Genomic DNA, 57,671 nt, shown 5'->3' with positions numbered 1-57,671 from the left:
CTAGACCCGCATGAGCAATTGTCTGGTGGTACACTGCAAATGTCACACATGGTGTTTGACCCACTGGTTCGTTTTACTCAAGAAATGGACTTTGAACCTCGCCTAGCGGAAAGCTGGGAACGTGTTAACGACACAACGGTTCGTTTCAATCTTCGTAAAGGTGTTAAATTCCACTCAGGCAATGCATTGACGGCTGATGACGTGGTTTGGACGTTCGATCGTCTACAAAATTCACCAGATTTCAAAGCAATCTTCGACCCATATGAAAAAATCGTTAAGGTTGACGACTACACATTCGATCTAGTGACAAAAGGTCCTTACCCACTCGTACTGCAAACAGCAACGTATATTTTCCCAATGGATAGCAAGTTCTATTCAGGTAAAACGGAAGATGGTAAAGATAAATCTGAGCTCGTGAAGCACGGTAACTCTTTTGCTTCTACACATGTATCAGGTACAGGTCCATTTGTTGTTACGGCACGTGAGCAAGGCGTTAAAGTTGATTTCGAACGTTTTGCTGATTACTGGGATACCGAAACGAAAGGTAACGTTGATAAGCTAACATTGGTGCCAATCAAAGAAGATGCAACACGTGTTGCTGCACTTCTTTCTGGTGGTGTTGACATGATTCACCCGGTTGCGCCAAATGATCACAAACGTGTGGCATCGGCTGACGGTATCGATCTAGTGACGCTTCCTGGTACTCGTATCATCACGTTCCAAATGAACCAAAACAGCAACGAAGCATTGAAAGATGTGCGCGTTCGTCAGGCGATTGTGCACGCAATCAACAACGAAGGCATCGTTAAGAAAATCATGAAAGGCTTCGCAACAGCGGCTGGTCAACAAAGCCCTGCAGGTTATGTGGGTCATGATGATGCGCTAGTTCCACGTTATGACGTGAAAAAAGCGAAACAGCTAATGAAAGAAGCGGGCTACGAAGACGGCTTTACACTTTCTATGATGGCGCCAAACAACCGTTACGTGAATGACGCTAAAGTGGCGCAAGCGGCGGCGGCGATGTTGTCTAAGATTGGCATCAAAGTTGATCTGAAAACATTGCCAAAAGCACAATACTGGCCTGAATTTGATCTGTGTTCAGCTGACATGATGATGATCGGTTGGCACTCAGATACAGAAGATTCTGCGAACTTCAATGAGTTCTTAACAATGACTCGTAACGAAGAGACAGGTCGTGGTCAATATAACTGTGGTCATTACTCAAACCCAGAAATGGATGCCGTGGTTGAAGCTGCAAACGTAGAGACTGACCCAGCTAAGCGTGCTGAAATGCTAAAAGGTGTTGAAGCAACGCTGTATAACGACGCAGCATTTGTTCCTCTTCACTGGCAAAGTGAAGCGTGGGGCGCGAAGTCTAACGTGAAAGCAGCAGACATCGTAAACCCAATGGTTATGCCTTACTTTGGCGACCTAGTGGTTGAATAATCTCGTTTAGTACACGTTGATAAGAGGGGAAAGCCTTCCCCTCTTTGTTCGCTTTATACTGCTTAGTTTTATTTCAGTCGGACTAAGTGGATTTTAAGACTGAATAAGTTCTCGTCACAGAGACATATGGATAGTTAAGGGGCAAGGGATGTTTTCGTTTCTGGTCAAGCGCCTGTTTCAGGCACTGATAGTGATGTTTGTGATCAGTTTGGTGGCATTTGCCATTCAGGATAACCTGGGTGATCCGCTGCGTGAGCTTGTAGGTCAGTCGGTTTCGGAAGCAGAGCGTCAAGCACTGCGTGATGAGTTAGGCCTCAACGATCCTTTCGTTACAAAATACACACGTTTCATTGGTGCTGCACTGCAAGGTGATCTCGGCACATCATACTTTTTCAAACGTCCTGCTGTAGATGTCATTCTTGACAAGCTGGTGGCGACTCTCGAACTGGTGTTCGGCGCGACGTTAATCATTATCTGCCTATCAATACCATTAGGCGTCTATTCAGCAATACACCCTAAAAGCTTCTTCACAAAGCTCGTGATGGCAGGGAGTAGTATTGGTATTTCTATCCCGGTTTTCCTAACCGCGATTATGCTGATGTACGTTTTCTCCATTGAATTAGGCTGGTTACCTTCATTTGGTCGAGGTGAAACCGCTAACGTTCTTGGATGGCAGTCCGGCTTCTTTACGATTGATGGCATTAAGCACTTGGTACTGCCATGTGTCGCACTGGCGTCGATTATGTTGCCGCTATTTATTCGTCTAGTACGCTCTGAAATGCTGGAAGTACTGAGCTCAGAATACATTAAGTTTGCTAAAGCTAAAGGCTTACCTTTACGTAAGATCTATTACCAACATGCTCTGAAAAACACCATGTTACCAGTGTTGACGGTTGGTGGTGTTCAAATTGGTACCATGGTGGCGTACACCATTTTGACTGAGACTGTGTTCCAGTGGCCAGGCACAGGTTTTCTTTTCCTAGAAGCCATCAACCGTGTGGATACTCCGCTGATCACAGCATACGTTATCTTTGTTGGTCTGATCTTCGTGGTGACTAACACCATCGTCGATCTTCTGTATGGATTAATTAACCCAACTGTCAACCTAACTGGAAAAGGAGCGTAGTCATGAGCCAAGCAAATGTAGCAACAGTTCCTTCCGCTTGGGAACGTTTTAAGCAATCAGATTTCTTGTACTACTTTAAGCGCGATAAAGTCGCGATGACGAGTTTTACTATTTTTATGTTTTTCTTGGTGATGGCGTTAGCCGCGCCACTTATCGCACCGGCTGACCCTTATGATCTCAGTTCGATTGATATTATGGATTCAGAGCTTCCTCCGTCTTGGATGGAAGATGGCGATTCGAATTTCGTCTTAGGTACGGATGACCAAGGTCGTGATATTTTATCGACCATCCTTTATGGTTCACGCCTTTCGTTGACGATTGGTTTCCTTGCGGTAGGTCTACAACTATTTTTAGGTATTATCATTGGCTTGTCCGCGGGTTACTTTGGTGGTCGTGTTGATAGCTTCTTGATGCGTTTTGCCGATGTGCAGTTGTCGTTTTCGACCATGATGGTGGCGATCATTGTATCGGCGATATTCAAGGCCAGTTTTGGTACGGAGTTTTATAGCCAGTACGCGGTGACGATGCTGGTGGTGATCATCGGGGTGGCCGAATGGCCGCAATATGCTCGGACTATTCGTGCCTCAGTATTGGCCGAGAAAAAGAAAGAGTATGTAGAAGCAGCGCGAGTCATGGGCTTTAAAGCACCTAAAATCATGTTCCGTCATATTTTGCCAAATTGTCTGTCTCCAATCCTAGTGATCTCGACGGTACAAATTGCCAACGCCATTATGTCGGAAGCTGCATTGTCGTTCTTAGGTCTAGGTTTGCCAGTTGATCAACCATCACTAGGTTCATTAATCAGCATCGGCTTTAACTACATCTTCTCCGGTTCGTGGTGGATTACGGTTTTCCCTGGCATTGTGTTGATTACACTAGTATTGGTGGTCAACCTATTAGGTGACTGGTTAAGAGACGTATTTAACCCGAAAATCTACAAAGGGTGATCTAGAGAGATTGATTTTTAATCCCAATCCTCACTACACTAAGAGTCGCACATAAGTGCGGCTCTTTTTATTAGTGCCACTTATGGAAACTAGCCAGTCTTATCTAGAGTGTTCTGAGGATGTATATGAGCTCTTTAAATGGTGTTAAGGGATCACATTGCCTATCGGTAAGCGCAATCATGAGTACCTTGTTATTTGTTGTTAGTACCTTTTCAGCGCCTGTCGCTGCGACTGGCGTGTTGTGTGACGCATCTCAGCCTTCTTCTTCCCAATTACCAATACTTAGCCAGGATTGTCCAATAGGTGAGGGAATTTGGAGTCAGACGGTGCCGGAAACGGCGACATCCGTGTATTGGATTCAGTGTGGCATATTGGATGACCCCATGTCATTGAATACGGCTAGAGTCTTGTATAGTGAGATTTCAACGGATGTGTGGATGAAGCCTGAGGGCGAGATTCAGCGGTGTCTCATTGGTCCTTATTATGATGTCGACTTGTTAAAGAAAGAACTGTCGAACATTAAATCAATCAAGGGATACCAAGATGCCTTTATTCGTCAGGTCGGCCCTTCAAAGCCGCAAGCTACTCACGCTGCGAGTGAACCTAAAAAGTACCCTAAATCGACACCAAAACCGCCAATGAAAGCGATGGCTAAGCCTATTGCACAGGTGATAGGTTCGCCCACCGTAAAACAGGCTAAGAGTGTCAATAAGGTGAAACCGATTCAGCCTCTAGCCAAGTCTGTATCACCATCTTTATCAGTACGGCGACAAACCCAGCTTGGCAGCCAGCGCTATGTTGTGCCTTATTTAGCGGGCAGTCAGCACCAGTTTTATATGGAACATGATAAAGCGTGGAATCGAATGGATTACAGCGCAGCCATTAAAGTATGTGGTGATCTTAATATGCATTTAGTCACCGCAAGTGAGTGGCAAAAGCTACTTAATGCGAAAGTGATGCAGAAGAATCTGTGGCCAATGCAGATGCCATATTGGGGGGATGGTCAGAAGGGGCTATTTACCAATGGCAAGGTATCACCACTAAAAAGTAATACTTTGCTCAATGTCATTTGTGTGGGTAAATAGGGCGCTTGTAGCTGCGCCCGTATAGCAATGATTAAGGTAGTAGCCAGCGAGTTTTCGTGCTGCGAGACAATAGCCAGCTCGTGAACAACGCACAACTGCCACTGATGATAACCCAGAGTGGAATCATCACGATGGGGTGACCTTGATACAGGGCGAGTTCATTCATCGGCCATAAAAACAAAGGATGAAGGATATAGATCCCTAAGCTATGCTGGCTGACAACGCTAATCACTTTTTTAAATGACTCATTGATCTTGTCGGCATAGGCTTTTGCCAGAACAAAAATCATGCTGGCTGCGAGAATGGTATTGGTCGTTTTGTACGAGAACCAACGCCCAACCGAGTAACGGTCTGCGGCAATACTATTTTCAATCACCATGTAAGTCCCCAATGCCATTCCGCCTAAGCCAAGAATAAGCGCGATCACCACCGTGGTGTTATTGATCGGCAGCTTTTGGAATAAGATGTAGCCTAACGGTAACAGCCCCATATAGAGCCAAAACTGCTCGCTCCAAGGTCCATCAATTCGCATTAAAAACAATAAAGTGGTGAGTAACCACACACCAGTCAGCGCATACAGAGCGCTATCGTTGTAGCGGCGTACAAAAATTTGTAAAAACGGGATCGCAGCGTAGAGCGGTATAAAGTAGTAAAAAAAACCTAGGTGGTAGTAGGTGGAATGATGGTAACTCTCAGCCAGCACATCTTTCACTGTCGCCGCATCAAACCCGGCAATCGTCCAGCCGGATAAATACGCATAAAACAGCGACCAAGCAAGAAACGGGACTAATACCTTCCCCAACCTTCTGGAAAGATAGTATTTCAAATCAAATGGACGTTGGTCATTGAGCATCAATGCACCCGTGATCAAAATAAACACCGGTACCGCCCAGCGACTGAATCCATTGAAGGTAATCGCCGTGATCCACTCTCCCATAGGGATTTGCCCAAGTTCGTGGCGATAGGGACCCAATGCGTGAATGATAATGACCGCAAGCGCGGCAACGCATCGCATTACATCAAAGAAAAAGATGTGTTTTTTATCCACGGGCTAACACTCCTTATAGTATAAGTAAAAACTATAATAGATATAAGCGGATGCAGATAGAGGTGTTTGATAATAATTGAGTGACTCTTTTTAGCATGCCGAAAACACACAAGGCCTAAGGGAAATGAGCAGTGTAAAAACACTGCTCGAACAACAGCCTAAGGACAGGCTACTTCATCCCAAAACCAGTTGGATTGTGTCGGGGTTTCCCATACGCCTGGAGCGTTTTTAGCCGTGAAACATTTCCCATTATGGATGACAGTCTCACCCACATTTACTTTGGTGATTCCTGCTTCCCAGGTGATGACGCCGACTGGCGTGTCTCCGGAGTTACCACCAGTGCCGCCATCATTTCCTCCTCCGGTACCGCCGCCAGTGCCACCATCAACAATGCGAACTTCAGGCCAGTTGGCGTGTGAGCCAAAGAAGTTGGTGACACATTTTTCATAGTCACCAGGAACCAGTGCCGAGTAGGCGGTTTGATAGCCGACGAGGTTACACTCAAAGGATACGCCACCAGGACGGTCTGCATGGTATTTCCAGCTTGCTTCCCAGTTGGTGTACAGCACATCAGTGGCACCATTGAGATTCAGGCTACCGTAAGGGGTTTGCTGCCAGCAGGTATTGGTTTCATCGGCTTCAATTGGAATTTGGTAGTGAGCAGATAGCCCTTCCCAATAGCGAATACGATTAACGGGTTGTCCTTTGTCTTTGTTTTGTGCACCACATTCTATACCGCCATTAATGATGTTAATGGTGGTACCAAAACCATAGCCAATACCCGCGTCAACTTCACGTTGAGAAGGTGTCCATGTACGATCAATAACATGTAGCATTGCCGGTTTTGGTGCTTGAGGGGTTAAGAAAAACCAAATAGCGGAGGCAAGGTTGAGCCATGAGTCAGCCACTAAAGCGGGATTATTTAATAGGACCGTCGCATCACCGTCGTACATTACTTCAGAAAATGCCCCGTAATTGAAGTGATACGAGAGCTGCTTAGCGCCTCGACCAAAGTAGCCTTGGTTTGGTGAGCACGGCCAGCGCTTGTTTTGCCAATCATTTTGTCCACAGCCTGTGGTGTAACCGGGCTGTCCTTCCGACCAACCCATTTCACGTACATGGACTAATGCTTGCTGCCATTCTTCCAATGCGAGTGGGTTATCCCAAGTATTATCAATGGCAATGTGGCCGCCCGTTTCTTGAGAGAAGTGTGCAAACGCGGTCACAATAGATCGCTTACAAATGGCATCGGCATTACGTCCATCGGTGTAATCACCACAGAAAGCAGGAAACTTACCAATAGCTTGTAAGAAGCGTTGATAGGTATATTCCGGTGCTGCCATTTGGGTTAAAAAATCCCACTCACTACGAGGGAAAACACGTTCTGCTCTTTTTACGTTGCTTGGGTTACCCGCAGCTCCAGCATCAATGAGGTCGACGACACTATTAGGCGCCGTGGCTAATGCATTCGCCCACACGGTATACATAGGGTCGGACGTTTGTGCCTGTTCGCTGGCTATCACTTCAGAGCGCAGCAATACGTATCCGGTTGGGTTTTGCGGATCGGGTTGGGGGTTAACTGCCAAAGTGGGGGCGCTGATGATACTGAGCAGGCAGAGCCCAAGAGTCGGTTTCATTGTAGAGTTCCTTTTTTTTGATTAGTTAGAGGTCGCTACTTAGATGCTCATCCTGCATTCTTTTTATTTAGTAGCGAAAAAAACTATAGAAAAAGGGTGGAATGAGTACGAGTCGAACGTGAGAAACGAATAGTAACTATTGTCGTGATGCGAGGCACCTCTGATCCTATGTGAGGATTGAGCAGTGATGTTGCTTAGAAATATGACCGAGAGCGAAATAAAAAACCGATATGAGGTCGGCTTTTTATCGGGCAGTGAAGTGAATTTTTTCTACTTCTTGTCTATTGAAGATCCAAAAGCGCCGCGACTGAGCGCTCGACGATGTCACAGACAGAGCCGTCAATATTGATTGTCAGGGTTTGTGGTTCACTCTCTGGACGTTCAAGAATATCAAATTGGCTGCTAATCATATTTTCTTTCATAAAGTGACCGTCCCTTTGGCGCATTCTTTGCAAAATCAGCTCCTGATGACCATCTAAAAACAAAAATGTGACATTATGATTGTCGCCACGAATGATCTCTCGATAGGATTGTTTGAGTGCCGAGCAGACAATGACCGCATGTTCATTGTTTTGTTCCAGACTATAGGCCGCATCATGAATTCGCTCTAGCCAGGGAGCTCGGTCTTCGTCTGTTAATGGGCAGCCTTGTGACATTTTTTCAATGTTACTTTTAGGGTGAAGATCATCACCATCAATAAATTTTCGGTTTAGCCGTTCAGCCAATTGAGCGCCCACAGTACTTTTACCACATGCAGTGACTCCCATGACAATAATGCTACTTCCTTTCATCTAATCTCCTCTACAGAAACCTGCGCGCTCTCTCATTTTTTGAAATCGCTTATAAATTAATGTTTATCTTATAAATGTTATGGGTAACATGTTACTGGTAACGTCGAGAAATGTGAAGTCACATATAAAACAGCATGGAATGAAGAGTAAGTGAATCGTGATTGGGCACGCGCTTGCTGTCACTGGAATGAATGTCTTTAGGGGATAAAAATGGCCAATAATTACCGAGCAATCGCAAAATCGGTTGTTGAACACTTAGGGGGAAAGGACAACGTTTCCGCCTTAACACACTGTATGACTCGATTACGATTTGTTGTACATCATTCTGAAAGCGTGGATATCGAAAGCTTAAAAACACTGAAAGGTGTCATGGGGGTGGTAGATAATGGCGACAAAGTACAGGTTATTATTGGTAATGAAGTGTCTTATGCCTACCAAGAGATCATGGCTATCTGCAATATGGCTGCTGACAGTGGGGCAGCAGTGCCAGTCAAAAAAGAGAAGCTAACTGCGAAGTCTGTGGGTGCGAAAATGTTGGATGCCCTCGTGGGCACGATGTCTCCACTGATTCCGGCGATCATTGGTGGTTCGATGGTGAAACTGCTGGCAATGGTGCTGCAAATGACAGGTTGGATGGAGCCAAACGCGCCAACACTGATCATTTTAAACGCCATTGGTGATGGGGCGTTCTTCTTCCTACCAGTGATGGTCGCGGCATCTGCCTCGGTTAAATTTAAAACTAATATGTCGCTGTCTATTGCCATCGCGGGTGTGCTTATTCATCCAAACTTTATGGCACTGATGGAGCAAGCTGCTCAGGGTCAGCATGTTGATTTCTTTGGCATACCTATTACGTCAGTGAAATACACCTATACGGTGATTCCTGTACTGGTGATGACTTGGGTGCTTTCTTATATCGAGCGTTGGGTGGATAGTATTACACCTGCGGTAACGAAGAACTTCCTAAAACCAATGTTAATTGTCTTAATTTCCGCACCAATTGCAATTGTTCTGATTGGTCCATTTGGTATTTGGGTTGGTACGGCTCTATCTGCACTGGTTTACACGATTTACAATACATTAGGTTGGTTGTCGGTTGCGATTATGGGGGCACTTTGGCCGCTATTAGTGCTCACTGGCATGCACCGAGTTTTCACCCCAACCATCATTCAAACTATTGCAGAAACAGGCCGAGAGGGCATGGTTATGCCATCTGAAATTGGTGCCAATATTGGCATGGGTGGAGCGTGTCTAGCCGTTGCCTACAAAACGAAAAACAGCGCACTAAAGCAAACGTCACTCGCAGCAGGTGCGTCCGCTATTTTTGCCGGCATTTCAGAGCCTGCGCTTTACGGGGTACTCGTTCGCCTTAAACGTCCACTTATCGCAACCATGATTACAGGCTTCATCGTTGGCGGTCTAGCTGGAATGGCGGGGATTGCTAGTCACTCTATGGCGGCGCCAAGTCTCTTTACTAGCGTGCAGTTTTTTGATGTTAATGATCCCATGAGTATTGTCTGGGTCTTTGGTCTGATTGCGTTGTCGATCGTTCTTTCATTCGTGCTCACACTGATGTTGGGGTTTGAAGATATTCCAGAAGATGACAGCGATTACAATTCAGTATCGCTACAAGAAGAGTCGGAAAAAGACGCTAAAGGTAAAGTCACCACAGCACCAGTCACCGCTTAAGTCGCGCGTACCGTGTTGTTAGGCAATTTACTATTCAAGTCACCGAGGGTATCGGTGACTTTTACTGTTTAGAGGGCGTTATGTCAGAGATACAATTTCCCCACGACTTTCTGTGGGGTGGTGCAATTGCTGCCAATCAATCAGAAGGTGCTCATCGAGCGGGCGGAAAAGGATTAACCACGGTTGATATGATCCCATACGGCGAAAACCGTATGCCAATAAAACTGGGTCAAGTTGAACAGGTTGAGTTGAGCGAAGAGGAATTTTACCCTAGCCACAATGCGATCGACTTTTATCATCGCTATAAAGAAGACATTGCACTGCTTGCTGAAATGGGCTTTAAAGTGTTCCGTATGTCGATTGCATGGAGCCGAATCTACCCTAAGGGTGATGAATTAGAGCCAAATCAGGCTGGGCTGGACTTTTATCGCGGTGTATTTGAAGAGTGTAAAAAATATGGCATTGAGCCGCTAGTCACGCTATGTCACTTTGATGTGCCTATGCACTTGGTTAACGAATATGGCTCGTGGCGAAGCCGTAAAATGATCGAGTTCTTTAGTCGCTATGCTCGTACTTGCTTTGAGCAATACAAAGGTTTGGTTAAGTACTGGCTCACTTTCAATGAAATTAATATCCTTCTCGCCAGTCCATTTTCTGGTGCAGGACTACTGTTTCAAGAGGGTGAAAATCATGACCAAGTGAAATACCAAGCGGCTCACCATGAGTTAGTGGCGAGTGCGCTAGTTACCAAGATTGCGCACGAAGTGGATCCGCAAAACCAAGTAGGTTGTATGCTGGCTGGTGGTAATTTCTACCCTTACTCTTGTAAGCCTGAAGATGTATTGACGGCCATGGAGAAAGATCGCGAAAATCTATTTTTTATTGATGTTCAGTCACGTGGTTATTATCCATCCTATGCTCAGAAAGTCTTCGATCAAAAAGGCGTCGTTCTTGAGACGGAAGAGGAAGACTTTGAAATTTTAGCCAATACTGTCGACTTCATTTCGTTTAGCTACTACGCCTCTCGCTGTGCTTCTGCTGATATGAATGAAGGCAATACCAGCGCTGCGAATGTCGTTAAGTCGATTAAAAATCCGCATCTGCCAGCAAGTGACTGGGGCTGGGTTATCGATCCTACGGGGTTACGTATCACCATGAACACGCTATACGACCGCTATCAAAAGCCACTGTTTTTGGTTGAGAATGGTTTAGGGGCAAAAGATAGCCTAGATGAGAATGGTGAGATTAATGACGATTACCGTATCGATTATCTGCGAAAACACATCAAGGCGATGCATGATGCAATGACGGATGGCGTACCTTTGATGGGCTTTACGCCTTGGGGGTGTATTGATCTTGTTGCCGCTTCAACCGGTGAAATGACCAAACGTTACGGGTTTATCTACGTTGATCGCGATAATCTTGGCGGCGGCACATTAAACCGCATACCGAAAAAATCCTTCTATTGGTATAAAAAAGTGATTGCGACTAATGGTTGCGATCTCGCTTAGTTCTTCTTTCTAGTAGACTAACGAAATTAAATAAAAATGGCTTAAGTTTCCACTTAAGCCATTATAAGCATTTAGTTCCACTGACTTGAGTTCTAATTATACAAAACGGTGATGAAGCCAATAACCATCAGCCACAACGGTATCTCTTGTCGTCGTTTTTAGTATCCTTTCAAGCTTCTCTTTGGGCGCAGCAACGCAATATGCTGGTCTAAAGCGTTCAAATCGCCAACTATCAGACAACTTACCGCCATCGACAGAATCAAAACCAAGTTTATCGATTAATTCAGTAACCATCTTTTTCGCTTTTTGGTCATTTGATGCAATAGGAATAGCGCGACGATCCTTTGCGCCTTCTGGGCGTGCATCTCGGCGTAAATCTTCAACGGTAATCGAATTAAATGCTTTAACAACCGTTGAGTCGGCTAAATAGCTAGCCACAAGTTCACTGGTTGTCATTCTCAAGTTATTTAACTCGGTGATGTAACCATCTCTATGTGGAAAGTAGTTCAGCAAATCCAGTACAACCTTTCCTTTCAACTGTTCCTTAGGAAGTTTGTTGAAAGAATAAAGCGGCACTGCAATGACAATAACATCGCCAAACTCTGCAACTTGCCGCGCCGTTCCGGCCTCGCAGCCTAGTCTATTAGCAGCAACCGTTAGTGTTTCCGGCCCTCTAGAGTTGCTTAACATGACAGATAGTCCACCATCTAAAGCGTGTTTTGCAAGAGCCTGTGCCATAGCTCCTGCACCGATAAAGCCTATTTTCATATTATCTCTCTTTCAGGGTTATAGGTTTTATGAGTTTTAAAATGCTAAATCTCACGTTGGATAAAACTAATATTTCACAGTGAATTAAAAAGCAAGCAATAGACAATATATTGTTTCTTCATCGGACGAACAGTTTTAAGGAAATGCCTATTGATAGACGGAAGTTAACCATAAATAAATGAGAAAACACATGTCGAAACAAGTCATCTAAAGCTTGCCAAATATTAATATTCACCTCAAAACAAGGAGAGTATAAACTCTACGTAACTCCATTGATAAGAAATGAAATATATCGTCTGTTACGCCACTTGAGCATCTATTTTTAGTTCTTCTTGTAACTTATCTATTATAAAATCATGCATTGCTCCTAGGGTTGAAAAGGGAGATTCTTCGATTCCCAGATCACGTTCATTGGCCAACCTTAATTTAAAACCAAATTGTGAGTGAATTTGTTTTTCAACGTCTGCGATGATAGTTATCAGACTAAGTGAATCGAGTTGTCCATCCTGAGTATAGAGAACCGTATCACTACCTTTAGACAGATCTACGGGTTCATCTAAGAATAGACTTTGTTCTTCAATTGCTTCAATCAATAAATCTAGAATTTCTTTATTCATCATATTATCCATAATAAAATTCAATTCACTAAACCGTATTGTAAGAATGACTTCAAAACGAATTTAGTAGAGTTCTAACCTCAATGAATTCACCATTCTTTAGGTGCTTACATTTTTGTTCTTGTACGATTTTATATATATCTTCAGCACGCTTCCCTGCAGATACTACATACCCAGGAATTTGAAAGCGTTGTTTTAAACGCACATGGTCTGGAAACAAACTCACATTCGGATGGTTAACGATGTTGTGAGATAAATGAGTGTCGACATTACACATACCTAGCACTGCAAAAAACACATCTGGATACTCTTGAGCATAGACACCACTCAGTGCTTCTAAAGCAGCCTTAGACATACTATAAGCTAACATTCCAGCTCGATATCGACGGCCCGCAATGGACGCTGAAACAACAACCAATGCAGGTTTATGTTTCATATTCAACAGCACATCTAAAAGCAATTTGTTCGCAATTGCATTGATGTTCATGACAGTCACTACGTCGTTTAACGAAGTGTTACTAGCATACTCTGGTGAATTACCCGTTGCGCCAGCATTTAAGTAGAGCGTGTCAAACTCTGCGTTTTCTAATGCTGCGAAATTGCTATCAATAACCTCGTTTAGCTGAGTTAGACAGCCGAAGTCTGCTTGGATTAAAACAAAGTTGTCGTGTCCTGCTATCTGCTCAGGGCAATGGCGAGCCATTCCAATTACAGTATCGCCTTTTTGGAGATGCAGAGTCGCTAACGCAAGTCCAATACCATCACTTACACCGCTAATAAATACACTTGCCATGTCCTTAAGCCTTTTCCTTCCTTGCCACTATTTCTTAGAATTTCCCAGCAATGAATCCACCATCAACGGACAACAGCGAGCCTGTGGTATAGGAAGCGTCATCACTCAGCAAGAAGTTAATAGACGCTGTCACTTCTTCAGGCTCTGCAAAACGGCGTAGCGCTGTATTACGATATTTTTCTGCCGTCGCTTCAGGGTTTGCTCGTAGGCGTTCTTCAGTATTCATCCCACCCATTGTCGGCCCAGGGCAAACTGCATTTACACGGACAAGTTTCTTACCTTCTTTAGGTACGCCACACTCAATTGCTGCGATTTGTGTGAGTATATTCAACGCGGCTTTGCTGACTGAATAAGCACTTTGTCGTGGCTGACCTAAAATACCACCGCATGACGAAACGTTTACGATTGAACCACCATTGCCTTTTTGCATTAACTGAATTTGACGCGACATAAAGTGTAGTGGACCAACCAAGTTGATATTCAGAACGCGTGTCCATTCTTGTAAATCTAACTCACTGACTGATGCTCGCTTAGTGGTGATACCTGCGTTATTGACGGCTAAATCCAAACGACCATGTTCTTTTTCAATCAATTCAAACAACGCGTTTACAGCCTTTTCGTCTGTCACATCTAATTGGACATAGCGAGATTGAGCCCCCAGTTTTTCTTGAGCCAACAGCCCATCTTTTTTATTTCGACCTGTAAAGTAGACAAATGCACCTTCGTTCACCAATTTCTTGGCCACATTAAAGCCAATACCACGTGTTCCACCTGAAACTACAGCGACTTTATTTTCATATTGCATTACTAAATTCCCATATATTTATTTTGAATGTGTTGTGGTCGTAAATAGTCTGGATTTACGCAACAATAAACTCTATCTGCTAGAGGTTCTTTCTTATCTCTCAAGCAGTAAGAATCCCATTGACAGTGATTAATCTCTTTCACTTGCCCTGCTAGTGCTTTATTAACAAATTGATGATCCGCTACAATCGAGCGTCCGAATCCAACAAAGTCGGCATCTCCACTAGCAATGATCTCTTCGGCTATTTCCAAGTTTCCGATATTGGCAGAAAAGCCGATCGGAATGTTGGTATGCTGTTTCAAAAATCGGCTCGCTCGGCGACAGGATTCCAGCGTGTATTCTGGGTTTCCAAGAAACTTCCCGAATGTTTCTGCCACGCCGTTAGCGCAGGTCACCGCATCCGCCCCCGCTCGTTCGATTGCTACTATCACATCGCCGAGTTGTTCTACCTCAAGCCCTTCTGAACCCAGGCCATCATCAACTTGTAAGCGCACGAAGATCACAAGGTCTTCTTGGATAACTGCTTTCACTCGCTTTAGTACTTCGAGTAGCAGTCGCGCGCGATTCATTGCGCATCCACCCCACTTGTCGGTTCTTTTATTTGACTTAGGTGATAAAAAGCTGCTCAACAAATAACCATTCGCCGCATGGACTTGCAGAGCTGGCGCTCCCACACTCAACGCCAATCTGGCGGCTTGTTCAAAGTGCTCGATGTATGAGGCTATTTGTGCTTCGCTTAGTAACGTTGCATCCCCGGAGCCATAATGTTGTAACTGCGCAGATAGTAGAAAATGCCGATCATTTGCAGCTTCAAAAATAGGTTGAAGGTCTAACGCATGCTGCTCCGAAACTAGCTTCTGGCTTCTGTCTGTATATTGCGAAGATGCATCGACCGACGCGTTACCCAAAAAGCCGAAGCCACAGCCTCCATCCATGATTGATTCATAGACATCAAAAAACTCCTGCAGAGGTCTGCCTTCGTGGTCGCAAAGATCAAACCCCACAGAAGAAAAGTACATACGGTTTGTAGTTTTACCGTGTTTGCCAAGTTTCAGAGGCTTCAGCAAATTGGGGTACTTAGAATGATAAATCGTCATACATGTTTACCTTGTTTGCTAAAGTTTTTTGAGAAAACTGCGTTTGATAATTTCTTTGAGCGTTTCTATTTCCTCATAACTCACATTGTTAAATAACCAGCTCACGTGGCTTTGTTCGTCGCGCTCATGCTGCAATTTGGCTGTGAAGTGAAGTTTATTGTCATAGATTAAGTTCAAATAGACGCTGTCTTCGTTGTCGAACGAAATAGCACTGGTTTTGCATCCGGAAAGACCGATGTCCTGCAAATCAACAAGCGCTTGCTTCCCGCAACCACTGCTAAGAAGTGCTGTAATCGGTGCAATCGATAATGGTGAGAATCGCTCTTCTTCGCCAAATAAGTTGACGTTACGCGCCATCTTAAAACGTTTTAAAGAGATGACAGGAGCCAAAGAGTTAATACGCGCGATTAATATGCCTTTTTGGTAGAAAGAAGCGCTATAAAGTACTTCTTTCGGTTTTTGGGTGTCACCTAGAGTGAGATCATCAACAACAATCTCTATGGGGTACATGAGTTCTGCGTAATTGTAAAACTTCGCATTGAGCTCGTTAAGACTTACCGTGACTTGTCCAAGTTGTTGCTGAGAAAAGCTATATAATTGGTAATAGATAGTTTGTCTTGCCGCCTCAAGTAACATGATTCCCGGTACATGTTCATGAGGTTTTCGATAAAAGAAGTAATGATCGCCTCGGTTCACAAACTGAAAACTGTGCGAATGACGAGCTACCTTGTGATGCGTAAGAAATGCTGACACGTTTTCATCATTTATATCGATTCGTTCGGCAGTATCCTGAGGTAGACCCGCTCTAATCGATTCGACAATTTGAGCCGGGACGCCACGCATAGGGTCATTCGCTGAAAGCGCAATCACTTCATCAAAGCTAACACCTGCACCGCCTGACATAGTTTTTGGCAGTCTCAGAACATATTCGTTGTTTGCCAATGGTTCATACAAACTGTTCAGCATAACTATTGCAGGGTCAGTAGCTATGTTCTCCTGAGACGAAGTAAATCGAACAGGCAGCAACTTTCTTGGATCACTAAGCAAGACATCATCTGCTTTGTGTTTATGCATCAATTTTGGCGAAATAGGCGGTATAACTGACATTTCTAACTTCCTTATACTTTCGTGGTTACATCGTATTTTTCAAGCCAACGATTCATCCATAGAGCCATCTCTATCCCTCCACGATTATATGGCTGGCTTATTTCACTCACTCCACGATCAATCAGCAGTTTTGCCTTTTTGGAATCAATAAAGTCTCTTGCTGGTGAACTGGTATCATCCATCAAACCCGCAAGTTCATCACGAAGCCCTTGTTCGTAGGAGCGATCTTGCGTTGCCGGATACGGTGTTTTCACTCGGTGTACGATACTGTCTGGCAGTAAAGGGGCTGTTGCTGCACGCAACAAGCTCTTCTCTCGTCCATCGTAGGTTTTCATAGACCAAGGAGTATTGAAGACGTAGTCGACCAATCGATGGTCACAGAAAGGTACGCGCACCTCTAAACCTACTGCCATGCTCATACGGTCATTTCTATCAAGTAAGGTGGGTAAGAAGCGAGTAAGTGCTAGGTAAGAGACTTGTCTCAAACGTCTTTCGTTTTCAGCTTCGCCTGCAAGTACAGGCACCTCAGCCAAGGCTTCTTGATAGCGCTTATCTCGATATTCATCGCGGTTTAATGAGTGAACAAAGTCTTTATTAAGAAGTTGAATACCACCAAAGTAACGAGACGAACCTGCTGTTAACCAAGGGAAGGTATTGGCCGAAATTGCCGCAGGGTTTCTAAACCATTGGTACCCGCCAAAAACCTCATCAGCAGCTTCGCCAGAGAGCGCAACTGTCGAATGTTTTTTGATCCCTTGGAACAGCAAATACAAAGACGGCCACATATCTCCCCAGTAGGCAGGCGGAGCATCAACACCGTGTAAAACAAGATTACGTACGGAGTTCTCTAGCATCTGGTTGCTGTTTAGAAGAAGCTCGGTATGTGCAGTGCCAACGTGTTTGGCCAGCATTCGCGCAAAAGGCGCATCCGGAGCACCTCGGACACCGTCTGCCGAAAAATTATCCATGTTGTGGGTGAAATCTACTGAGAAAGAAGGGAATTGCCTTTTTTTCGCATGCCTTACCGCTAAAGCGGTAATCGCAGAGGAGTCTAATCCTCCAGATAACAATGAGCAGATAGGAACGTCAGAAATCATTTGTCTTTTAACAGTGTCTGACAAAATTTCTCTAACTGTCGCTATCGTTAGATCTAGCGAATCATGGTGTTCTCTTGCACTCAGCTTCCAGTAGGCTTGTTTTTTCAAACCTTGGCGGTTGAATGTAAGAATATGACCGGGGCGCACTTCATACATACCGTCATAAGGCGATAACTCAGGCGTTTTTACCATATCTAAGATTTCACAAAAGCCAGTGTTTGATACCTGAGCGTAGACATAAGGGTTTTCAAATAAGGCTTTTGGCTCAGAGCCAAACACAATACCTGTGTCGGTTTGATAGTAGTATAGCGGTTTAACCCCTAGACGGTCCCGAATGAGAGTAAGTTGCTGTCGATGAACATCCCAAATAGCGATGGCAAACATACCGTTGAGGTGTTCAGCCACACGCTCCTTCCAGTGTAAATAACCTTTTAGTAATACCTCCGTATCACTGTTTGTTTCGAAGGTATAGCCGTAACCCACGAGCTGTGAGCGCAACTCTCTGAAGTTGAAGATTTGACCATTAAATGCAACAACGGAAGGTTGCCCTTCCACGTTTTGAGCTAGCATTGGTTGAACGCCGTGTTCAACGTCAATAATGGACAAACGTCTATGACCTAACGCTGCATAGCTGTCACACCATGTTCCTCTCGCATCTGGTCCTCGATGAGATAAGGAGTCCGTCATTCGATCGACAATTTGAGTTCGCTCTGGAAAGTGTCGTTGAAAATCAATCCATCCAGTAATACCGCACATTATTTTCTTCCTTATAAATCTAACTATCTGGGATAAATACTACGTAACTGCGTCAACTTCTACTGGTGCTATTAATGCCGTATCGGATAGATTTACGTGCATCGCATTCCATGCCAACCCGACACCAAACCCACAAAGTACGATATCGTTTCGCTCATTCAGGTTTGCTCTTCGCGTAAGAAGTAATGGAATTGACGTAGAGTTAGTGTTTCCAATTCCGTTTACATCAATAGGAACTTTGCATGTTTCTACTTCAAGGAGGCTGATCAAGTAGTTCAACAAGAATTCATTGGGTTGGTGCAGAGCAAAGAGATCGACGTTGTCTTTTTTGATGCCCACTTGGTCGAGGAGCGCATTCACCACTTCTGGCACACGCTTGAGCGCAAAGCTCATCACTGCAGCACCATCCATTTCTAAGGTGGCTATAGAAGCCGTGCTTTGTGCGCCCTTTTCGTAGTTGATTTTCACACCCAGCATGTCTGCTCCGGAGCCATCAGTACCATTGATGAAATTGACAGTTTCCGTACCACTACCGATCAAGGTTGCAGACGCTGCATCACCAAACAACATGCGTACTTGATAGTTCGTATCATCAACTAGACGCGTGTTGACATCTCCAGTACATAGCAGTACTTTTTTGAATGCACCAGATGAGATAAGAGACGCTGCTTGAATCATGCCGTTTACATACCCCGCACAGCCATCGTTGACCGTTGCGACAAAACATCCTGGCTTCAAACTAAGCTTATGGTGAACGGCAAAGGCAGTTCCTGGGCTCCAACTATCGGGCGTTTGAGTAACGACTATAAGGCCGTCAATGTCGTCAGAGGTAACATTCACATTGTTCAACAATTGCTGAGCGGCGGCGGTTATCAGCGCTTCGGTTGACAAACCATCTGCAGTGCGAATAGCGCTGATCCCAGTTCCTCTCGCCACACGTGCAGCATTTTTCTCGCCATACATGGCTGAAAAATCTTCCTTGCCAATAGTGTTTACAGGGAGCGCTGCTGTTATCGCTTCAATGCGAATACCTGAAATCGCTTTGAATTCCATCTTATTTGTCTTTTGAGTTATTTATTAAAGAAATGAAATCATTTACGGTTGCGAGTTTCGACACATCATCCATGGACAACTGTGCGCCAGTGTATTTTGTAACTAAAGCAGCAGCCGATAGCATGGCGAAAGAGTCCCAATGGGCGCTTCCAGTTAACTCCGTGTTAGTTTGCACTTCTTCACTTGTAACATCCAAAATGATTGATATTTCTTCTTTTAAGTTTTCAAAACTCAATTTCATTACCAAATTCCCTGTTTTTAAGGTGCAAGTAACCCATTGCTGTGCTGTACACAGCAATGTTTTGCAGTTACTTATTAATTAAATTAGTTAGATAACGTAGAGGGGTTACTCTGTAGCCACACTCACAGATTGATCATCATCTTCAGATTGATTTTTATTCTCGCAAGTTAATGCGGATGCGATACACAAAATAAATGCGGATATTGCGCCGTAGAGAACCACCCAGCTAAAGCCATATGTCAAAATTTCACTCGCTGCTTGTGTAGTGATACCGAGCGATTCAGCCGCAGCGATGTTGCCTGATGCCAATGCATCTGCAATAGGCATAATTTCTGTGTCACTGATATTCAGAATACCTTTCAAGCTCTCAAAGACTCCGTTTACCAAAATGTATCCCATGATTGCAATATTGACGGCCAATGAGATCATCCGAGCACTAAACTCCATACCCGAAGCCATGCCTGCTCTTTCTGGTGGGAGTGAACCCGTTGCAGTGTTTGTTACTGGCGTGTTCGTCAAACCAAGACCAATACCCGCTATGACACAACCCGGTAGTAACGTCATCCACGATGTTCCTTGCAATCCAATCGCGAACCAAATTGAAGCAAAACCGGCAGAAATAGTGAGCAAACCTAGGGGAATAACAAACCCTGGCCCTTTGTTTTGAAGCATGCGTTCAGCATAGGGAGGTACGACAATAGTAGGAACAGTTAATGCTAGTACCGTTAAGCCCGATACCACGCCGCTATAACCCAGTACAGATTGGAGATAAATTGGGAAATAAATTACGAATGGCCAAAAGCTAAAGTTCATTCCACTCGCACCAAATAATGCACCAGAGAAATTGCGAACTTTAAATGCTGAGAAGTCAAACATTGGACGCTCTACTTTGTTTTCAATAATAATAAACAAAATAAAGCTCAAAATACTGCCAGAAAGAATTGCCAAGCCTGCATTACTTGTAATGCTGGTTTCATGACTTTGAATAATAAGGTAGACCAAACCAAATACTGACAACGACAAGGTGATCATTCCACCGAAGTCCATCTTAACAGCGTTAGGGTCAGAAGATTCAGTGACGCCTTTTTTCGCCAAGATCATAGTAACTAACGAAATAAGAACATGAATGAGGAATACCCATTCCCAGCTGGCAAGTTCAAGGATGATGCCACCTACAATAGGACCAAAACCCAAACCAAGACCAAATATAATGCCCCAGGTAGCAAACGCTGCACCTCGCTCTGGTCCATTTGGGAACTGATTAGAAAGCACCGCAACCTGACAAGACAGCATCGCTGCTGCACTCAGGCCTTGTAAAAAACGGGCAGTGATAAGTACCGGCGCACTTGTTGCAATACCACAAAGCAATGATGCAATAGCAAAAACAAAGATACCTGCAATAAAAATGCGTTTACGACCGTATCGATCCGCAAATGCCCCCATAGCAACTAAAACTGAACACATTGCAATGGTGTAAGCATTCATGATCCACTGGAGTTGCTGAAAGTCTGCAGGTAGTAGGTCTTTCAACGTCGGTAATATAGAAGGGATACTGGTTATTTCTAACCCCAGCATGACTGCAGATAAACACACAGCAGCCAATGCTATTTTATTTTTAGCTGATATAGCGGAAAACATTTTACACTCCATTTCAATCCTCAAAGTAGCGTAGAGAATCGTTGTAACTTGCAAGAGCACCAACCGTGGTTGCTCTCATTAAGGGAGTAAAATGTAGCAGTTTATTGACATTATCTAAATAAATGTTCCAATATTTCAGTCATAACAAAACGTAATTATTGTTTTAAATACAAAGCCTTACATTTCTGTTTTAAAAGTTTAAAAAACAAGATGTAACTCGGAAATCAGTCTAAACATAGTAGTAAAGGAGTTATGTATATGATTAGCCTAGACCTTGATTCAATTCGCGCATTTTTAGCAATTAATGATCACAAAAGCTTCACCAAAGCGGCGGACTCTATGGGCAGCACTCAAGCCACACTTAGCGTTAAGCTTAAAAGGCTGGAGAATAAGCTCGGCGTACAATTAGTAGAAAGAACGCCAAGACAAGTACGCTTATCTTCTGCAGGAGAAGCTTTTTTACCAGAGGCACGTGAACTTATTTCAGCCAATGACAGAGCTATTGCAAGCCTGTCCTCGCCTAGACGGAAATTCAAACTTGGTGTTGGGTGTCATGTATTTGGCCCAGAAATGCAAATGGTATTATCTCGCTTAAAAGAGGCTGACCCTAGTTTACAAATAGAATTATCGGTAGAAAGCTCTACAATATTGACCGAGCTATGTAATTCGGGCTCTCTTCATGCGGTGATTATTCGAAGTGACGATGGGCGCTATGACGGTGAAGAGTTATGCCCAGAGTATTTTGGTTGGTATGCTTCCGCCCAGTTTGATTACGATCATCAGGGGCCTTTGCCTATTGCAAACCTGAAAGAGCATTGCGGAATGCGGAATGTAGCAATGCAGGTTTTAGATAAATTTAAAATACAATGGCATGAAGCCTTTATTGGAAATAATATGACTGCTATCGTTACGGCAATTGAAGCAGGTATGGCTGTAGGGATCTTTCCCCACCGAGCCGCTCCTCGCACATTGATAGAAGTTTCTAAAAAGTTTGGGTTACCTAAAATCCCACCTTCCTCAGTATTAATATACTCGGCCTACAAAGACAAACAAACCAGAAGCATAATGAAACTTATCGTTAAAACATTTTCAGATTTATACCCGTGATCATTGAAGATGCTTGATGCTCAGCGATATGAGGATCATGCTACGAACCATGAAAGTAACTCTGACTAAGAAGCAAAAACATGAACTCGAAATTCAGCACGATAAAACGCGTGACGGTCGAGTGCGTGACCGCATTAAAGCGGTACTGCTTGCTTCTGAAGGTTGGAGTACTGCCATGAGCGCATTCATGAAACGACCGTTCTCCGTCACCTTGACGATTACGCGCAGTCCGAGAAACTCAAACCTTTCGATGGCCTCTTGCTGTAGGCAACGCATTTTGATTAAACAATGTGGACAGTGAGCCTATGTTGCCTTTGAGGGGAGTGATTTTGCAGGTGTTTTGGCTGACAGATAAATCTGTCGGTGTATAGACATTGCTTGGTTGTATGAAATACATAAATTCACCTAGAAAAAACACTGGCCACACATACATGTATCGCCAGTGATTGATTATTTTCCAGATTTATTTATGTGTGTAAGATGCTTTTCCTACACTAACCTCTCATGGTAACGAACTCTTCCGAGCCCGTAGGGTGGATAGCTACTACCGCATCAAAGTCCGCTTTGGTTGCGCCCATCTTCATCGCAACGGCAAAACCTTGAATCATTTCATCGACAGTAAAACCAATACCGTGTAAGCCCACTACGGTTTCTTCAGGGCCAGCACAGACCAACTTCATTTTGCATGGTTGACGGTGCTTCGTCACTGCGGTGTACATTGCTGTGAAGCCAGAGGTGTACACCTTGACGTTTTCTTTGCCGTACTTCTCTTCAGCTTCTTGTGTTGTCAGACCAATGGTGCCAATAGGTGGGTGGCTAAAGACGACGGTTGCCACTAAGTCATAATCCATTTTTGCGTCAGGTTTGTTGTTGAACAGACGCTCAGACAATTGACGACCGGCTTTTACTGCCACTGGAGTTAACTCGATACCGCCTTCCATAATATCGCCGACACAGTAAATGCCTTCAACATTAGTGGTTTGGTACTCATCTACTTTGATGTAACCACGATCATTGGTTGCCACGCCGGTTGCACTTAGGTTAATGGCATCGGTGGCTGGGTGACGGCCAATGGCCCAAATAAGTTGGTCAACGTTTTGTGTGTTGCCGTTTTCTAGATGGAGAGTTAGGCTGCCATCGGCTTCTTTCACCACTTCTTTTGGTACAGAGTGCGTATGCAGTGTTGGACCTTCGGTGTTCATCACCTCAACTAAGGTTTCAATGATCATTGGGTCAAAGCTGCGAAGTGGGGATTCTTTACGACAGAACAAATGCGTTTCTGTGCCTAGTGCGTGCAATACGCCAGCGATTTCAACGGCAATATAACCAGCACCAATCACTGCGACGCGTTTTGGTTGTTCGTTAAGCTCAAAGAAGCCGTTTGAATCAATGCCGTGCTCTGCACCAGGAATGTTTGGAATGCTTGGGCGACCACCAACGGCGATAAGAATGTGGTCAGCGGTATAGTGCTCACCATTTACTTCTACCGTTTTAGCGTCAACAAATTTGGCAAATCCTTTGATGACATGGACGTTGTTATTACCAAGTACACGGTCGTAAGACTGATGGATTCGACCAATGTAGGCTTGACGATTCTCAACCAGTTTACTCCAATCAAAGCCTTTCACTTCAACATCAAAGCCATAATCTTCAGCGTATAGGTTCATGGCTTCTGCTACTTGAGCACCATGCCACATCACTTTCTTTGGTACGCAACCAACGTTGACGCAAGTGCCGCCAAGATCTTGCGCTTCAATTAGCGCAACTTTAGCACCGTACATTGATGCTCGGTTTGCCGATGCAATACCGCCGCTGCCGCCACCAATACAGATATAGTCAAAATGAGTCGCCATTACGTTCTCCGAAAGCTGATTAATTTTATGATTTGTTTATAACAAGAACATTGGGGTGAGCATCGTTGAACTCAATATAGCCGTCATGTTTTGTTAAAGAATCGCTATCTCTATCATAAATCGAGTCTAGCAACTTTAGCCAATGGGAAAAAGTGGCATTGATTATGAGTAATAACGATTAATGGTAAGGGTATTGAGAGAATGTTGATTTATTCTTGCTCAGCCCTTGCTATTACAAGGGCTGGTGGATTTTGGTGTCCATTCTAATATTGATGGTTATTGGCGTAGAAAGGACATAGCGTTGTTGATGGGATTAACCGCAACAACGGCTAGTGCCGCAACCACGTTGTGCTTGTATATCTTTTCCATCCGCAAGATAGGTATTGGTCAGATAGAAATCACCAAATAATGCTAGAAAATCGTCAGACACCGTTTTCTCAATCAACCCTGTCGCGAGCAGGTTGTGCTGCCAAGTTTGCATTTTTGGTAGACCACATAAAAAGTCGAAGCCAGAGTGCTGTTTTACGATTGACGCACGATGCAGTAAAGGTAACCAAGCGAGATCGACATGACTTAACGTATCCGATTTAAAGAACGCAGACTTACCTGAAAGCTGGTTTTCTGCTTTGGTAAAAGCGGCTATCAGTTTTTCCGCGCGAGCATCAAATGTTGCTTTATCTTTACTGCTCATCGTGCCGCATTGCGGCAAATAGTGTTTAGACCCTAAGTAGCTCCAAGCTCGGTCTAATGCACGCTGTTCATTAGTGACCCCTTGCTCTAATGGGCCGTATTCGTCTTCGATGTATTCGATGATGGCATCAGATTCAAACAAACTGATACCGGATTCCGTCACCATAACAGGGACTTGACCATTGGGTGAGATATCTAGAAACCATTGAGGTTTTTCTTTTAGGCTGATGTACTCGATCTCATAAGGGATCTGTTTTGCTTCCAGTGCAGCAGTTACTCGTTGAACAAACGGACAAATCTTAAAGCTAACAATTTTAATCATTTGGTTTCTCACTAGGGTTAATAATAGGGAGTACGGGTGTACTTTCTCTAGTAAGACGAGGCGCAACGGAAAAAGACGAAATTAATTTCAATAAAGTGGAAATAATGTTGGAAAGCAGAGAGGGGTAGAGATAAAAAGGCGAAATCTTATGTTTAAAAACAAGAGATTACGCCTTTATACAGTTCAAATGATTGAATCGTGATTATTCAGGAACAATCCATTCAACTTTAAAGTGCCCCGTCGCTGGGGCGATCTTGTCTTTTAGATAAGGCAAGATGGCATTCATTTGCTGCTCTAGCATCCACGGAGGGTTTACAACAATCATTCCTGATGCGGTCATGCCTCGCTCATTGGTATCCGGCGATACGCCTAACTCAATTTGCAGGATTTTACGAATGCCTAAGCCTTGTAGCCCCTCAATCATGTCTTCGATATCGACACGGTTCACTACTGGATACCAAACGGCATAAATACCCGTTGCCCAACGTTTATAGCTTTGTGCAATGGCGGTGACGACATCGCGGTACTCTTTCGCCAGTTCGTAAGGTGGGTCGATTAGGACCAAACCGCGTCGTTCTGCTGGTGGAAGGCTACCTTTAAGGCGTTGAAAACCATCTTCTTTAAATATTTTCACTTGGCGATCGCGGTGAAACTCTTGCTCAAGTAATGGGAAGTCACTTGGGTGAAGCTCCGTTAACATCATGCGATCTTGTGGGCGAAGGTGAGCGCGTGCGACTCTAGGAGAGCCAGGGTAGTATCGCAGCGTGCTGTCATTGTTAAGCTGAGTGATTGACTCAATGTAAGACGCCATCTCTTCAGGAATATCAGCATTCCCCCAAATACGGGCGATGCCTTGCTTATATTCGCCAGTTTTTTCCGACCACTCGTGGGTGAGGTCGTAGCGACCAACACCCGAATGAGTATCGTGATAAACGAACGGCTTATCCTTGTTTTTTAGGGAATTAAGGATAAGACTTTGTACTATATGTTTGACGACGTCGGCGTGGTTGCCCGCGTGGAAACTGTGTCGATAGCTCAGCAAAATGAAGACTCACTTAAAAGGTCGAATGCACGGATTATAACGCTATCTGGCGCTGATACCCAGATAACCAGCAGAAAACTGTGCATCATTAAAATCACACTCTGCGTCATGAGTGGTGAGTTGCTATTGATTTTTTCTATTATCGCCTACATTTATCTATTAATTACGCTCACTTATCTTCTTAGGAGAAAGTGAAGGACCCAAACACTCAAAAGGGATGCTGCATGTCTAATCCGTTAATCAGTTTTACTGACTTACCTCCTTTTTCACAGATTAAGCCAGAACACGTAAAACCGGCTGTCGAGCAAGCGATTGAAGCGTGCCGCAGTAAAATCGATCAAGTGTTGGCAGAAAATGAGACGCCAACGTGGGATTCCGTGATTGCACCCATTGATGAAATTGACGATCGTCTGAGTCGCTTATGGTCACCAGTCAGCCACATGAATTCGGTGATGAACAGCGATGAGCTTCGTGACGCCTATGAAAGCTGCCTGCCTATCTTGTCTGAGTACGGCACATGGGTCGGTCAACATAAGGGGTTATACGAGGCGTATAAAACGATTAAAGCCAGCGATGCGTATGCAGCGCTCACGCAAGCTCAAAAGAAGACCATCCAAGATTCATTGCGTGACTTTGAATTGTCGGGAATTGGCCTTCCAGCGGCAGAGCAACATCGTTATGGTGAAATCAGCAAACGTATGTCTGAGCTAGGCTCGCAATTTTCGAACAATGTGCTCGATGCCACCATGGGTTGGAACAAGCATATTACCGACAAAGCACAGCTCGCAGGGATGCCAGAGTCGGCGTTGGCGGCCGCGCAAGCTGCTGCGGAATCAAAAGAGCTTGATGGCTATCTACTCACGTTGGATATTCCATCGTATCTTCCTGTGATGACCTACTGTGATAATGAAGCGCTGCGCAAAGAGCTGTACGAGGCTTATGTCACACGCGCGTCTGACCGTGGTCCAACCGCAGGGAAGTGGGATAACACGGAAATTATTGCCGAGCAGCTTAAATTGCGCCATGAAATCGCGCGTTTATTAGGCTTTAGTAGCTTTAGTGAAAAATCGCTCTCGACAAAAATGGCTGAAAATCCAGGGCAAGTGCTTAGCTTCTTGAACGATTTAGCGACGAAAGTTAAACCGCAAGGTGAGCGTGAAGTTGAAGAGTTACGTCAGTTTGCACAAAAAGAGTGCGGTGTGACGGAGCTTAACTTGTGGGATATCGCGTATTACAGCGAGAAGCAAAAACAAAACTTGTTCCAGTTCTCCGATGAAGAACTGCGCCCTTACTTCCCAGAGTCAAAAGTGGTGAGTGGCTTGTTTGAAGTGCTGAATCGAGTGTTTGGCATGCAAGTACAAGAGCGTGAAGGCATCGATACATGGCACGAGTCTGTGCGATTCTTTGATATCTTTGACGCTTCAAACACGCTGCGCGGTAGCTTCTACTTAGATCTCTATGCGCGAGAGCACAAACGTGGCGGCGCATGGATGGATGAGTGCCGGGTACGACGCACTAATCTTGCAGGAGAGCTGCAAACCCCCGTTGCCTACCTAACATGTAACTTTAATAAACCGGTAGGTGATAAGCCTGCGCTGTTTACTCATGATGAAGTCGTGACGTTATTCCATGAAACGGGACACGGTATTCACCACATGCTGACTCAGATTGAAACTGGTGCAGTGTCTGGTATTAATGGCGTGCCTTGGGATGCCGTTGAGCTACCAAGCCAGTTTTTAGAAAACTGGTGTTGGGAAGAAGAAGCGCTGTCGTTTATCTCTGGGCATTATGAAACGGGTGAGCCGCTGCCAAAAGCCATGCTAGATAAAATGCTGGCCGCGAAAAACTTCCAATCCGCTATGTTTATTCTACGTCAGCTTGAATTCGGCTTGTTCGACTTTACGTTGCACACTGAATATGATCCAGAAATTGGTGCGCGTGTGCTGGAAACGTTAGCTAATGTTAAAGCGAAAGTTGGGGTCTTACCAAGCCTAGAGTGGAACCGTTTTTCTCACAGCTTTAGCCATATTTTTGCTGGTGGCTATAGTGCGGGGTACTACAGCTATTTGTGGGCGGAAGTACTCTCGTCAGATGCGTATTCACGCTTTGAGGAAGAAGGGATTTTTAACAAAGAAACCGGACAAAGCTTCTTGAATAACATTTTAGAAATGGGCGGAAGTGAAGAGCCGATGGAGCTGTTTAAACGCTTCCGAGGTCGAGAGCCTCAAATTGATGCGCTACTGCGTCATTCTGGCATCAGCGCTTAAAACACACTATGACGAAATGACAAAGCCTCTCACGTGAGAGGCTTTTTTATGGGTCGACATTGCGGCTGATTGGGTTTTGCAACGAGATCAGCGTTTCTGTGGACTGCACTTCATCGATCGCTTGAAGTTTATTAATGAGTACGTGCTGTAATTCTTCAATTGAGCGGCACATCAATTTGACGAAGATGTTGTAAGCGCCGGTGGTGTAATAAGCCTCAACGACTTCATCGAGTGCGTCGAGTTTTTCCAGTGCCGAGTGGTAATCACGCGCCGCGTAGAGGTTAATACCAATAAAACAACAGACGTCGTAGCCTAGCTTTTTGGTGTTCACCACCACCTCTGTTCCTTCAATAATGCCGGCCGCTTTCATTTTTTCAATACGAACATGAATAGTCGCAGGGCTGACATCAAAGCTTTTTGCCATTTCAGCATAAGGGCGTCGTGCGTCTTCCATCAGTGTTTTTAGAATAGCCTTGTCGAGATCATCTAACCCATTGACGCTGTGCATAGTGAATCCTTAATTTTAGGCCGTCATTGACAATAAAGAGGCTGTAGAGCTTAGCACTAAAATGTTGAAGCCGTCTGCGTATGGATCACGCTTATTGGTAGACGGATGGACTTCATGTACACTTGCTGCGTTACTTTAGACCTTTTCGGAGCCAATCTTGCACATCCAACTTATCTGTGAATATTCCCCGCGCCAAAGTGAACTCGACCAGTTGGCACAACGTTGGGGATTGGACGCATCTGATGACAGTGAGTTTGCGTTGGTACTGACTGAAGAGCGCTTAGAACTGCGTAAACTTGATGAGCCCAAGTTGGGCGCTATTTTTGTGGATCTGGCCAGCGGAGCGGTGGCGCACCGCCGCAAGTTTGGTGGTGGAAAAGGGCAGGCAATTGCGAAAGCTGCTGGACTGAATAAAGGGGCCACACCCGTGGTGCTCGATGGCACCGCAGGGTTAGGGCGAGATGCGTTTGTATTAGCGTCGCTTGGCTGTAAGGTGCAAATGGTTGAAAGGCATCCCGTCGTTGCTGCACTGCTTGATGATGGTTTAGCGCGCGCTAAGCAAGATCCAGAGATTGGCACGTGGGTGTCTGAGCGCATGTCATTGCTCCATGCATCAAGCTTGGATGCGTTAACGGTTCTTGCCGATGACCCGGATTTTCAACAGCCCGATGTAGTGTATTTGGATCCAATGTACCCTCACCCAGAAAACAAGAAAAAAAGCGCATTGGTCAAAAAAGAAATGCGAGTTTTTCAATCTTTGGTTGGTGCCGATATGGATGCCGATGGCCTATTGGAGCCCGCACTGCGATTAGCGAGTAAGCGTGTGGTGGTAAAGCGTCCAGATTACGCGAATTGGCTCGATGAGAAAAAACCGACAATGGCGATTGAAACCAAAAAAAATCGGTTTGATGTTTATGTTAATGCATCAATGAGTTAAACCTAACTCGGCTTACTTTGTTACTAAACCCCTCCATGTAACTTGCGTAAGTTACTTGTCACCAGTCTCATTAGGCTGTATATCTAACTAAGAATCATTATTATTCGTTATTTTAAGTAGCTGATATTGGGAGTGGCCGTTATTGGTTGCTCTTGCGGGTCTTGGTTAGCTGGAGGGTTGTATGGCTAAGCGTCTTTGTAAGTTAAATCGTCATGACATCAATGCAAATTTAGGGGATATTCATCGCCTAGTTGCTGAGCCTAAATTTCTTTGTCGTTCCTGCTCCCGTTCATCTGCCGACAGCTCAACGTTATGTAAGCCAGCCGCGATCCCACCGATGAGTTGCCAAGTAAAACCAGCAAAAGAGAAACTTACCTGTGGTTTATTACTTGAGGGCATGACAAAAGAAGAAATAAGTCTAGAACAAGCTATCGCTTCAGAAGCGGCAGTATCTGAGTCAGGCGTTGTCATAATGCAGGAGCCAGAAGGTAGTGATAAGAAAGCGTTAAAACGCGCGAAGAAAGCGCTAAAAAAACAGGCCAAGATGCAGAAGAAACTGCAGAAAGTAATCAAGAAGAGCCAAAAACTGGCTCGTAAACAGAGCCTGCTTGAACAAAAGTATCATCATGCAGAAATGCTGGTTAGTCAGCAGCTAGAAAAAATGCAGCCCGAGCAGCTGCATTAATATTATACGTCTTGTGAAACGACGATGAGTTGTTGTGCGACACTCTTGCTTGGGCAGCGTTCTTTATCGTAGAGAGTGCTTTGCTGTACAGACTTATTGCTTTGTTATGCCGGACTGGCTGCGGTATTGCGCTTCTACGCGAGGTTTCACCCAGCGCTCGTTGACGATCAAAGACAGCAAAATTATCCCACCACCAATTAACAGTCTCGGTATGTCAACGTCTCGGTTCCAAATCACGATATTGACGATCAAGCCAGCCGGAACCAGTAGGTTATTCATCACCGCCAGTGCTCCCGCATTGACCGAGCACGCCCCCTTATTCCAGATAAAATACCCTAAACCAGACGCAATCGTGCCTAAGTAAACCAAAATGCCCCACTGAGTCATGGTGGTGGGTAATTTTTCAAAGCTACCAAAAATCGCAAAAGCGATGGTTGCCACCACGGTGGCCCCAAGATAGAAATAGCCAAATACAGAATGTTGAGGCAGCTCAATGGTTTCACTTTCCATCACGTATTTGTAACTCACTTGTCCGATGGCAAAGCATAGGTTTGCCCCCTGAACCACAAGAAAGCCCATTAAGAAGTTATCATTGATGCCCGCGAATTTGATAAAGGCTGCACCGCTAACCGCGATCGCAGCGGTCACTAAGTACCACGGTGAAAAGCGACCTTTGAGTAGGTCATAAAATAGTGTCACGTAGATAGGGGTAAATACCGTGAACAGCAAAACCTCAGGTACGGACAACAGCAAAAATGACTGATAATAAAAGCAATACATTAATCCTAGCTGTATTCCACCTATCGCCATTAGCTTTGCCATCAACGTTTTAGGAACGTGCTTGAATTTAGTGAACGGTAGAAAGACGGCTGCAGCCAAGACCACTCGCATCAATACTGAAAACCAAGAATCAACCTGACCCGCTAAGTAAACGCCGATCAAACTAAACGAAAAGGCCCATAATAGGGTGACGGAATAAAGGTAACTCATAACAGTGATTAAGTGCTTGTTTTGAATGGGGTGGTGATTATATCACCTTAAAACAAGGAAAGTGGGCGGATAAGAAAGGCTTCCTATTGGAAGCCTTGTTGGATAAGGGCAGTTAGTCTTTAATCGGCACCACTAAAAGGTCGACAGGTGTGGTATTTATTAGCTGTCGAGTGGACGATAAAATCTTGCTCCAAAAATCCTGATGATGACCGCACACCACGAGATCAACGTTAAATTCACCAATAGTGTCGGTTAATTCGTTGCTGAGATCGCCACTCCCCACCAAAGAATGTTTGATAGGGTAGTTAGCATAGTCGGCAAAATCTTTTAGCTGCCGCATGGACGCTTCCATTGCCTGATGTTGGGTTTCAGCCATATTGAGATCAATCAAACCCGTATAAAGCTCTGCATAGTTCACATCGATATGAATAAAGGAAACCTGAGCATCGAGTGGCTTGGCTAGGCATACCGCTTTATCGATAAGCAGTTTACTTTCTTCTGAGAGATCCAATGCGACCAAGATATGTTTATAGCCCATAACGCACTCCTTCTGACGTAAGTTCTAGGTATAACATAGCATTGTGTTGGCAAAAAATGTGTTGAGATGATCTCAATTCACTGTCGTGACGTAATAATCTCACGGGTGCTTTCTCAACATCAAGACAATAAATAGTGCGCAAAATCGCTCAAGTTTTCTAGACTGAAATTAAGAGTACAGTGTCTTACTCAGTGGTAAGAATGGATGGATGAAGCAATACTCCGCAAAATGTTATGTTATAGTAGCGTTAATTGAAGCTATGAAACTAGGAGTAGAGCATGCTTTCAGAAGCAATGGTTGAACATCTAAACGAGCAAATAAATCTCGAATTTTTCTCATCCAACCTATACTTACAAATGAGTGCTTGGTGTGAAGACAAAGGATTTGAAGGTGCAGCTGAATTTTTACGTCAGCATGCGGTGGAAGAGATGGAGCACATGCAACGTCTTTTTACTTACGTAAGTGAGACCGGCGCACTGCCTATTCTTGGCGCAATAGCTGCCCCTAAACATGACTTTACCAGTTTAGGTGATGTTTTCCGTGAAACGTATGAGCATGAGCAAATGATTACCGAGCAAATCAACAAGCTCGCACATGTTGCTTTCACTGCCCAAGATTACTCGACGTTTAATTTTCTTCAGTGGTACGTTGCCGAGCAGCACGAAGAAGAAAAATTGTTTAAAGGGATTTTAGATAAGCTAGAACTCGTTGGTGAGAACGGACAGGCTCTGTTCTTCATCGACAAAGATTTAGCCATGTTAGCAAAAGAAGGTTCTTCTTCCATAATGGATGCCCCTGCTGTGTAACATCAGCGAAAAAAGCCGTTAGATCGTCTTTTTCTCTTGGGTATCTTGGAAGAGGTAGGGAGGAAAAGATGATCAGTGGCGACACTATTCTACTAGCATTGATGCTCATTACGTCAGTCAATATGGCAAGGTATCTGACTGCACTACGCTCACTTATTTATATCATGCGTGAAGCCCACCCGTTGCTATATCAGCAAGTGGATGGCGGTGGCTTTTTTACCACCCATGGCAATATGACCAAGCAGGTTCGCCTGTATTCCTATCTCAAAACCAAGGAATACTATCATCACCATGACGAAGTGTTTATTTCCAAGTGTAATCGAGTGAGAGAGCTGTTTGTCTTGTCATGTGCATTGGCTGGTGTGTCACTATTGGCGGCGTTTTTACTGTAGAGTTGGGGATGACGTTGATTTCAACGTCACGTAATCGAGCAACCTTTGACTACTTACTCAGGGATTGCGAGGGCGCGAAAGATTGCAATACCAAAAAGACTCGCTACAATGGCGAGCAATAAGAGATAAGGATGTGCTTTGGCACATCCTTTTTTGTTGATTCCATTTTTTGTGTGTCGGTAGAGTAAAGCTATGAGCAATAAATTTGATGTGGTCGTGATTGGTGCTGGAGCCGCAGGATTGATGTGTGCTGCGGAAGCGGGTAAGCGCGGACGTCGTGTGCTGGTTTTAGATCATGCCAAAAAGCCAGGTCGAAAAATTCTCATTTCAGGTGGTGGAAAGTGTAATTTTACCAACCATGATGTGACGCCAAATCATTACCTATGCCAAAATCGTCACTTCGTAAAATCCGCATTGTCTCAATACAGCAATTGGGACTTTATCTCGATGATTTATAAGCATGGGATTGAGTTTGAAGAGCGCGATCACGGTCAGCTTTTCTGTTTAGATTCGGCAAAAGAAATCGTCAAAATGTTATTGGATGAATGCGATCTGCCGACCGTTCGCTTTCAGTACCAAACGGACGTACATTCCATCACCAAAACAGACAGTGGATTCTCATTTCACGCCGACAGTGCCAATGCGGGCAATGCAGTCATCGAGTGTGACTCGCTAGTGATCGCCACTGGTGGTTTATCTATGCCAAAGTTAGGCGCGACCCCGTTTGGTTACAAAGTGGCGGAGCAGTTTGGGTTAGAGGTTATCTCAACGTCAGCGGGTCTCGTGCCGTTTACCCTGCACAAAGAAGATAAAGAGGATTTTGCCGAATTGTCTGGGATTGCCATTCCTGCTGAGATTACCGCGGCTGATGGGACAATGTTCAAAGAAGCATTGCTGTTTACTCATCGTGGCTTATCTGGCCCATCCGTATTACAAATTTCTTCGTTCTGGAAACCAGGGCAACCTGTCACGGTTAACCTAGTACCAAACTCTGATGTGGATGAACTCCTGTCATCTACTCGTGAAAACCATCCAAATCAAAGCCTAAAAAACACCTTAGCCCGAGTGCTACCTAAACGATTGGTTGAATTACTCATCGAAAGAAAAGTGTTCGCCGATAAACCGCTTAAGCAGTTCAACCCGAAAGAAATGGCTGAGATCACTTGCCAGCTTGAGCAATGGAAAATTGTTCCTAATGGTACTGAAGGTTACCGCACGGCCGAAGTGACGTTAGGGGGCGTGAATACCGATCATCTATCTTCAAAAACCATGGCATGTAAATCCGTCCCGGGTTTGTACTTTATTGGCGAAGTGATGGATGTGACTGGCTGGTTGGGCGGATATAATTTCCAGTGGTGTTGGTCCTCTGGGTTTGTTGCGGGGCAACACGTTTAACGCATTATCCCCTCTTATTATCGAGTGACACGGCTCTAATAGAGCCGTGTCCTAGTGATGTTGAACTACACTTTTTGTATCGGAAAGACCTCGCTTGGCGCAATAAACTCTTGCTGCGCAGCAATGGTTTGTAGCTCCCATTCCCCACGATTTTGTGTCTCTTTTAGCACGCCATAACTGGCGTTATTGGCATGTTCAAACGCCTGCTCTGGCGACCAACCTTTTAACAGACCCGCAGTGAACAATGCAGAGATGAGATCGCCAACTCCGACCGGCTGTTTATCAAAATCTAGATGCGGGCGCTGGGCAATATAGCAGCCTTGTTTCGTCGCTAGCATCATTGTGAACTTTTCATTCGACACACTATGCAGGTGCTTAACCAGTACCATTTGGGGTCCCTTAGCTAAGGCTATATGACACGCGGTGACGGCATCTTCGAGGCTATTAATCGCAATATCGGCGAACTGCCCTAATTCAAATTGATTCGGCACGATCACATCCGCCATAGGCATGACGCGTTTGACTAAGTGTTCTGTCGTACCTGCTGGCACGATGCACCCTTTTTCTGGCGAGCCCATCACAGGATCACAAACATAGATGGCTTCTGGGTTTTGAGCTTTGACTTTTTTGACGGCATCAATGACAGCAAGGCATTGCTCGGCGCTGCCTTGGTAGCCCGATAAAACAGCCTGGCAATTAGCCAGTTGGCCAATATTGTCGATTCCCTCAATCAAAGAAGCAATGTCTTGGGCAGAAAAGGCTTGTCCGGTCCAACCTTGCTGATATTGAGTATGGTTAGAAAACTGAACGGTATGAATAGGCCAAACTTCAAATCCCATTCGCTGCAGAGGAAAAGTGGCTGAACTGTTGCCAGCATGGCCATAGACAACATGGGATTGAATGGAGATAACGCCCTTCATGGTGGCTCCTGATGATTGAATAGTAAGTACCCTGACTAATATGAGCGCGAAAGTCTGCTCAATCAAGATTTAACCACATAAATATCCTGATTATAGGGTACTAGCATCAATTTGATGCTGAGAAGCTGCTGAGAACACTCCTGACACCTTTGCTTTCGCGATCAAATACCGTTCCACCCAGAGCAGCTCGCCACTTACCGCTTTTGTTTTGAACGATATACTTAGCTGAAAGCTCTAGCGACTCGTCCACCACTGCTCATGACGTAATGGCCAATATAAGCAGGAATAAAGACCGATTGACCTTTGGTTAGAGACAAGCATTCACCGTTATGACTCGTCAGCGTTAGATCATCATCTATTGCCATTACTATTTCAGCGCTGCTAGTGAGTATTTGTTCCTGTTGAGGGCAATGAAATATATTGAAATTAAAATCATTCACTGGAATTTCATAGTGATCACATGAACCCGTGTGTGAGGGGGAGAGTAACAACTGGTTAAAGGGGGTAGGGCTGAATTCTGTACATGCGACTAACTCTGCTACATCAATGTGTTTGGGGGTTAATCCAGCACGCAACACGTTGTCTGAATTGGCCATAATCTCTAACCCGGTTCCTTTAATGTAAGCGTGCGGAGTGTTCGCATTTAAATACATCGCTTCACCTGGTTGCAATGTGATCAAATTAAGAAGTAGGGCCGAAAATAGTCCAATATCGTTGGGGTACTGGTGGCTAAGCTCTATGACTAATGCGCATTCGGCTTGTTCTTGGTGGACGGCAGAGTAAGCCAGCAACTGCTCTAATGCGTTGTGTTTCGCTTGCTCATTCAGAGTTAATAGATGACGGAAAAAAGTTTTCAAGCCTTTAGCGTTAAGGTTGTTGCTAAAGTCTTCAATCAAACCAGTAAGCTCACAACAATTCACTTGTCTGAACAAGCTCATTATCTCGCTATATTCTCGGAATCCATTCATCGCTTTGTATTCTGTAATCGCGTAAACCAATTCAGGTTTATGGTTCGAATCCTTGTAATTACGATGCCCAGCGGTGAGAGGGATTTTTGCTTGTTCTTCTTTTGCAAAACCTATCTCAGCTTGGTCTTTATTAGGGTGAACCTGAACAGATAGCGCTTTTTCTGCCGCCAAAATCTTAAATAAGAATGGCAGTTCGCCAAACTCTTGTGCGATATCGGTTGATAGGTATGCTGGCTTATTCTTGTTAATAAGTTCAGATAGAGAGAGCAAATGCTGGTCAACTATGACCATTGAGCACCCTCTAGGATGCGCCCCCATCCATACTTCAGCTTGTGGTTGTTGTGGCTCATTTTTAAAGCCAAACAGTTCGTGCATTGAAGAAACACTTCCCCATGCATAGTTCTGTATCGTGTTTTGCATAGGGAAAAATGAGTGTTCTGATAAAGGGCGAAGTGACATGAGTTTTTCCGTAGTGAACTCTTTGAAGCAATTCAAGAGAGCACATTTCTGATGGCGATAAATAATCAGAAAGGTTACAGAGAGAGGTGAGAACTCACATGAGAGGAGGTCTTAGAGGGAGTAGGAAAAATTCTTAGAAGCGAATGAGAAAGGTGAAAAGCGTGAATAGAATCACATTTGGATTTTATCGATGGGCGATGCTGAAAACAAGATAGCGGTCAATAAAGTGCGCCGCTATCTTATTGGCCGCAATCCCCCTCACAAACCAACTTGAACATCGGTACTTTTTTGAGGTGACTGTGCTTGTAAGAAAGGCAGTAAAAGAAGCCCGATAACGGCAGCACATGTAGAAATGGTAATGAAGAATCCACTCCAGCCGTAGGTTTCTAAAACGAGCGCTAATGGGTAACCAGAAAGTGCTGCTCCCATATAAGCAAATAAGCCAACAAAGCCCGTTGCCGCGCCTGCCGAGTCTTTATGCGAACACTCGGCCGCGGCCATTCCGATCAACATTTGGGGCCCAAAAACAAAAAAGCCAACACAAAATAGCCCGGCGGCTTGAAACACAAAGTTGGTTAGCGGCATAAGCCATAGCGCTGATACCGAGAGGAAAATGCCAATGGCAAACAAAATATTCATTGGTCCACGATTGCCTGCAAACAACCGATCAGAGCCCCACCCAGCCACTAATGACCCAACGAAACCGCCAATTTCAAATAAAGACAGAGCGGCATTCGCATTGATCAAACTGTAATTGTGCTCTTCGGTTAGATATAAGTTCCCCCAATCGTTAACGGCCGTTCTTACGATATAGACCAACACATAGCTAAAGGCGAGCAGCCAAATGTATTTGTTACTGAACACATAAGTTTTCAATATCTCTCGATAACTGAGCCCTTGTCCATGGCTCTCTTGTGCTAATTCTAGGGGATCATTTCGCCACTTTCCTACGGTAGGGAGCCCCATAGTGCTTGGCTTATCCCGTAAACGCCAACAGACAATAATCCCAATAACAACGCCAATCACACCAGGCCAAATAAACCCAGCTCGCCAACTAAATTGAAGAGTCAGGTAGCCGACGAGAATAGGAATAAGTGCTCCACCTACGTTATGTGCGGTATTCCATATGGCCCAGCGAAATCCTCTTTCAGAACGTGAGTACCATGTCGTCAATAATTTAGAGCATGAGGGCCAACCCCAACCTTGGAACCACGCATTAAGTACCCAAAGCGAGATAAAAGCAGCTAACGAACTAGAAAAGCCGAAAGCGATATTAATCAGCCCGGTCGCGATTAAGCCAAAGCCCATAAAGTAGCGCGGGTTTGAACGGTCAGATATCGTGCCTGAAATAAATTTAGATAAGCCATAAGAGAGGTAAAAGAGCGTACCAATTAAGCCTATATCACCTTTGTCCAAGCCAAGGTCAGTGATCATTGCAGGCGTCGCATAATTAAAAGTTTTACGAGTGAAGTAAAAACCTGCGTAGCCAACGTACATTCCTATCATGATATGGAGACGCCAGTATCGATAGCTCTGATTGACCTCATCATGATTTAAAGTCTGGCTATTTGAAGTGGTTGAGCGCAGAAATCCAAACATAGTCGTTCTCACACTTTAGGTAATGTAATACTGATATTCGTGCCCGTAGAGGCGCCATTCGCGTTGATTATCATCTTGCCTCCGAGCGCTTGAACACGTTCTTGCATACCGCGAACCCCCATTCCTTTCAGAAGATCTTGTGCGGTAAAGCCAACGCCATTGTCTGAGATTCGAAGTGCAACTTGCTCATCTAGAGTTAACTCAATTCTAATTTCGCTGGCTTGGGCATATTTATAGGCGTTGTTTAATGATTCTTGGCACAGTCGAAACAGCGTGACCTTGAGAGTGTCACTCAGGCATGCGTAATCACCTTGCCAATTTAACTGTGTATCAATGCCATGGTCCGAAAATTCCATTTCCCGTATGAGCTGTTCAACCGAGTCTTTTAGATCCAGATCATCTAACATTTTAGGTCTAAGTTTTGTTAGTAGGCGTTTGGTTGTGTCGTAGATATTCAAAGACAATGACTCAATCATGCCCGCACAGCGAACACTCATTTCTGCGGCATCGACACGTTTAATAATGCTTGCCTGTGTCCGAATTGCTGTAATATTTTGGCCGATTTCATCGTGTAGCTCGCGAGCAATCTCACGGCGAACAGATTCTTCAGCCGTTACTAACTGACGTGATAGGTTTTGATTTCGGGACAGCTCGCTTCGCAGTTTTGAATTCAGGTCTTTTTGTTTCTGAACCGCAAGACCAAGCAAAATACCTGTGATGGTTTGAGCCGAAAGAGACAAGAGTAAATCCGTGACTTCGAGCCTAGATGTGCCGCTATGGGCGGCAATTAAAGCGACACTATTGAGCAGTGTCGCGAGCAGAGCACCCTGCCAGCCATAACGAACGGCCAGCAAGATAATAGGAATCGCCATACAAAATGGCGCGAACCGTCGGAGTTCATTCGGCAGGCTGGTTTGTATCAAAATACTGGCCACCAGCAACACGCTGTATAATGCGATGTGGCGTATTTTAAATTCAATAACATTGTTGATTAAGTGAGAACTTAGTGGTGCCCACTTGTTTTGAAATAGATAATTCCACACTAAGTAACACATAGGCACCAGCATAAGCCCCCCCGTGATACTGACCAACCACACCATGTAAACGGCAGGAACATGAGTACTTACCACGGCAACGTTAATCAATGCGGTGACCATTATTAAGCTCGCCATCACTAACAGGTGACGATTCTGATCACCATAGTAATAACGTTTGGCAAATAGAGTGGCAGGAATACTTAATCCACTGGCAATTAATATCGTTAACCACTGTGGCTCATTAAGTAATAAAGCCAAAGCGATGGCGAGTCCCCATTCTGCAGCATAAATAGCCGGCCAGTATTGTGTGCGAGTGTGCAGCGTCATACCCAGTCGCAATGAAAAGGGAAACAATAGAATGGCGAGTTCTGGGTCATTAATAAAATAGAAGGCAATCACCCATAAACAGAACCATGCACAACCAGCCATAAAAACGCCGCATAGGGAAGTGGCTAGGTAGGATCGCATTAGTACGGTTCTTGAGTGAATAGTTTGGCTAACTCAACGTTGTTCTTAACATTCAGTTTATCCATCGCATTGGCGCGATGAACATGCACTGTTTTGTGGCTAAGCCCCAATTCAACAGCAATAGACTTTACATCTAGCCCTGTCGCCAATAACTGGCACACTTCGTTTTCGCGGCGCGTTAGCTGGTTTAATGATGCTTTATTTTTTATCGGTGTCGCGAGCTTTATTGCGATATCTGGTGTGAGATAACAGCCACCATTTGCGCTTGTGTGTACGGCTTGAATTAACTCGTCTGGGCTACAACGCTTGCTGAGATAACCTTTCGCTCCTAATTCTAATGATTTTTCAACCATCGCTGGTGAGTCATGGACGCTCAACATAATGCTGGCAATCCCTGATGGAATTTCTGCCAGTAAACTCAGGCCACTTTCATCTTGCATTGAAATATCCAGAATAACGACATCAGGATGGCAACTTGGAAGTCCGAGGCGAGCTTCTGCCGCAGAATTGAACTCACCTACGACGGTAATATCCGTTTCAAGGCTGAGTAGTTGAGCGAAGCCCGATCGAACAATGACGTGATCGTCAACAAGAGCAACATTAATCATGATATTAACCAAAACTGAGAGTGGAAAAGAAAAGTGCCCCGGCAGGAGCGATAGATAGTTAATTTGAATGTCTGGAATGATACTGAATCACACTATCGATTGGTATGGTCTCGCGTGCTTTAATCGAATAAAGTACGCGAGACCATCCATGTGAGACTAGTTATGCATTTTGAGCAGCTAAGTGCATCTTTTTAGCGTGACGAATCTTCTTCTCTTCGGCAACCGCAACGAATAGCAGTAAAATGATACAAATGGCGGCGGAAGTATCGAGTGCCGCGAATGTTCCTTTCCAGCCAGTTAAGCCGAAAATTGGCGTTCCGTCAGCAATCATACCGAGGCCTAATTTGGCAAAACTGTCACCAATTAGGTAAGCAAAGGTACCTTTCACACCATCAGCCACACTGATCGCTTTTTTTGGCACAAAGCCAACCGCAGCAACACCGATTAAGAGCTGAGGACCAAACACGAGGAAACCCAGTACAAATAGTGATGCAAGGTACATGAACTCGCTGGTGGCATGCTGGTAAAATTCAAGGGAAACAATGATTAAGCCAAGAGATACGCACGCAACTAAAGCACGGCGTCCGTTAGCAAGGTCAGACAAATAGCCCCACATTAGCGTGCCAACCAGAGCACCGACTTCAAACAAAGTAAAGCCTGAAATAGCCGTTTCTTTTGATAACCCTAATTCTTGATACGCGTAAACGGTAGACCACTGATCGATACCGATTCGAACAATGTATAAAAAGATATTCGCGAAACAGAGTAACCAAATCACTTTGTTTTTAAGCACATACTCAACAAAGATTTCTTTTTTGGTCATTTGATTTTCTTCAGCGGCGGTATCTTCTTCGCTGACTTCTTCATCAAAGAGCTCTTCTACTTTCCCTAAACCGTATGCTTCTGGAGAGTCATTACCAAAGCGCATGCCAATAAAGCCCACAACAATTGCGATGATAGATGGGAACACGAACATACCAATCACGTTACCATCAAACAGATAGTTTGCGCCAAATAGAGCAACACCTGCCGCTCCTGCACCACCAACGTTATGCGACATATTCCAAAGACCCAAATATGAGCCCCGCTTATTGCGAGGGGTCCATTTGGTAATGGTTGAGTAACTAGAAGGCCCACCTGTACTTTGGAAGAAACCACTTAATGCGTAGAAGGCAACCATCATGAACAGGCTCGCGCTGCCTCCGCCCATGCTGAAGCTGAATCCCAACATAGCAAGGCCAGATAGGATCAGCATAAATGGTAGAAATTGTTTGGTATTTTTACCATCGGCGTAATAGGAAACGACCGTTTTACCAATGCCATAAGTAATTGAAAACCCAAGACCAATTAGACCTAGGTCGGTCATGGATAATCCGTAAGTAGAAATCATGTCGTTTTGTGCAACATTGAAGTTTTTACGGATTAAGTACATGGTTAAGTAACCAATGAATACAACTAGATAAGATTGTAGGAAAGGCTTAAACCACATTTTTCTTCTGGTTTCGACCGGAAGATCCAACGTCGGTTTTCTCACCTGGTCTAGGAACTTTAACATTGTAAACTCTCTTATAGTTTATGAGGTCTGCACGGTAATTTTCCGACCATGCACGCTTTGTTATTTGACCGGGAAATAATAGGGAGTCGAAAAAGCGACCGCATGAGAGAGGGTCTTAGAATGACTAGGAAAAATTCGTAGTTCAGAATTGGGAGTGAAGAAAGCGTGAAGAGCATCACCTTGTTTACGAACCGATACTCGCCAAATGAGTTACCAGTTGCTTCCATTCAGACGAACAGAATGTGCTGAGCAAGCGTCTTTTCGGTGTTGATTTTGGTAGGGAGCAGGCATAAAAAATCGGCCTCAACCTAGTTGAGACCGATAATGAAATCTATTGATTAAGCTACATCAACCACTTCCACCAGATGAAAATAGCCAAGAAACCAAACAGGTAAATCAGGCCGGCCCACGATAGGGCTTTCAGTTTAGGACCCAGTTGCAACGACTCAGGAAGTGTTGCTCGTGAGACTAGGATATAGTTCAACAGAGCAAAAATTGGCGTGGTTACAAAGGCGAGAATCATGGCGAAATTTAGCAAGGGCATCAGTGCGGAAGCAAAGAAGGCAATGATAGAAATCGCGGCTGTTGCCACTACCACAACCCAAGCTTGAAAGTGCTTAGGATTGTCTTCTTGTTGCTTTTGTAGCAAACGCTGAGATTCTGCAATGGCTCGTGAATAACCGTCAATGACGGTAATGGTGCTGCCAAAAATACAGAAGAAAGCAATGACGGCAATTAAGTAACGGGACCATTCACCAATGGTGGAGGCGTACATTCCCACCAGTTGATGAGAGAAGCCTACGCCGGATGCGGATAATTCGGTACCAGAGCCATTAATCACCAGTGCGCCCAGCGCGAGGAAGACGATCGCGAGAATAGCGGTGCCAATGTAACCAACATTAAAATCAAATAATGCAGACTCTGGCGTGACGGTTTGCTTCTTACACTGGCTTTTTAGCCACATGGAAGTCAGGCTTGAAATTTCAATCGGTGCTGGCATCCAGCCCATGGTAACCACAATAAAGCCAATCGATGCAATCGTCCAAGGTGATGGTGCTTGATAGTTTGCCGGAGCGACGCTGCCATTAGAAGCCGCGATACAAACCGCCGTCACGGTGGCAATAGTCAAAACGGCCATGATGACCTTAGATAGTGTGTCGAGTGCGCGATAGTGCCCAGCAAATAGAATCGCTAAACAGGTCGCAAGTACAATGCCAGACAGGGCGACGATTGGTAGGTCAAAAGGTAAAAAATAACCCAATAGGCTCGCACTAAATAACAACAGTGCGGCGGTATTCACGATGCCAGAAATAACGCTGAGTATGGTAAACACCCACAAGTAGCCACGACCTAAATTGGCGTACCCCTGAATTAAGCTTGTGCCTGTGCCCATGGTGTATTGAATGCCTGCTCGGAAAAAAGGGTATTTTAGAAGGTTAACGAGCAAAATAAGTACAGCAAGTTGCCATCCGTATATGGCACCTGCTTTGGTAGAAGCGACAAGGTGTGAACCACCAACGGCCGCGGCTGCCATCATGATGCCAGGACCAAGCGAATGCACTAACTGGGTAAATCCAGAGCGTTTCGGCTCTGTTGAAGAGAGGGTATTCTCCATATTCATATTCCTTTGTATTTATTATCTATAGGGGCACAGTAAAATGCGTTCAAAAATATGTACACTTCACGCTAAAATTATTTTGCCACCGTTGTTTTTCTACAGGTTTTACAGTGAGATGCAACGAATGTCGCTGGTTTTAAATTGAGCAATTAGTGCTAGGTGCTGATTAGTGGCTGGTATTTAGATGATTGCACCAACTTTGTTGCTATGAATTGGTTTTTTACGGTGTCGTTAGAGATAAAAAAGTGGAAAAAAAACGACGCAGATACATGGCTTTTAAAGCGTGGGATAGCTTGGGTGAGGGTAATACTTAAGTGAGGGTAATCGTTTAGAGGCGGCTAATAGTTTGGATGCAGTTAATGGTTTAGATGAAGCTAATAGCTTAGGTGCGAGTAATCACTAGCTCAGTGTATCCGGTCTGAGGATCGTGCTCTCGAGAAAAGTTGAGATGAGCGTACTGATGAATGATGAGCTCAGCAGTGGTATCAACAACACTCCCTTCTTGTAAATGTCCACCCATCACTCGTCCCTGTGAGTCAGCGACAGAAATATGAATATGTTGATGGTTAGGGGTCAGTGTGCCCATGAGAGAAACAATCTCAAATGGCTGCTGCATGGTGAGTGACTGTGTGGCCCCAGCAAGACGAATATTGATGCTTTTTAAGCAGCCGACACAGGAAGCAATACTGCCTGCCTGAATCTGGTACTGACTGACTAGAGCCTGAATTTCATGCTTGAGATCTTGCCCGTTGGTTAAGCGAGCGGCGATGACTTCGCTGCTGGTGGGGTATTTTATATCATGCATGGGGTGTACCTTTTTCAGGGGTTAACAGCAGGCATTAAGGGCGAGCTAACCTCGCCCTTGCTATGTCATGCTCGTCAACGGATTAGCGGCGTTTGACCTGCTGAATGACAAGTCCAACGACAATCAATACTAAGCCGACCAAGGTTGATGGATGGATTTCCTCTCCAATCACATAGGCGAGAAGCATCAATGAAATAAACGGGGAGGCGAAGATAAGGTTACTGATGCGAGCGGTATTTTGTGTCAACTTCAGTGCGCTCAGCCAAAGAACAAAGGTAATTCCCATCTCAAAGAGACCAACATAAGTGACCGCTAACCAACCTTGTATGCTGATGCCGCCCCAAGGAGCCCCTTCATACATAGCCACGCCAAACGCTAAAGGTAGTGCCACCAAAAAGCCAAGTAACACCCCGACCACTGGATCGGCGGTATTTTTTGTATTGAGAATCCAGTAGCTAGCCCATAGCAGGGTAGAAATCAGCGCCAGTCCCACGCCCAGAGGGCTATCGAATTGCAGCCCAGGGACATCCCCTTTCGTCGCAATGACGACAACACCAAAATAACCAAGCAAGCAGGCAATCCAATCTTGGCCGCGGATTTTTTGTTTTAAGAAAACGGCCGCCATTAAGGTGAGTGTGATCGCCCAGCTGTAATTGATTGGTTGAGCTTGTGAGGCTGGCAGTAGTTCGTAGGCTTGGAACAAAATCAGGTAGTAGGCGAATGGGTTGATGACGCCAAGTAATACGTAGTACCACGGATTGGATATAAACGTCGTTTTGATTTGTTTTAGTGTTCCTTGTACCCCGCACACCACTACCAGCGCAATCGCAGAAACCAGTGAGGCAACAAAGACCATTTGGGCCGGAGTGAACTCGGCCAGTGTCAGTTTAAATGCGGTGGCAACCGTCGACCAAAGGAGCACGGCAGACAGAGCAAAGAATAAAGCTTTTCGTTCGTTTAGCATGAGGGTGTGGTACGCGATTGAGTAAATAAAGTGCCAGCATCTTACCAGTGAATAGCGTTCTGAAAAGCAAGAGTTTGTGGATCTTGAAGGGGGTCACAATGAAATCAATGCCGGCAGGGGCGTAAGGTCAATTAGGGCTGTGGGTTTGCGGTGTTGCTGTTGACCAAATAAAAACAGCGTTGTGCGATTTTGAACGGTGAAACGGTCCATATCCACTAACGTGAGCAGAGCGTGATAGCGAAGCACATATTGGCGAGTTTCAGCTGGCAAAGACAGGTGGTTGAAGTCACGGCTACCTGAACGATTAATCGCGCGTTGCACGCGCCCTTCCCCTGCATTGTAGGCGGCGAGTGTTAGGCTGATATCACCATCAAACTTTTGATAAAGAAAATTGAGGTACTTAAGCGCGGCAGCGCTGCTGGCATCAATATCGAAGCGTTCATCTTTTTGCGCATTAACGATGAGCCCAAATCGGGTGGCGGTGGCGGGAATGAGTTGCCATAGCCCCGCGGCATTGGCGGCGGACACGGCGTTAGGGTTATAGGATGACTCTAACATGGGCAGAAGTATGAGATTGTTTGGCAGCGAGTAATCAGCTAACTGTTTGAACAGCTGTTGTATCAGCGGGTTATAAGCATCGAGCTTGGCGAGAATAGGCGCTCGGTATGGCTGTAGCTTTTCAATATGCGGGGCGATGAGATGGGGTGATATGATGGAATGGGACGAGGAAGCCGCCCAACTTGAATGCAACACCGCACCCCAAAGGCTAATGATAATAAAGGTCAATCCTCGCTTAGCGAGCATATTCCTCACACACCATTTTATCTTCATACGTGATGGCGGGTTTGCCCATCAGTTGACCCAGCAGTTCATGGAAGGCCGCCGAGCTTTGACCATTCTCTTGATTGTAGCGCTGACACTGTTTAATGAGTGCTTCAAGTACCGCCCACTGCTTTGCAACGTGTGTCTGCAATTTTACCGGTAAGGCTTTAGTCAGTGTTTTCACGCCAACCTCTGAGCTTGGCAGCTGTAATTGCTGCAGGCATAGCGTCCGTGATTTTGCGCCGTAGCTGAGTTTTTTGAGTACCGGAAGTTGTTGCTGAATATTGCGATTGAGCGCGTCACTATCAAGTTGTAGGTACAGGGCTTTTTGGTGCTGTAGCAGCGCAAGTAACTTTTGATAAAGCTTAATATCTTCAGTGATTGAAACTACAAAATTTTGCACCAATTCACTTTTTGTGGCGGCCATAAAAAGTCGTCCTTTTGCTGTTACCGATTGGCGGTATCGGTTGTGTCCTATCGATAGGTTTATTCGTTTACGCGCTTATTCATGACCAGTGTGAAAACGCATCACCGCTTGTGACAACGCTTTAATGTCCAGTCCAAGTTCGCCATTAGCTAGAGCATTTCGCACTTGTTCAACTTTTGCCATATCGACATTAGGTAATGTGGCGAGGTCGGCCTGTGCTTTATCTAAGGCGGCAGTATTGGCGTTAAAATCTGTGTTGCTGATTGCCCTACGAGCAGGGGCTTCAGGGGCTTGATTTTTAGATTGATTAAAGTTGGTTTGTGGGACGTGCCCACCAGCTACCTTGTCTATTTTCATTGCTATGATGTCCTGTCGCTGTGTCGTTAACTGTATAGGGCGACAGGCAAACAAAAAGTATTAAACAATTTGTTTGCCTGTTATTCAGCGAGCTAGTCTATTTCTTCAATTTGAATGCTGACAGGCATTCCTAAGTACAGATTTTCTTTACCTTGATAATCATCCGCATTAGTGGAATCAGGCAATCGAAAAATGAATTCCGTGCCATTATTGATACTGGAAACGAAAACTTGCTGCGAGGGGATCGCCTCTTTTTTGATACCTTGAGTCAGATATGAGTAACGGCCTGAAGCAAAGTTGAGACTTACGTTCAAAATTATTTCGTTGGTCGCTTTCAAGGCATGATGCTGAAATTTATTAGTGGGAGCCGCAATGCTTGGATCATCGTCTGCGTAAGGATCCGTTATTGTGATGCTCCATGTCGACGTATTTAACTTCACCATTTGTACGAGTGCTGGCTTATTCACTGCAACGTTCAATCCATTATCGAAAGTGAGCGACCCTGCTTGTCGAAAGACAATTTGCGCAACGTGTTGCGTGTCATCGGCGTTACGGTAGTAGATTGCTTCTAGGTGTTGCTCCGGTTGCTGGTATACCTCTAATCGACTAAGAATATCCGTTACCGTTGTCGGCATTTCATCGGCAGTGATAAAAGGCAATGTCAGGTATGTATAGTGGCTTCTTTCACCTGCTCCTTGAATCTCTTTACCGTGATTAATAGCAATCATCAGTGGCTTAAGCCTTGCTCCATTTTCTCCGCTATTAAGTTTGCTATCCGAGTCAGGAATTGCGTTACCACCGCGTAGGTAGGTACGTACTTTTTGTCCATTTTGCGGCAAGATGACGTAGCCCTTATCAGCGTGATGGAACCACATGACTTGCTGTTCGACAGGCAGGCTTGGGTCACTGGCAGGGTTAGAAGACCACTCGGTTTGAATCTGGGCGACTTTCTTGCCATTGGAACCGACACTGTTGCCTTGCCCTGGGTTGTAAGTGAATGGCGTTTGCCAGTGTAATTGGTCGATCACCGTAAGGATATTGGCATTGCCGTTGGGTGTTGATAAATCATCACGGATACGTTGGATGTTATTTCCCATCGCGACCACCATCTCATCAAGGAAAAAGTAAGACTTGTTAGCGGTTACGGTGGTGTAACTGTGATCGCTCATATACTCAAATGCTGCCATGCCATACGCATTATTGCTATCGGTATAACTATTGGCCAGAACCGAAGCGAAGGCAGAGGGATTACCGACTTTTTCACTGGATTGAAGAGGAAGGGCGTCTTGTCGCCATGACTCCGTGATTCCAGGGAGTAAATGCCAATCCCAGTCGTAACGAATTTCATCGTAGTTACTGTCATTAGTTTTGACTTGCAGCACTCCGCGCCCATTCATAAAGCCGTACGGACTATCGGAGAAGCTTTCTGCACCGCGCGTTCGTTGCGATTCCATTTTGAGTGAGCTGAACCATTCTTTGTATTGAGATGTCTTACTGTCCCATTTATCTCGGCGATGAATCAGATAGTCGTTGACCCAAAAGGCATTACTACCCAATTGCTGGTGGGTGTTTTCTGAAATGTCTTGAACTAGCTGAGATAGCTGATGCACAGAATCGGTATCTGTTGCTGGAGGCGCACTCGTGAGAAGCCGGTTAGCATCCTTAGCCAGAATATAGCGACCAAAATCGCCGACATGAGTTTGATAATGGCTGCGTCCTGTTGCTTGGAAATCTGTCGACTCACCGTAGATTAACCATGGCATTGTGTGATTGAGTACCTGCAGTGAAAAATCATAAGGGGTGGCAGAAATTTCAAAGGGTGTTTCTTTTAAGTAAGAAGCAAAGATATAAGCTTCTTTGGTAAGCCACTCATAACCGTACGCATACATAGCAAGATCTTGTCTTAATCCAGTATGGTGGCTCATGGTTCCATCAGGCAGTAACCCAGAGCGTCCGTAACTTTGTGCTTCAATGCCATTGCTTTCAATCCAAAATTTTAGGTCACTGAAGCTCGCCGTTGGGCTCCATCCCGGTAATAAAGTGGTGTTTTGCGAGGCCCAACCGAGACCTGGTTGGTCACCTTCATAATCACGATACCAGAGAGGATTGTAAGTAATTGGCCGATTATAATCTTTGTAAAAGGCAACCATGGCTGCCCAAGTTCGCAGACGATGTGCGCGATTGGCATCGGACCACGCTCCTGGCGATGAATCGAGGTCTTCGGCATTGTAGTAACGGAAATAGTCTATAGAGGCTTCACCCTTGGGAAGGTCAAAAGCGACTTGCGAGAGGAAATCACTGATTTTCTCGTCTAGGCGTTTATAGAGACTTTTTCCTTTAATTTTTCCGGCATGGATGTCCTCGGCTAGGCTAATTACAACCCCCGATATTGGGTCGGTGAAGCGCCAAGCGTGTGTGGTATCGTTGTAGTCCACTCCGGTAAAATTACCAAAATCAGTGCTTGGAAAAGCATCAAGCCAGACTTCTAGCGCTCGAAGTAGCGTGTCCCGCAATTGAGTACGCTTTGAGCCGGATTGATACGCTTCAAGGTGGGTATATGCATAGGATAACGCCGCGAGGTGCAACGCGCTTTGTTCCATTTCATCCGCTAATACAGAAGGTGTTACCGTATTTTGGCCATAGTCAGCGAGTGCGTCTTCGCTATCGTAATCATAGAAGTGAATCGGTAAGCGGCTGTCGGCTTCCCAGCCTGACGATGTGCGGTGGAATGCATACTCAACCTGGTAGTCATTGTTTATCAGGTGATTAATTTCAGTGTTAACCACTTCATCTGAGTATTCTCTGCCACTGTGCAGTCGATATTGCTCTGTCGTTGCATACCGATAGAAATGGTCAAAAAATTGCTGCCAAGCGGTGTTATCTACCGCTTCAACTAAGGTTTCCACTCGGGCAATCAGTTCGCCTTCATCTTGAAGCTCAACTTCAATAAAATGGCTTTTGTCCCAGTTTATCGCATCGTTTTTATTGAGCGTGAGTCGCCCAAATAAGCGGCCTGCACTGTCTCTCTCGTTAGATAAGGAAAATAGCTGGCTATCATCTCGTGTTAGAACAAAAGAAGCGCTGTCAGTTAGCGGTGAATCGGGCGCAAATCGGTTGCTTACTGGCTGAATTTGGCCAATAACAATGTCACCTGCAGCGCTCTTGGTTTTGATTTCAAAACGGTTAAATACCAATTGTTCGCTATTAAAAGCAGTCTGGTTGAATCGATTGTCGATAGGGTCATCGTTATCGCCAATACCATCGCCATCGCTATCGCGATAGTTGCCAGAATCATGAGGGAGTTCATCCGGTCTTAATCCCGATGCTAACTGGCAGTCTCGGCTACAATGTTCATTCCATGAGTCAGGATAACCATCGTCATCGCCATCAACACTTGCGGCAGCATTGTGAGGGAAAGCGTCTTGGTTATCGCCGATTCCATCGCCATCACTGTCGAGCCATTCGCTTGCGTCATTTGGGAATGCATCCCTGCCGTCAGACACGCCGTCTTGGTCTGAGTCGTTTAGCGGTGTCAGATAGAAAGCGTCGAATGATGCGCTATTAGCATCGCTAAATAGGATCCTTAAGCGATGTGTGCCAGCAGACAACGTGATGTCTTTATCTAGCAAAGCAAGCTGATATTGGCGCTTGTCTTCAGCGGCGGCGGTATACTCCAAGGCATAATCTTGCTTGTCCACATAGACGCTCACGCTCACAGGCTTGGTGATTTGTCCGCTTCCAGCCATCATCGCAAACTGATAGAGCCCACTAGACATCACGTCTATTTCGTATTCTAGCCATTCACCATCGTGAATGTAGCCGACACCGTAGGTGGCTTGGCCATTTTCGTCTGCACGATTGTTATTGTGAATATCGACGTCTACATCTAAGCGATGTTGCTTGCTCGCATTGCCTGCCGTGGTGTCATAGTAGGCGTCGTGGTTTGAACCGAAGCGAAAGTGTTCGGCTTGCATTTCTCCCGGTACGAGCATAACTGGAGCGATGGAAAGATCAGGCAGTGTTGGATAGGGGTCGGCGTTGTCTCCCATGCCATCGTTATCAGTATCTTGCCATTCTTTTGGGTCGTTAGGAAAGCGATCAAGCGCGAGATTATCTGACGAGTCTGCGGCACTTTTTCCGTTGTTCCATTGATCGGGGTAGCCATCTTTATCGCTGTCAATGCTAGCTGAGATATCATCAGGGAAGGCATCGGTATTATCACCGACCCAATCACCATCTCGATCGGCAGACGGTGTAATCGCAATATCTCGAATTCTGAACCCGTTGCTTGCTAACCTCACTTCAAGTTGTTGCCTTCCTTCAAGCAGAGTGAGTCCTGTCATGACGAAAGGTGCAAAGTTGTAGGCTCCTTCGGCTTGCGTGTTGAAGGTTAAGCTTGCCAGTCTTTGGTTTTGTTGGTTAAAGAGGGCGAGATTTTTGTCTTTGTCGCTGTCGGAGGCGAGATAAAACGTAGCATCATACGCACCACTTTTAGCAACCACGGTGTCAAAACGAAGAGATTCATTCGGTTGTGTCCAGCCAACTAATGGCGTTTGCTGGCTATAACGGATATCGACATCATCGTCACGATAGCCGCCCCCGAGGTTTCCCTCTGTGGTATCAAAGTAACCACTGTAGTCTGCGGCATAAAAGGAACCGGGTAGTTTGGCATAATTGACGATGCTAGAGCCTGGACCATATAGCGTGTCTTCTTCTGAAGCAGCTTGTTCGAGCGTTAAGCTGAACTTGTCGAGAGAAAGGGCACCGCTATATAGGCGTACTTGAATGGTGACAGGGCCTTTAGGAAGCTGAATCGCGGAGAGTGTTTCGGTTTGAAAACTTCTGACATCGGCAATAAGAGGCGTGTAAGTAAGCGTACCTAGATGGCTCCCATCGGTCAGGTGGAAACTCATTGCCATAGGGTCGGTATTGTTGCCTGCTACGAGTGCATCGAGTCGATATTGCCCGGCTTGTTCAATGTTAACGGTATAATTAAGGTACTCTCCATCTTTCGTCCAGCCAATGGAATAACCACCAGAACCATTTCCTCGAATATCGACGTCATCTGTCCGATATTTACTGCCAGAGTTACCCGGTGTGCTATCGAAGTAGCTGAGGGGTTGACCTCCCGTATCATAATCTTCAAATTCAATAACAATATTATTTGCAGCAAGTGAGATCGGTGCAACAAGAGTCATTAGACTCAAAGAGGACCGTCTCATAAACGTGAGTGTTCGCATAACTATCACCACTTATTATTTATAATTGGATGTTTTTTCTTTTTACGATAGCTACAAGAAATAAAGTCGTTACAAATATTATTGGAACCAATATTCGAATTTTATAAATAAGGAGTGGCAATTATTTTGATGGGTTATTGGTTGCGGCCTCTACTGCGGTGCTGGTTATGATTAAAATTGAGTATGCACTTGGTTTAAACCCGTCACAACGGCGCGAATAACTTTTTTTGAACGACTATTTTGTACGTCAATTTGCTCACCTTTTCCACCCGTCTCCATTGCCACCCCGCGTGTTTGGGCACTGAATTTTCCGCTGCTGGCGATGATGATCACTTCATTGCCTTTTTGCACTAAAGGAGGGGCGCTGACATAACGTGAATTCACCATTTGACCTGTTCGAAGTCGACGATTGACTTGTTTGCCAGTGGCTTGTTCTAGGGTGGCAATAAAGGGCGTGTCTCGAGTTAAGTCACGTCGCTCAAGCTTGATGTCCGCTAGGGTAATTTCACTGTCGCGAGATAAAGTTTTCGCCGCGACAACGACAGGCAACGTTAATGTCGATCGTATCGTGGTGTTAATGCGCCAGTCATTCATGCCATCTTGGCAAATGACACTGCGCTTTAGATGACCAATGGGCATTGACTGGTTATCACGTCCGTTAATCATGAGTGGTTGTTGGCAGCGTGGTAAGTGTTTTACTGACTCTGGAACGAAGGTCACGAGAGCGATGTCAAACGCGCTCCATTTTTGCTGCTTTGCCAGCAAGTTAAGCTCAGATTTGACGGATTGTTCTACGGTTTGGCGAATATCGTCGGCGCTCATTGTGGTCACTTGTTGTGACATCACGGCGCTAGAAAATATCATCCAAATAGCACTTCCTACTCGCTTCCCTATCATGACTACTGCTTCCGACAAACGGAAGGATGGCTTCCCTTTGCTTTTTTATATTGTTGTTTTTAAAAGAAAATATTTATGGCACGCATATTGTAATCTATTCGTGGTACTTGGCGAATGGAAAAGGAATATGAGATGGCAATCAGCTTTGAAAATGCACTGGGTGTCCACCCTAACGCGCTCGATTTTCGAGTGCAACGTACCAAGGTCTTGGCAAGTAACTTAGCAAATGTCGATACCCCTGGATACCTCGCAAGAGATCTTAGCTTTAAGACTGTGATGGGAAAAATGACGCCTAATGGCGTGCAACCGCAAGCCCCGCAAATGACTGTGGAAGCGAAATATGCCATGCCTTACCAGAACAGCAAAGACGGTAATACCGTTGAGCTAGGTGTCGAACAAGCCAAGTTCGCGCAAAACAACATGGATTTTCAAACTAGCCTGACGTTTCTCAATATGAAGCTAAGTGGGCTGGCGAAAGCAATTGAAGGACGTTAATCATGTCATTTACTGATATCTATTCGATCGCAGGCTCTGCGATGACGGCGCAAACCGTACGCCTTAACACGGTCGCCAGTAACTTAGCCAATGCGGATGCCGTATCGGCTAACCCTGATGATGCTTATAAAGCACTCAAACCCGTGTTTGCTACGGTGTACAACCAATCTCAGCTTTCCGCGGAACAATCCGTTTACCCTAATGCGGAAGTACGCATTGTCGATGTGGTGCAAAGCCAAACCCAAGCGGAACAGCGATTTGAGCCCAATAACCCGCTCGCCAATCAAGAAGGTTACGTGTATTACCCCGGCGTAGATGTGGTGACGGAAATGGCTGACATGATGTCGGCAACGCGCAGCTTTGAAACCAATGTGGAAGTGTTGGCGAATGTCAAAAGCATGCAGCAAGGGCTACTTCGCCTAGGAGAGGGACGTTAATGAGCATTGCACAATTTACGGCGTTAGACGCCGATGCGCCGCTGGCTACACAAAGCAATGCTGGGATCTCGGCGAACCCGCAAGATATGAACAGCGCCAGTTCTTTGCAGAATGAATTTATCAGCCTAATGGTGGCGCAGATACAAAACCAAGACCCATTAAACCCCCTTGATGGAACCGAATACGTCAGCCAATTGGCTCAGTTTTCTCAAGTTCAAAGTACTGAAAATATGTCGACGTTAATGCAAAACAGCATGGTGCTGCTCGACAACATGCAAGTGTTATCAACCGCAGGACTTGTGGGGCAAACCGTGTACGTCAACAGTAATGAATTTGAAATGGGAGAAGGGGTACAGAGTGGCAAGATTGAGCTTGCTCATCCGTCGAATCAGGTGACATTGATCGTAGAAGATGAGTTCGGCCAGAAAACAAAGGTGCCATTAGGTGCCCATGCTGCGGGTGATGTCGATTTCTCTCTCGATCCTGAAAAGCATGGATTGAAGCCCGGAAATTATCGTATATCGGTGGAAGTACAAGAAGGCCAAGCGGCACCCAATCTACTGCTTGCTGGCGAAGTTGAGCAAGTTCGAATTCCAAGTACTGGTGGTGCCGCACTCGTCAATATTACCGGTGTCGGCAGCGTACCTTTCTATCAAATCAGTCAGTTCGGTGCCTAGCGCCTAGCTATGTGTTAAATGCTAAGTGTTAAACGTTAAGTGCAACTTGTAATTGAATATAACCATTAATTGAGCACCAACTAAAAGACAAAGAAGAGGACATCATGAGCTTTGATATCGCACTCAGTGGCTTGGACGCCACCAACTCACAACTTAATACTATCAGCCATAATATTGCTAACGCATCGACGTATGGTTTTAAAGAAGCAAGAACAGAATTTTCAGCCGTGTATAACGGCATGCAGGCGGGCGGAGTAGAAGTCGCCGCCATTTCGCAAAATTTTGATAAAAATGGCTCGGTATCAGGCACAGGTCGTTCAATGGATTTGGCGATTAACGGCAACGGCTTTTTCGTCACCAAAGACCATATGGGACAGATGTTGTATACCCGCGCGGGTGTGTTTGGTACCGACAAAGACAATTACGTTGTCGGTAATACTGGTGCCAAGCTGCAAGGTTATAGCGTAGATGGCAATAATAACCTCCTCACTGGTTCCGTTGGTGATGTCAAAATCAGCACGTCATCATTAGCCGCTCAAGCCACAGACAAATTAGATTTTGTCGCCAACTTTGATGCTAGCTCAGGTGTGATTGACCCAGTGGTGAATCCATTTGATGCCACGGATCCGAATTCTTTTAACTCTTCTTACACCACCAAAGTTCATGATTCGTTAGGTAATTCTCATACTGTGACGCAGTACTTTACCAAAACGGCGGACAATACATGGCAAGTGAATGTAGAGGTGGATGGCTCGGCGACCACCCCAGCGACCACTCAAAGCGTTACCTTTAATCCAGACGGGACACTCGCATCACCAACTGGCAGTTTTAACGTCGCTTTCCCGGCTGCGGGTGCGAATAGCATGAGTGTCGATATTAGCTTGGCAGGCAGTACCCAGTTTGGCGCGGCGTTTGGTGTGAGTACCAATAGCCCCAATGGTTACACCTCTGGTGAATTAGCGGGTGTGCGTGTGGAAGACAACGGTATGGTTTTCGCAACTTACACCAATGGTCAATCTCAGCTGCAAGGTCAGGTGGTGCTCGCTAATTTCGCTAACCCACAAGGTCTAGCGAAAACCAATGGCACGGCATGGACACAAAGTTATGGCTCTGGCGCACCAGTGATAGGGACCCCAGGGACTGGCGTGTTAGGGGATTTAACCCCGGGGGCGTTGGAAGGCTCGAATGTGGACCTGACCTCAGAGTTGGTGAACTTGATGACCGCGCAGCGTAACTATCAAGCCAATGCTAAGACTATTTCGACTTCAGACAAGCTGACGCAAGCCCTGTTCAACGCAGTATAAGGAATCGAGCATGGACAGCTTATTGTTTACCGCCACTACAGGCGCCAGCCGGGTACTAAAAGCCCAGCACGTTCGTTCAAATAACTTATCGAATGCCGATACCACGGGCTTTCGCGCCGATATGGAGCGAGTACAAAGTGTGCCGTTACAAGGCTCTGGTTTTGACGGTCGCACTATGGTTGTTACCAACTCTGCCGCGACACGCTTTGATGCAGGGGATGTGGTGAAAACTGGTCGAGCATTGGATGTTGCCGTGATGGGGGATGGCTTTCTAACCGTGCAAACCCCAGCCGGCGATGAAGCCTATACCCGGGCAGGAAACATTAAAGTCGATGAGTTCGGTGCCATGAGCATCAACGGCTTTGCGGTGATAGGTAACAACGGTCCTATGGTTTTGCCGGATTATCAAAAAGTTGAAATCAGCGAGCGAGGTCGCGTGTCGATCATTCCTCCTGGTGGTAATGCCGAAGTGGAAGTGGGTGAACTTAAGCTCGTTAAGCCTGAGCCGACTCAATTGCAAAAAGAGAGCGATAGCCTGCTTCACAGCAATACTGGCGCGCCATTTGCGGCTAACGCAACGGTGAACCTTGCCCCTGAGCATATTGAAGCAAGTAACGTCTCGGCAATAGACGAGCTGCTCAGTGTCATGTCACTGACACGTAACTTCGAGATGCAAGTTCGCATGATGAAAACGGCAGAAACCCTGGCGCAAGCAGGCAATAAATTGATGAGTGCGCGTTAACGCGCACAGTAAAGGAGCAACACAATGCATTCAGCACTATGGATCAGTAAAACGGGTATGGCCGCGCAAGACACGAAGATGACGGCCATCTCGAATAACCTAGCCAACGTCAATACGGTCGGTTTTAAGCGCGATCGCGTGGTTTTTGAAGATCTGTTTTACAGCATTCAGCGCCAGCCAGGCGCACAAGTTGACCAAGTTAATCAACTGCCAACTGGGGTTCAGCTAGGGAGCGGTGTACGCGTGGTCGGCACGCAAAAAGTGTTTACGCAAGGCAGTGCACAAAATACCGGACAAGAGTTGGATTTAGCGGTCATGGGGCAAGGCTTTTTCCAGATAGAAAACTCCGATGGTCAGATCATGTATACCCGAAATGGCCAGTTTCATGTCAACTCAGAAGGTTTGATGGTGAACAGTCAGGGCTTGCCATTAGAGCCACAAGTTCAGCTGCCTGATAACGCGTTAAGTCTATCGGTTGGAGTTGATGG

52 protein-coding genes and 1 pseudogene (2 of these 53 running past the window's edge) are annotated in these 57,671 nt (G+C 45.2%); 20 read left to right on the top strand and 33 right to left on the bottom strand.

The features are described 5' to 3' along the window. The 4 genes from L4D74_RS18575 to L4D74_RS18560 form a co-directional block, all read left to right on the top strand. Positions 1-1,446 carry the 3' portion of an ABC transporter substrate-binding protein gene (locus tag L4D74_RS18575; RefSeq protein ID WP_265675133.1) on the top strand. The gene continues 108 nt to the left of window position 1, outside the view, so the window shows 1,446 of its 1,554 coding nt (coding positions 109-1,554); its start codon lies beyond the left edge, outside the window; it ends in the stop codon at positions 1,444-1,446. A 148-nt stretch (positions 1,447-1,594) separates the two neighbouring features. Then, complete coding sequence (locus tag L4D74_RS18570; protein ID WP_265675134.1) at positions 1,595-2,572, top strand: ABC transporter permease; 978 nt, start codon at positions 1,595-1,597, stop codon at positions 2,570-2,572. 2 nt (positions 2,573-2,574) lie between these two features. Continuing rightward, positions 2,575-3,519, top strand: coding sequence for an ABC transporter permease (locus tag L4D74_RS18565; protein WP_265675135.1), 945 nt, complete (start codon positions 2,575-2,577; stop codon positions 3,517-3,519). Positions 3,520-3,644: 125 nt separating this feature from the next. Beyond that, positions 3,645-4,604: an SPOR domain-containing protein gene (locus tag L4D74_RS18560; protein WP_428753901.1), complete on the top strand. Its 960-nt coding sequence runs from the start codon at positions 3,645-3,647 to the stop codon at positions 4,602-4,604. A 31-nt stretch (positions 4,605-4,635) separates the two neighbouring features. Here L4D74_RS18560 and L4D74_RS18555 read toward each other — a convergent pair whose 3' ends face one another. The 3 genes from L4D74_RS18555 to L4D74_RS18545 form a co-directional block, all read right to left on the bottom strand. Beyond that, positions 4,636-5,619, bottom strand: a complete 984-nt coding sequence (locus L4D74_RS18555; protein WP_428753926.1) for an acyltransferase — start codon at positions 5,617-5,619, stop codon at positions 4,636-4,638. A gap of 191 nt (positions 5,620-5,810) precedes the next feature. Continuing rightward, positions 5,811-7,289, bottom strand: a complete 1,479-nt coding sequence (locus L4D74_RS18550) for a chitinase (protein WP_428753899.1) — start codon at positions 7,287-7,289, stop codon at positions 5,811-5,813. Between the two features lie 281 nt (positions 7,290-7,570). Next, entirely contained in the window at positions 7,571-8,080 is a 510-nt protein-coding gene (locus L4D74_RS18545; protein ID WP_428753898.1) for a gluconokinase, read from the bottom strand. A 210-nt stretch (positions 8,081-8,290) separates the two neighbouring features. Between L4D74_RS18545 and ascF the strand changes: the two genes are divergently transcribed. Together ascF and ascB are read left to right on the top strand one after the other, a co-directional pair. Beyond that, a complete protein-coding gene (gene ascF / locus L4D74_RS18540; RefSeq protein WP_428753897.1) occupies positions 8,291-9,769 on the top strand; it encodes a PTS cellobiose/arbutin/salicin transporter subunit IIBC in 1,479 nt (492 codons plus the stop codon). Between the two features lie 80 nt (positions 9,770-9,849). Continuing rightward, positions 9,850-11,280, top strand: coding sequence for a 6-phospho-beta-glucosidase (ascB, locus tag L4D74_RS18535; protein ID WP_428753895.1), 1,431 nt, complete (start codon positions 9,850-9,852; stop codon positions 11,278-11,280). Positions 11,281-11,376: 96 nt separating this feature from the next. Here the strand turns inward: ascB and L4D74_RS18530 are convergent, their stop codons facing one another. The 10 genes from L4D74_RS18530 to L4D74_RS18485 all read right to left on the bottom strand — a co-directional run bounded on the left by L4D74_RS18530 (position 11,377) and on the right by L4D74_RS18485 (position 21,252). Continuing rightward, positions 11,377-12,048: an NADPH-dependent F420 reductase gene (locus L4D74_RS18530; RefSeq protein WP_428753893.1), complete on the bottom strand. Its 672-nt coding sequence runs from the start codon at positions 12,046-12,048 to the stop codon at positions 11,377-11,379. 299 nt (positions 12,049-12,347) lie between these two features. Continuing rightward, complete coding sequence (locus L4D74_RS18525) at positions 12,348-12,677, bottom strand: hypothetical protein (RefSeq protein WP_428753892.1); 330 nt, start codon at positions 12,675-12,677, stop codon at positions 12,348-12,350. Positions 12,678-12,717: 40 nt separating this feature from the next. Beyond that, positions 12,718-13,458 carry an SDR family NAD(P)-dependent oxidoreductase gene (locus L4D74_RS18520; RefSeq protein WP_428753890.1) on the bottom strand — a complete coding sequence of 247 codons (741 nt, stop codon included), beginning with the start codon at positions 13,456-13,458 and terminating at the stop codon, positions 12,718-12,720. A 34-nt stretch (positions 13,459-13,492) separates the two neighbouring features. Further along, positions 13,493-14,263 (bottom strand): SDR family NAD(P)-dependent oxidoreductase, encoded by a 771-nt coding sequence (locus L4D74_RS18515; protein ID WP_428753888.1) that lies wholly within the window; start codon positions 14,261-14,263, stop codon positions 13,493-13,495. Between the two features lie 2 nt (positions 14,264-14,265). Beyond that, positions 14,266-15,360 carry an oxidoreductase gene (locus L4D74_RS18510; protein WP_428753886.1) on the bottom strand — a complete coding sequence of 365 codons (1,095 nt, stop codon included), beginning with the start codon at positions 15,358-15,360 and terminating at the stop codon, positions 14,266-14,268. An 18-nt stretch (positions 15,361-15,378) separates the two neighbouring features. Next, positions 15,379-16,467, bottom strand: coding sequence for an AfsA-related hotdog domain-containing protein (locus L4D74_RS18505; RefSeq protein WP_428753885.1), 1,089 nt, complete (start codon positions 16,465-16,467; stop codon positions 15,379-15,381). An 11-nt stretch (positions 16,468-16,478) separates the two neighbouring features. Then, positions 16,479-18,320 carry an asparagine synthase (glutamine-hydrolyzing) gene (gene asnB / locus L4D74_RS18500; protein ID WP_428753883.1) on the bottom strand — a complete coding sequence of 614 codons (1,842 nt, stop codon included), beginning with the start codon at positions 18,318-18,320 and terminating at the stop codon, positions 16,479-16,481. 39 nt (positions 18,321-18,359) lie between these two features. Beyond that, positions 18,360-19,373, bottom strand: coding sequence for a 3-oxoacyl-ACP synthase III family protein (locus L4D74_RS18495; RefSeq protein ID WP_428753882.1), 1,014 nt, complete (start codon positions 19,371-19,373; stop codon positions 18,360-18,362). A 1-nt stretch (position 19,374) separates the two neighbouring features. Then, positions 19,375-19,614, bottom strand: a complete 240-nt coding sequence (locus L4D74_RS18490) for a hypothetical protein (protein WP_428753881.1) — start codon at positions 19,612-19,614, stop codon at positions 19,375-19,377. 105 nt (positions 19,615-19,719) lie between these two features. Further along, positions 19,720-21,252, bottom strand: a complete 1,533-nt coding sequence (locus tag L4D74_RS18485) for an MFS transporter (protein ID WP_428753880.1) — start codon at positions 21,250-21,252, stop codon at positions 19,720-19,722. A gap of 258 nt (positions 21,253-21,510) precedes the next feature. Between L4D74_RS18485 and L4D74_RS18480 the strand changes: the two genes are divergently transcribed. Then, the gene (locus tag L4D74_RS18480) at positions 21,511-22,359 is read left to right on the top strand and encodes a LysR family transcriptional regulator (protein ID WP_428753879.1); all 849 of its coding nucleotides are present in this window, start codon (positions 21,511-21,513) and stop codon (positions 22,357-22,359) included. A 49-nt stretch (positions 22,360-22,408) separates the two neighbouring features. Then, a pseudogene (locus L4D74_RS18475) lies at positions 22,409-22,614 on the top strand (IS630 family transposase); the annotation flags it as partial. A gap of 239 nt (positions 22,615-22,853) precedes the next feature. Here the strand turns inward: L4D74_RS18475 and gorA are convergent. The 3 genes from gorA to L4D74_RS18460 form a co-directional block, all read right to left on the bottom strand. Continuing rightward, positions 22,854-24,212, bottom strand: coding sequence for a glutathione-disulfide reductase (gorA, locus tag L4D74_RS18470; protein WP_428753877.1), 1,359 nt, complete (start codon positions 24,210-24,212; stop codon positions 22,854-22,856). Between the two features lie 313 nt (positions 24,213-24,525). Continuing rightward, positions 24,526-25,224: a glutathione S-transferase family protein gene (locus L4D74_RS18465; RefSeq protein WP_428753875.1), complete on the bottom strand. Its 699-nt coding sequence runs from the start codon at positions 25,222-25,224 to the stop codon at positions 24,526-24,528. Positions 25,225-25,426: 202 nt separating this feature from the next. Next, a complete protein-coding gene (locus L4D74_RS18460; protein ID WP_428753873.1) occupies positions 25,427-26,266 on the bottom strand; it encodes a 23S rRNA (adenine(2030)-N(6))-methyltransferase RlmJ in 840 nt (279 codons plus the stop codon). Between the two features lie 224 nt (positions 26,267-26,490). Here L4D74_RS18460 and prlC point away from each other — a divergent pair, with 224 nt between their 5' ends. After that, positions 26,491-28,533: an oligopeptidase A gene (gene prlC, locus L4D74_RS18455; RefSeq protein ID WP_428753871.1), complete on the top strand. Its 2,043-nt coding sequence runs from the start codon at positions 26,491-26,493 to the stop codon at positions 28,531-28,533. A gap of 46 nt (positions 28,534-28,579) precedes the next feature. On the opposite strand, the gene asnC is transcribed toward prlC, so the two are convergent. Next, complete coding sequence (gene asnC, locus L4D74_RS18450) at positions 28,580-29,041, bottom strand: transcriptional regulator AsnC (protein WP_250618859.1); 462 nt, start codon at positions 29,039-29,041, stop codon at positions 28,580-28,582. A 157-nt stretch (positions 29,042-29,198) separates the two neighbouring features. Here asnC and L4D74_RS18445 point away from each other — a divergent pair, with 157 nt between their 5' ends. Together L4D74_RS18445 and L4D74_RS18440 are read left to right on the top strand one after the other, a co-directional pair. After that, on the top strand, positions 29,199-29,978 hold the full coding sequence (locus tag L4D74_RS18445) for a class I SAM-dependent methyltransferase (protein ID WP_428753870.1): 780 nt from the start codon (positions 29,199-29,201) through the stop codon (positions 29,976-29,978). A 181-nt stretch (positions 29,979-30,159) separates the two neighbouring features. Next, positions 30,160-30,663: a hypothetical protein gene (locus tag L4D74_RS18440; RefSeq protein ID WP_428753868.1), complete on the top strand. Its 504-nt coding sequence runs from the start codon at positions 30,160-30,162 to the stop codon at positions 30,661-30,663. 93 nt (positions 30,664-30,756) lie between these two features. Here L4D74_RS18440 and L4D74_RS18435 read toward each other — a convergent pair whose 3' ends face one another. Both L4D74_RS18435 and L4D74_RS18430 read right to left on the bottom strand, forming a co-directional pair. Continuing rightward, positions 30,757-31,653, bottom strand: coding sequence for a carboxylate/amino acid/amine transporter (locus L4D74_RS18435; RefSeq protein ID WP_428753866.1), 897 nt, complete (start codon positions 31,651-31,653; stop codon positions 30,757-30,759). Positions 31,654-31,765: 112 nt separating this feature from the next. Then, positions 31,766-32,191, bottom strand: coding sequence for a universal stress protein (locus L4D74_RS18430; protein ID WP_428753864.1), 426 nt, complete (start codon positions 32,189-32,191; stop codon positions 31,766-31,768). Between the two features lie 278 nt (positions 32,192-32,469). On the opposite strand from L4D74_RS18430, the gene ftnA reads away from it, so the two are divergent. The 3 genes from ftnA to L4D74_RS18415 all read left to right on the top strand — a co-directional run bounded on the left by ftnA (position 32,470) and on the right by L4D74_RS18415 (position 34,784). Continuing rightward, positions 32,470-32,997, top strand: a complete 528-nt coding sequence (gene ftnA, locus L4D74_RS18425) for a non-heme ferritin (RefSeq protein ID WP_428753863.1) — start codon at positions 32,470-32,472, stop codon at positions 32,995-32,997. A 68-nt stretch (positions 32,998-33,065) separates the two neighbouring features. After that, on the top strand, positions 33,066-33,389 hold the full coding sequence (gene uspB / locus L4D74_RS18420) for a universal stress protein UspB (protein ID WP_428753862.1): 324 nt from the start codon (positions 33,066-33,068) through the stop codon (positions 33,387-33,389). 192 nt (positions 33,390-33,581) lie between these two features. Next, the gene (locus L4D74_RS18415) at positions 33,582-34,784 is read left to right on the top strand and encodes a BaiN/RdsA family NAD(P)/FAD-dependent oxidoreductase (protein WP_428753860.1); all 1,203 of its coding nucleotides are present in this window, start codon (positions 33,582-33,584) and stop codon (positions 34,782-34,784) included. A gap of 65 nt (positions 34,785-34,849) precedes the next feature. Here L4D74_RS18415 and pdxY read toward each other — a convergent pair whose 3' ends face one another. The 14 genes from pdxY to flgA form a co-directional block, all read right to left on the bottom strand. Next, complete coding sequence (pdxY, locus tag L4D74_RS18410) at positions 34,850-35,704, bottom strand: pyridoxal kinase PdxY (protein WP_428753859.1); 855 nt, start codon at positions 35,702-35,704, stop codon at positions 34,850-34,852. A 221-nt stretch (positions 35,705-35,925) separates the two neighbouring features. Further along, positions 35,926-37,131 carry a mannose-6-phosphate isomerase, class I gene (gene manA, locus L4D74_RS18405; RefSeq protein ID WP_428753858.1) on the bottom strand — a complete coding sequence of 402 codons (1,206 nt, stop codon included), beginning with the start codon at positions 37,129-37,131 and terminating at the stop codon, positions 35,926-35,928. Positions 37,132-37,389: 258 nt separating this feature from the next. After that, entirely contained in the window at positions 37,390-38,730 is a 1,341-nt protein-coding gene (locus tag L4D74_RS18400) for an MFS transporter (protein WP_428753856.1), read from the bottom strand. A gap of 8 nt (positions 38,731-38,738) precedes the next feature. After that, positions 38,739-40,235, bottom strand: coding sequence for a signal transduction histidine-protein kinase/phosphatase UhpB (gene uhpB, locus L4D74_RS18395; RefSeq protein ID WP_428753855.1), 1,497 nt, complete (start codon positions 40,233-40,235; stop codon positions 38,739-38,741). Beyond that, complete coding sequence (gene uhpA, locus L4D74_RS18390; RefSeq protein ID WP_428753853.1) at positions 40,235-40,843, bottom strand: response regulator transcription factor UhpA; 609 nt, start codon at positions 40,841-40,843, stop codon at positions 40,235-40,237. The genes uhpB and uhpA overlap by 1 nt, the downstream gene beginning before the upstream one ends. A gap of 160 nt (positions 40,844-41,003) precedes the next feature. Then, positions 41,004-42,398 (bottom strand): hexose-6-phosphate:phosphate antiporter UhpT, encoded by a 1,395-nt coding sequence (gene uhpT / locus L4D74_RS18385; protein ID WP_428753852.1) that lies wholly within the window; start codon positions 42,396-42,398, stop codon positions 41,004-41,006. 343 nt (positions 42,399-42,741) lie between these two features. After that, positions 42,742-44,013, bottom strand: coding sequence for an NRAMP family divalent metal transporter (locus tag L4D74_RS18380; RefSeq protein ID WP_428753850.1), 1,272 nt, complete (start codon positions 44,011-44,013; stop codon positions 42,742-42,744). 385 nt (positions 44,014-44,398) lie between these two features. Continuing rightward, a complete protein-coding gene (locus L4D74_RS18375) occupies positions 44,399-44,821 on the bottom strand; it encodes a PPC domain-containing DNA-binding protein (RefSeq protein WP_428753849.1) in 423 nt (140 codons plus the stop codon). A gap of 82 nt (positions 44,822-44,903) precedes the next feature. Continuing rightward, a complete protein-coding gene (locus L4D74_RS18370) occupies positions 44,904-45,785 on the bottom strand; it encodes a DMT family transporter (RefSeq protein ID WP_428753848.1) in 882 nt (293 codons plus the stop codon). A gap of 93 nt (positions 45,786-45,878) precedes the next feature. Further along, the gene (locus L4D74_RS18365) at positions 45,879-46,589 is read right to left on the bottom strand and encodes a lytic transglycosylase domain-containing protein (RefSeq protein ID WP_428753846.1); all 711 of its coding nucleotides are present in this window, start codon (positions 46,587-46,589) and stop codon (positions 45,879-45,881) included. Further along, entirely contained in the window at positions 46,579-47,034 is a 456-nt protein-coding gene (gene flgN, locus L4D74_RS18360; RefSeq protein WP_428753845.1) for a flagellar export chaperone FlgN, read from the bottom strand. Before flgN ends, L4D74_RS18365 begins: the two co-directional genes overlap by 11 nt. Before the next feature lie 75 nt (positions 47,035-47,109). Beyond that, positions 47,110-47,391, bottom strand: a complete 282-nt coding sequence (flgM, locus tag L4D74_RS18355; protein ID WP_428753843.1) for a flagellar biosynthesis anti-sigma factor FlgM — start codon at positions 47,389-47,391, stop codon at positions 47,110-47,112. Between the two features lie 92 nt (positions 47,392-47,483). Beyond that, positions 47,484-52,589, bottom strand: coding sequence for a polysaccharide lyase family 8 super-sandwich domain-containing protein (locus L4D74_RS18350; RefSeq protein WP_428753841.1), 5,106 nt, complete (start codon positions 52,587-52,589; stop codon positions 47,484-47,486). Between the two features lie 213 nt (positions 52,590-52,802). Beyond that, entirely contained in the window at positions 52,803-53,528 is a 726-nt protein-coding gene (gene flgA / locus L4D74_RS18345; RefSeq protein WP_428753840.1) for a flagellar basal body P-ring formation chaperone FlgA, read from the bottom strand. Between the two features lie 132 nt (positions 53,529-53,660). Here flgA and flgB point away from each other — a divergent pair, with 132 nt between their 5' ends. The 6 genes from flgB to flgG all read left to right on the top strand — a co-directional run. Beyond that, the gene (gene flgB / locus L4D74_RS18340) at positions 53,661-54,023 is read left to right on the top strand and encodes a flagellar basal body rod protein FlgB (protein WP_428753839.1); all 363 of its coding nucleotides are present in this window, start codon (positions 53,661-53,663) and stop codon (positions 54,021-54,023) included. Between the two features lie 2 nt (positions 54,024-54,025). Beyond that, positions 54,026-54,460 carry a flagellar basal body rod protein FlgC gene (gene flgC, locus L4D74_RS18335; RefSeq protein WP_428753838.1) on the top strand — a complete coding sequence of 145 codons (435 nt, stop codon included), beginning with the start codon at positions 54,026-54,028 and terminating at the stop codon, positions 54,458-54,460. Further along, positions 54,460-55,137, top strand: coding sequence for a flagellar hook assembly protein FlgD (gene flgD, locus L4D74_RS18330; protein WP_428753837.1), 678 nt, complete (start codon positions 54,460-54,462; stop codon positions 55,135-55,137). The genes flgC and flgD overlap by 1 nt, the downstream gene beginning before the upstream one ends. 104 nt (positions 55,138-55,241) lie before the next feature. Beyond that, positions 55,242-56,441: a flagellar hook protein FlgE gene (flgE, locus tag L4D74_RS18325; RefSeq protein ID WP_428753836.1), complete on the top strand. Its 1,200-nt coding sequence runs from the start codon at positions 55,242-55,244 to the stop codon at positions 56,439-56,441. A gap of 10 nt (positions 56,442-56,451) precedes the next feature. Beyond that, the gene (locus tag L4D74_RS18320; RefSeq protein WP_428753835.1) at positions 56,452-57,183 is read left to right on the top strand and encodes a flagellar basal body rod protein FlgF; all 732 of its coding nucleotides are present in this window, start codon (positions 56,452-56,454) and stop codon (positions 57,181-57,183) included. Between the two features lie 24 nt (positions 57,184-57,207). Next, positions 57,208-57,671: the 5' portion of a flagellar basal-body rod protein FlgG gene (gene flgG / locus L4D74_RS18315; protein WP_428753834.1), read on the top strand. Its footprint extends 322 nt past the window's final position; 464 of the gene's 786 nt are visible here — the first part of the coding sequence; it begins with the start codon at positions 57,208-57,210; its stop codon lies beyond the right edge, outside the window.

The sequence above is a fragment of the Vibrio cionasavignyae genome, from assembly GCF_050337155.1.
Lineage (GTDB): Bacteria > Pseudomonadota > Gammaproteobacteria > Enterobacterales > Vibrionaceae > Vibrio > Vibrio nomapromontoriensis.
Note: the sequence above shows the minus strand (reverse complement) of the source record. Positions and strands in the feature narration are given on the sequence as shown.

Bases quoted from the DNA above. Each gene is read 5' to 3' on its own strand.
- L4D74_RS18570 (WP_265675134.1), top strand. From the start codon at position 1,595: ATGTTTTCGTTTCTGGTCAAGCGCCTGTTTCAGGCACTGATAGTGATG.
- L4D74_RS18565 (WP_265675135.1), top strand. From the start codon at position 2,575: ATGAGCCAAGCAAATGTAGCAACAGTTCCTTCCGCTTGGGAACGTTTT.
- L4D74_RS18560 (WP_428753901.1), top strand. From the start codon at position 3,645: ATGAGCTCTTTAAATGGTGTTAAGGGATCACATTGCCTATCGGTAAGC.
- L4D74_RS18555 (WP_428753926.1), bottom strand. From the start codon at position 5,619: ATGCGATGCGTTGCCGCGCTTGCGGTCATTATCATTCACGCATTGGGT.
- L4D74_RS18550 (WP_428753899.1), bottom strand. From the start codon at position 7,289: ATGAAACCGACTCTTGGGCTCTGCCTGCTCAGTATCATCAGCGCCCCC.
- L4D74_RS18545 (WP_428753898.1), bottom strand. From the start codon at position 8,080: ATGAAAGGAAGTAGCATTATTGTCATGGGAGTCACTGCATGTGGTAAA.
- ascF (WP_428753897.1), top strand. From the start codon at position 8,291: ATGGCCAATAATTACCGAGCAATCGCAAAATCGGTTGTTGAACACTTA.
- ascB (WP_428753895.1), top strand. From the start codon at position 9,850: ATGTCAGAGATACAATTTCCCCACGACTTTCTGTGGGGTGGTGCAATT.
- L4D74_RS18530 (WP_428753893.1), bottom strand. From the start codon at position 12,048: ATGAAAATAGGCTTTATCGGTGCAGGAGCTATGGCACAGGCTCTTGCA.
- L4D74_RS18525 (WP_428753892.1), bottom strand. From the start codon at position 12,677: ATGGATAATATGATGAATAAAGAAATTCTAGATTTATTGATTGAAGCA.
- L4D74_RS18520 (WP_428753890.1), bottom strand. From the start codon at position 13,458: ATGGCAAGTGTATTTATTAGCGGTGTAAGTGATGGTATTGGACTTGCG.
- L4D74_RS18515 (WP_428753888.1), bottom strand. From the start codon at position 14,263: ATGCAATATGAAAATAAAGTCGCTGTAGTTTCAGGTGGAACACGTGGT.
- L4D74_RS18510 (WP_428753886.1), bottom strand. From the start codon at position 15,360: ATGACGATTTATCATTCTAAGTACCCCAATTTGCTGAAGCCTCTGAAA.
- L4D74_RS18505 (WP_428753885.1), bottom strand. From the start codon at position 16,467: ATGTCAGTTATACCGCCTATTTCGCCAAAATTGATGCATAAACACAAA.
- asnB (WP_428753883.1), bottom strand. From the start codon at position 18,320: ATGTGCGGTATTACTGGATGGATTGATTTTCAACGACACTTTCCAGAG.
- L4D74_RS18495 (WP_428753882.1), bottom strand. From the start codon at position 19,373: ATGGAATTCAAAGCGATTTCAGGTATTCGCATTGAAGCGATAACAGCA.
- L4D74_RS18490 (WP_428753881.1), bottom strand. From the start codon at position 19,614: ATGAAATTGAGTTTTGAAAACTTAAAAGAAGAAATATCAATCATTTTG.
- L4D74_RS18485 (WP_428753880.1), bottom strand. From the start codon at position 21,252: ATGTTTTCCGCTATATCAGCTAAAAATAAAATAGCATTGGCTGCTGTG.
- L4D74_RS18480 (WP_428753879.1), top strand. From the start codon at position 21,511: ATGATTAGCCTAGACCTTGATTCAATTCGCGCATTTTTAGCAATTAAT.
- gorA (WP_428753877.1), bottom strand. From the start codon at position 24,212: ATGGCGACTCATTTTGACTATATCTGTATTGGTGGCGGCAGCGGCGGT.
- L4D74_RS18465 (WP_428753875.1), bottom strand. From the start codon at position 25,224: ATGATTAAAATTGTTAGCTTTAAGATTTGTCCGTTTGTTCAACGAGTA.
- prlC (WP_428753871.1), top strand. From the start codon at position 26,491: ATGTCTAATCCGTTAATCAGTTTTACTGACTTACCTCCTTTTTCACAG.
- asnC (WP_250618859.1), bottom strand. From the start codon at position 29,041: ATGCACAGCGTCAATGGGTTAGATGATCTCGACAAGGCTATTCTAAAA.
- L4D74_RS18440 (WP_428753868.1), top strand. From the start codon at position 30,160: ATGGCTAAGCGTCTTTGTAAGTTAAATCGTCATGACATCAATGCAAAT.
- L4D74_RS18435 (WP_428753866.1), bottom strand. From the start codon at position 31,653: ATGAGTTACCTTTATTCCGTCACCCTATTATGGGCCTTTTCGTTTAGT.
- L4D74_RS18430 (WP_428753864.1), bottom strand. From the start codon at position 32,191: ATGGGCTATAAACATATCTTGGTCGCATTGGATCTCTCAGAAGAAAGT.
- ftnA (WP_428753863.1), top strand. From the start codon at position 32,470: ATGCTTTCAGAAGCAATGGTTGAACATCTAAACGAGCAAATAAATCTC.
- uspB (WP_428753862.1), top strand. From the start codon at position 33,066: ATGATCAGTGGCGACACTATTCTACTAGCATTGATGCTCATTACGTCA.
- L4D74_RS18415 (WP_428753860.1), top strand. From the start codon at position 33,582: ATGAGCAATAAATTTGATGTGGTCGTGATTGGTGCTGGAGCCGCAGGA.
- pdxY (WP_428753859.1), bottom strand. From the start codon at position 35,704: ATGAAGGGCGTTATCTCCATTCAATCCCATGTTGTCTATGGCCATGCT.
- manA (WP_428753858.1), bottom strand. From the start codon at position 37,131: ATGTCACTTCGCCCTTTATCAGAACACTCATTTTTCCCTATGCAAAAC.
- L4D74_RS18400 (WP_428753856.1), bottom strand. From the start codon at position 38,730: ATGTTTGGATTTCTGCGCTCAACCACTTCAAATAGCCAGACTTTAAAT.
- uhpB (WP_428753855.1), bottom strand. From the start codon at position 40,235: ATGCGATCCTACCTAGCCACTTCCCTATGCGGCGTTTTTATGGCTGGT.
- uhpA (WP_428753853.1), bottom strand. From the start codon at position 40,843: ATGATTAATGTTGCTCTTGTTGACGATCACGTCATTGTTCGATCGGGC.
- uhpT (WP_428753852.1), bottom strand. From the start codon at position 42,398: ATGTTAAAGTTCCTAGACCAGGTGAGAAAACCGACGTTGGATCTTCCG.
- L4D74_RS18380 (WP_428753850.1), bottom strand. From the start codon at position 44,013: ATGGAGAATACCCTCTCTTCAACAGAGCCGAAACGCTCTGGATTTACC.
- L4D74_RS18375 (WP_428753849.1), bottom strand. From the start codon at position 44,821: ATGCATGATATAAAATACCCCACCAGCAGCGAAGTCATCGCCGCTCGC.
- L4D74_RS18370 (WP_428753848.1), bottom strand. From the start codon at position 45,785: ATGCTAAACGAACGAAAAGCTTTATTCTTTGCTCTGTCTGCCGTGCTC.
- L4D74_RS18365 (WP_428753846.1), bottom strand. From the start codon at position 46,589: ATGCTCGCTAAGCGAGGATTGACCTTTATTATCATTAGCCTTTGGGGT.
- flgN (WP_428753845.1), bottom strand. From the start codon at position 47,034: ATGGCCGCCACAAAAAGTGAATTGGTGCAAAATTTTGTAGTTTCAATC.
- flgM (WP_428753843.1), bottom strand. From the start codon at position 47,391: ATGAAAATAGACAAGGTAGCTGGTGGGCACGTCCCACAAACCAACTTT.
- L4D74_RS18350 (WP_428753841.1), bottom strand. From the start codon at position 52,589: ATGACTCTTGTTGCACCGATCTCACTTGCTGCAAATAATATTGTTATT.
- flgA (WP_428753840.1), bottom strand. From the start codon at position 53,528: ATGATAGGGAAGCGAGTAGGAAGTGCTATTTGGATGATATTTTCTAGC.
- flgB (WP_428753839.1), top strand. From the start codon at position 53,661: ATGGCAATCAGCTTTGAAAATGCACTGGGTGTCCACCCTAACGCGCTC.
- flgC (WP_428753838.1), top strand. From the start codon at position 54,026: ATGTCATTTACTGATATCTATTCGATCGCAGGCTCTGCGATGACGGCG.
- flgD (WP_428753837.1), top strand. From the start codon at position 54,460: ATGAGCATTGCACAATTTACGGCGTTAGACGCCGATGCGCCGCTGGCT.
- flgE (WP_428753836.1), top strand. From the start codon at position 55,242: ATGAGCTTTGATATCGCACTCAGTGGCTTGGACGCCACCAACTCACAA.
- L4D74_RS18320 (WP_428753835.1), top strand. From the start codon at position 56,452: ATGGACAGCTTATTGTTTACCGCCACTACAGGCGCCAGCCGGGTACTA.